This window comes from Kosakonia sp. H7A, assembly GCF_003028445.1.
GTDB lineage: Bacteria > Pseudomonadota > Gammaproteobacteria > Enterobacterales > Enterobacteriaceae > Kosakonia > Kosakonia radicincitans.
Map to the genome: position 1 here is coordinate 1 of NZ_PYTZ01000010.1, position 57,671 is coordinate 57,671.

Annotated in this window: 52 protein-coding genes and 1 pseudogene; 22 read left to right on the top strand and 31 right to left on the bottom strand. The window is 54.8% G+C overall.

Going from position 1 to position 57,671, the window contains the following annotated elements; translation table 11 throughout:
• From CWM66_RS23615 to CWM66_RS23655, 8 genes and pseudogenes are all read right to left on the bottom strand, one after another.
• Positions 1 to 1,402 (bottom strand): ParB family protein (locus CWM66_RS23615; protein ID WP_107147379.1); only part of this gene is annotated, 1,402 nt, incomplete at its 3' end.
• Positions 1,399 to 2,757 (bottom strand): SPI-7-type island replicative DNA helicase, encoded by a 1,359-nt coding sequence (dnaB-PI, locus tag CWM66_RS23620; RefSeq protein WP_107147380.1) that lies wholly within the window; start codon positions 2,755 to 2,757, stop codon positions 1,399 to 1,401. The genes dnaB-PI and CWM66_RS23615, both read right to left, overlap by 4 nt.
• A gap of 66 nt (positions 2,758 to 2,823) precedes the next feature.
• The gene (locus tag CWM66_RS23625; protein WP_107147382.1) at positions 2,824 to 3,708 is read right to left on the bottom strand and encodes a ParA family protein; all 885 of its coding nucleotides are present in this window, start codon (positions 3,706 to 3,708) and stop codon (positions 2,824 to 2,826) included.
• A gap of 1,136 nt (positions 3,709 to 4,844) precedes the next feature.
• The gene (locus CWM66_RS23635) at positions 4,845 to 6,545 is read right to left on the bottom strand and encodes a LysM peptidoglycan-binding domain-containing protein (protein ID WP_107147383.1); all 1,701 of its coding nucleotides are present in this window, start codon (positions 6,543 to 6,545) and stop codon (positions 4,845 to 4,847) included.
• Positions 6,545 to 8,889 (bottom strand): annotated as a pseudogene (locus tag CWM66_RS23640) (type VI secretion system Vgr family protein). Before CWM66_RS23640 ends, CWM66_RS23635 begins: the two are co-directional and overlap by 1 nt.
• A 307-nt stretch (positions 8,890 to 9,196) precedes the next feature.
• On the bottom strand, positions 9,197 to 10,009 hold the full coding sequence (locus CWM66_RS23645; RefSeq protein ID WP_107147385.1) for a PfkB family carbohydrate kinase: 813 nt from the start codon (positions 10,007 to 10,009) through the stop codon (positions 9,197 to 9,199).
• 12 nt (positions 10,010 to 10,021) lie between these two features.
• Entirely contained in the window at positions 10,022 to 10,996 is a 975-nt protein-coding gene (locus CWM66_RS23650; RefSeq protein WP_007372563.1) for an SIS domain-containing protein, read from the bottom strand.
• 4 nt (positions 10,997 to 11,000) lie between these two features.
• Positions 11,001 to 11,786: an ABC transporter substrate-binding protein gene (locus tag CWM66_RS23655; RefSeq protein WP_035886946.1), complete on the bottom strand. Its 786-nt coding sequence runs from the start codon at positions 11,784 to 11,786 to the stop codon at positions 11,001 to 11,003.
• Positions 11,787 to 12,083: 297 nt separating this feature from the next.
• Here CWM66_RS23655 and CWM66_RS23660 point away from each other — a divergent pair, with 297 nt between their 5' ends.
• Complete coding sequence (locus tag CWM66_RS23660; RefSeq protein WP_079518345.1) at positions 12,084 to 12,776, top strand: GntR family transcriptional regulator; 693 nt, start codon at positions 12,084 to 12,086, stop codon at positions 12,774 to 12,776.
• A 124-nt stretch (positions 12,777 to 12,900) separates the two neighbouring features.
• On the opposite strand, the gene CWM66_RS23665 is transcribed toward CWM66_RS23660, so the two are convergent.
• The 9 genes from CWM66_RS23665 to CWM66_RS23705 all read right to left on the bottom strand — a co-directional run bounded on the left by CWM66_RS23665 (position 12,901) and on the right by CWM66_RS23705 (position 21,138).
• Complete coding sequence (locus CWM66_RS23665; protein ID WP_007372559.1) at positions 12,901 to 13,710, bottom strand: pyrroline-5-carboxylate reductase; 810 nt, start codon at positions 13,708 to 13,710, stop codon at positions 12,901 to 12,903.
• A gap of 13 nt (positions 13,711 to 13,723) precedes the next feature.
• Positions 13,724 to 14,476: a VOC family protein gene (locus CWM66_RS23670; RefSeq protein ID WP_007372558.1), complete on the bottom strand. Its 753-nt coding sequence runs from the start codon at positions 14,474 to 14,476 to the stop codon at positions 13,724 to 13,726.
• The gene (locus CWM66_RS23675) at positions 14,476 to 14,997 is read right to left on the bottom strand and encodes an L-2-amino-thiazoline-4-carboxylic acid hydrolase (protein WP_071920066.1); all 522 of its coding nucleotides are present in this window, start codon (positions 14,995 to 14,997) and stop codon (positions 14,476 to 14,478) included. The genes CWM66_RS23670 and CWM66_RS23675 overlap by 1 nt, the downstream gene beginning before the upstream one ends.
• A 23-nt stretch (positions 14,998 to 15,020) precedes the next feature.
• Positions 15,021 to 15,866: a transporter substrate-binding domain-containing protein gene (locus tag CWM66_RS23680; RefSeq protein ID WP_007372556.1), complete on the bottom strand. Its 846-nt coding sequence runs from the start codon at positions 15,864 to 15,866 to the stop codon at positions 15,021 to 15,023.
• A complete protein-coding gene (locus CWM66_RS23685) occupies positions 15,853 to 16,608 on the bottom strand; it encodes an amino acid ABC transporter permease (protein WP_035886943.1) in 756 nt (251 codons plus the stop codon). Before CWM66_RS23685 ends, CWM66_RS23680 begins: the two co-directional genes overlap by 14 nt.
• A 9-nt stretch (positions 16,609 to 16,617) precedes the next feature.
• Positions 16,618 to 17,316 carry an ABC transporter permease subunit gene (locus CWM66_RS23690; protein WP_107147386.1) on the bottom strand — a complete coding sequence of 233 codons (699 nt, stop codon included), beginning with the start codon at positions 17,314 to 17,316 and terminating at the stop codon, positions 16,618 to 16,620.
• A gap of 10 nt (positions 17,317 to 17,326) precedes the next feature.
• Positions 17,327 to 18,067 (bottom strand): amino acid ABC transporter ATP-binding protein, encoded by a 741-nt coding sequence (locus tag CWM66_RS23695; RefSeq protein WP_035887100.1) that lies wholly within the window; start codon positions 18,065 to 18,067, stop codon positions 17,327 to 17,329.
• A gap of 305 nt (positions 18,068 to 18,372) precedes the next feature.
• Complete coding sequence (locus CWM66_RS23700) at positions 18,373 to 19,416, bottom strand: uroporphyrinogen decarboxylase family protein (protein ID WP_107147388.1); 1,044 nt, start codon at positions 19,414 to 19,416, stop codon at positions 18,373 to 18,375.
• 237 nt (positions 19,417 to 19,653) lie between these two features.
• Positions 19,654 to 21,138, bottom strand: a complete 1,485-nt coding sequence (locus tag CWM66_RS23705) for an FAD-dependent oxidoreductase (RefSeq protein ID WP_007372550.1) — start codon at positions 21,136 to 21,138, stop codon at positions 19,654 to 19,656.
• Positions 21,139 to 21,570: 432 nt separating this feature from the next.
• Here CWM66_RS23705 and CWM66_RS23710 point away from each other — a divergent pair, with 432 nt between their 5' ends.
• Complete coding sequence (locus tag CWM66_RS23710; RefSeq protein ID WP_007372549.1) at positions 21,571 to 22,512, top strand: sulfonate ABC transporter substrate-binding protein; 942 nt, start codon at positions 21,571 to 21,573, stop codon at positions 22,510 to 22,512.
• 35 nt (positions 22,513 to 22,547) lie between these two features.
• On the opposite strand, the gene CWM66_RS23715 is transcribed toward CWM66_RS23710, so the two are convergent.
• From CWM66_RS23715 to ssuD, 8 genes are all read right to left on the bottom strand, one after another.
• Entirely contained in the window at positions 22,548 to 23,771 is a 1,224-nt protein-coding gene (locus CWM66_RS23715; RefSeq protein WP_079517066.1) for an acyl-CoA dehydrogenase family protein, read from the bottom strand.
• A gap of 10 nt (positions 23,772 to 23,781) precedes the next feature.
• Positions 23,782 to 25,203, bottom strand: coding sequence for an MFS transporter (locus CWM66_RS23720; protein WP_007372547.1), 1,422 nt, complete (start codon positions 25,201 to 25,203; stop codon positions 23,782 to 23,784).
• A 174-nt stretch (positions 25,204 to 25,377) separates the two neighbouring features.
• A complete protein-coding gene (locus CWM66_RS23725) occupies positions 25,378 to 26,256 on the bottom strand; it encodes a MetQ/NlpA family ABC transporter substrate-binding protein (protein WP_007372546.1) in 879 nt (292 codons plus the stop codon).
• The gene (locus tag CWM66_RS23730; RefSeq protein ID WP_007372545.1) at positions 26,253 to 26,951 is read right to left on the bottom strand and encodes a methionine ABC transporter permease; all 699 of its coding nucleotides are present in this window, start codon (positions 26,949 to 26,951) and stop codon (positions 26,253 to 26,255) included. The genes CWM66_RS23725 and CWM66_RS23730 overlap by 4 nt, the downstream gene beginning before the upstream one ends.
• Positions 26,948 to 27,967 (bottom strand): methionine ABC transporter ATP-binding protein, encoded by a 1,020-nt coding sequence (locus tag CWM66_RS23735; protein ID WP_007372544.1) that lies wholly within the window; start codon positions 27,965 to 27,967, stop codon positions 26,948 to 26,950. Before CWM66_RS23735 ends, CWM66_RS23730 begins: the two co-directional genes overlap by 4 nt.
• The gene (locus CWM66_RS23740) at positions 27,964 to 29,370 is read right to left on the bottom strand and encodes an LLM class flavin-dependent oxidoreductase (RefSeq protein ID WP_007372543.1); all 1,407 of its coding nucleotides are present in this window, start codon (positions 29,368 to 29,370) and stop codon (positions 27,964 to 27,966) included. Before CWM66_RS23740 ends, CWM66_RS23735 begins: the two co-directional genes overlap by 4 nt.
• Before the next feature lie 69 nt (positions 29,371 to 29,439).
• Entirely contained in the window at positions 29,440 to 30,837 is a 1,398-nt protein-coding gene (locus tag CWM66_RS23745; RefSeq protein ID WP_071920061.1) for an FAD/NAD(P)-binding protein, read from the bottom strand.
• A 41-nt stretch (positions 30,838 to 30,878) separates the two neighbouring features.
• Positions 30,879 to 32,051 carry an FMNH2-dependent alkanesulfonate monooxygenase gene (gene ssuD, locus CWM66_RS23750; protein WP_107147390.1) on the bottom strand — a complete coding sequence of 391 codons (1,173 nt, stop codon included), beginning with the start codon at positions 32,049 to 32,051 and terminating at the stop codon, positions 30,879 to 30,881.
• 271 nt (positions 32,052 to 32,322) lie between these two features.
• Between ssuD and CWM66_RS23755 the strand changes: the two genes are divergently transcribed.
• Complete coding sequence (locus CWM66_RS23755; RefSeq protein ID WP_007372540.1) at positions 32,323 to 34,266, top strand: sigma-54-dependent Fis family transcriptional regulator; 1,944 nt, start codon at positions 32,323 to 32,325, stop codon at positions 34,264 to 34,266.
• Between the two features lie 99 nt (positions 34,267 to 34,365).
• On the opposite strand, the gene CWM66_RS23760 is transcribed toward CWM66_RS23755, so the two are convergent.
• The gene (locus CWM66_RS23760; protein WP_233218423.1) at positions 34,366 to 35,166 is read right to left on the bottom strand and encodes an alpha/beta hydrolase; all 801 of its coding nucleotides are present in this window, start codon (positions 35,164 to 35,166) and stop codon (positions 34,366 to 34,368) included.
• Between the two features lie 96 nt (positions 35,167 to 35,262).
• Between CWM66_RS23760 and CWM66_RS28815 the strand changes: the two genes are divergently transcribed.
• The 4 genes from CWM66_RS28815 to CWM66_RS23775 all read left to right on the top strand — a co-directional run bounded on the left by CWM66_RS28815 (position 35,263) and on the right by CWM66_RS23775 (position 39,173).
• A complete protein-coding gene (locus CWM66_RS28815) occupies positions 35,263 to 35,505 on the top strand; it encodes a hypothetical protein (protein WP_139201290.1) in 243 nt (80 codons plus the stop codon).
• A gap of 10 nt (positions 35,506 to 35,515) precedes the next feature.
• Complete coding sequence (locus CWM66_RS23765; RefSeq protein ID WP_199200062.1) at positions 35,516 to 37,471, top strand: tetratricopeptide repeat protein; 1,956 nt, start codon at positions 35,516 to 35,518, stop codon at positions 37,469 to 37,471.
• A 65-nt stretch (positions 37,472 to 37,536) separates the two neighbouring features.
• Entirely contained in the window at positions 37,537 to 38,145 is a 609-nt protein-coding gene (locus tag CWM66_RS23770) for a DUF2238 domain-containing protein (protein WP_199200063.1), read from the top strand.
• Positions 38,146 to 38,219: 74 nt separating this feature from the next.
• Positions 38,220 to 39,173, top strand: coding sequence for a nickel/cobalt transporter (locus tag CWM66_RS23775; RefSeq protein WP_071920058.1), 954 nt, complete (start codon positions 38,220 to 38,222; stop codon positions 39,171 to 39,173).
• Between the two features lie 63 nt (positions 39,174 to 39,236).
• Here CWM66_RS23775 and proP read toward each other — a convergent pair whose 3' ends face one another.
• Positions 39,237 to 40,739: a glycine betaine/L-proline transporter ProP gene (proP, locus tag CWM66_RS23780; protein ID WP_007372535.1), complete on the bottom strand. Its 1,503-nt coding sequence runs from the start codon at positions 40,737 to 40,739 to the stop codon at positions 39,237 to 39,239.
• Between the two features lie 659 nt (positions 40,740 to 41,398).
• Between proP and kdgT the strand changes: the two genes are divergently transcribed.
• Positions 41,399 to 42,397, top strand: coding sequence for a 2-keto-3-deoxygluconate transporter (gene kdgT / locus CWM66_RS23785; RefSeq protein WP_007372533.1), 999 nt, complete (start codon positions 41,399 to 41,401; stop codon positions 42,395 to 42,397).
• Positions 42,398 to 42,493: 96 nt separating this feature from the next.
• On the opposite strand, the gene CWM66_RS23790 is transcribed toward kdgT, so the two are convergent.
• On the bottom strand, positions 42,494 to 43,366 hold the full coding sequence (locus CWM66_RS23790) for a diguanylate cyclase regulator RdcB family protein (RefSeq protein ID WP_007372532.1): 873 nt from the start codon (positions 43,364 to 43,366) through the stop codon (positions 42,494 to 42,496).
• Entirely contained in the window at positions 43,363 to 45,717 is a 2,355-nt protein-coding gene (gene crfC, locus CWM66_RS23795) for a clamp-binding protein CrfC (protein ID WP_007372531.1), read from the bottom strand. Before crfC ends, CWM66_RS23790 begins: the two co-directional genes overlap by 4 nt.
• 605 nt (positions 45,718 to 46,322) lie before the next feature.
• On the opposite strand from crfC, the gene CWM66_RS23800 reads away from it, so the two are divergent.
• The 13 genes from CWM66_RS23800 (at position 46,323) to CWM66_RS23860 (ending at position 55,529) form a co-directional block, all read left to right on the top strand.
• The gene (locus tag CWM66_RS23800; RefSeq protein WP_007372530.1) at positions 46,323 to 46,658 is read left to right on the top strand and encodes a zinc ribbon domain-containing protein YjdM; all 336 of its coding nucleotides are present in this window, start codon (positions 46,323 to 46,325) and stop codon (positions 46,656 to 46,658) included.
• A gap of 93 nt (positions 46,659 to 46,751) precedes the next feature.
• Positions 46,752 to 47,189: a VOC family metalloprotein YjdN gene (gene yjdN, locus CWM66_RS23805; RefSeq protein ID WP_007372529.1), complete on the top strand. Its 438-nt coding sequence runs from the start codon at positions 46,752 to 46,754 to the stop codon at positions 47,187 to 47,189.
• Positions 47,190 to 47,370: 181 nt separating this feature from the next.
• Positions 47,371 to 48,096 (top strand): phosphonate metabolism transcriptional regulator PhnF, encoded by a 726-nt coding sequence (gene phnF / locus CWM66_RS23810; RefSeq protein ID WP_007372528.1) that lies wholly within the window; start codon positions 47,371 to 47,373, stop codon positions 48,094 to 48,096.
• Position 48,097: 1 nt separating this feature from the next.
• Positions 48,098 to 48,550, top strand: a complete 453-nt coding sequence (gene phnG, locus CWM66_RS23815) for a phosphonate C-P lyase system protein PhnG (protein ID WP_043955565.1) — start codon at positions 48,098 to 48,100, stop codon at positions 48,548 to 48,550.
• Positions 48,547 to 49,131, top strand: a complete 585-nt coding sequence (gene phnH, locus CWM66_RS23820) for a phosphonate C-P lyase system protein PhnH (protein WP_074780317.1) — start codon at positions 48,547 to 48,549, stop codon at positions 49,129 to 49,131. The genes phnG and phnH overlap by 4 nt, the downstream gene beginning before the upstream one ends.
• Entirely contained in the window at positions 49,131 to 50,195 is a 1,065-nt protein-coding gene (locus CWM66_RS23825; RefSeq protein WP_072441057.1) for a carbon-phosphorus lyase complex subunit PhnI, read from the top strand. Before phnH ends, CWM66_RS23825 begins: the two co-directional genes overlap by 1 nt.
• Positions 50,188 to 51,036, top strand: coding sequence for an alpha-D-ribose 1-methylphosphonate 5-phosphate C-P-lyase PhnJ (locus tag CWM66_RS23830; protein ID WP_007372524.1), 849 nt, complete (start codon positions 50,188 to 50,190; stop codon positions 51,034 to 51,036). The genes CWM66_RS23825 and CWM66_RS23830 overlap by 8 nt, the downstream gene beginning before the upstream one ends.
• Positions 51,033 to 51,791 carry a phosphonate C-P lyase system protein PhnK gene (gene phnK, locus CWM66_RS23835; RefSeq protein WP_007372523.1) on the top strand — a complete coding sequence of 253 codons (759 nt, stop codon included), beginning with the start codon at positions 51,033 to 51,035 and terminating at the stop codon, positions 51,789 to 51,791. The genes CWM66_RS23830 and phnK overlap by 4 nt, the downstream gene beginning before the upstream one ends.
• A gap of 10 nt (positions 51,792 to 51,801) precedes the next feature.
• Positions 51,802 to 52,488, top strand: coding sequence for a phosphonate C-P lyase system protein PhnL (phnL, locus tag CWM66_RS23840; RefSeq protein WP_107147393.1), 687 nt, complete (start codon positions 51,802 to 51,804; stop codon positions 52,486 to 52,488).
• Positions 52,485 to 53,621 (top strand): alpha-D-ribose 1-methylphosphonate 5-triphosphate diphosphatase, encoded by a 1,137-nt coding sequence (phnM, locus tag CWM66_RS23845; RefSeq protein WP_007372521.1) that lies wholly within the window; start codon positions 52,485 to 52,487, stop codon positions 53,619 to 53,621. Before phnL ends, phnM begins: the two co-directional genes overlap by 4 nt.
• On the top strand, positions 53,618 to 54,169 hold the full coding sequence (gene phnN, locus CWM66_RS23850; protein ID WP_233218424.1) for a ribose 1,5-bisphosphokinase: 552 nt from the start codon (positions 53,618 to 53,620) through the stop codon (positions 54,167 to 54,169). Before phnM ends, phnN begins: the two co-directional genes overlap by 4 nt.
• A 60-nt stretch (positions 54,170 to 54,229) precedes the next feature.
• Positions 54,230 to 54,988 carry a phosphonate metabolism protein PhnP gene (phnP, locus tag CWM66_RS23855; protein WP_035886925.1) on the top strand — a complete coding sequence of 253 codons (759 nt, stop codon included), beginning with the start codon at positions 54,230 to 54,232 and terminating at the stop codon, positions 54,986 to 54,988.
• Positions 54,989 to 55,184: 196 nt separating this feature from the next.
• Complete coding sequence (locus CWM66_RS23860; RefSeq protein WP_007372518.1) at positions 55,185 to 55,529, top strand: low molecular weight protein tyrosine phosphatase family protein; 345 nt, start codon at positions 55,185 to 55,187, stop codon at positions 55,527 to 55,529.
• Here CWM66_RS23860 and yjdP read toward each other — a convergent pair.
• Together yjdP and rpiB are read right to left on the bottom strand one after the other, a co-directional pair.
• Positions 55,526 to 55,834, bottom strand: coding sequence for a DDRRRQL repeat protein YjdP (yjdP, locus tag CWM66_RS23865; RefSeq protein ID WP_007372517.1), 309 nt, complete (start codon positions 55,832 to 55,834; stop codon positions 55,526 to 55,528). The genes CWM66_RS23860 and yjdP overlap by 4 nt on opposite strands.
• Before the next feature lie 71 nt (positions 55,835 to 55,905).
• Complete coding sequence (rpiB, locus tag CWM66_RS23870) at positions 55,906 to 56,367, bottom strand: bifunctional allose-6-phosphate isomerase/ribose-5-phosphate isomerase RpiB (RefSeq protein ID WP_007372516.1); 462 nt, start codon at positions 56,365 to 56,367, stop codon at positions 55,906 to 55,908.
• A gap of 364 nt (positions 56,368 to 56,731) precedes the next feature.
• On the opposite strand from rpiB, the gene alsR reads away from it, so the two are divergent.
• Positions 56,732 to 57,622: a D-allose utilization transcriptional regulator AlsR gene (alsR, locus tag CWM66_RS23875; RefSeq protein WP_007372515.1), complete on the top strand. Its 891-nt coding sequence runs from the start codon at positions 56,732 to 56,734 to the stop codon at positions 57,620 to 57,622.
• The last annotated feature ends 49 nt before the right edge of the window (positions 57,623 to 57,671 follow it).

Here is a 57,671-nt window from a genome sequence, read left to right on the forward strand (position 1 = left end):
TCTCGAAGACAAGCCGGTAAGCCATATCCTGCAGGTGCTCAATATCATCCTGGAGTGCCGGGATGTGCCAGATATCACTGACGGGCTCAAGTCCGGTTGCGGCAAAGGCGACCGAACTGACGGACGCAGCCGGGTACGCATTCTCCTCGCCAAATGCTGACATCAGTGTGCCCGGGTTCAAATCAGGGAGAGAAATGCGGTCAGTGTCAGCCGTTTCGCCGGAAATGACCGGCCGTCCGCCAAAAAAGTCATTCTGCACTTCGCGACGCGGTTCACTGCCGGCGGTCACCCGTTCGTTCACAGGCAGCCCAGCGCCTGCAGGCAGTTCCTGCGCCGGTTCCGGACGCCCACGCGTGGTCAGAGTACCGCTGCGCAGCCCCGTGACCGGCGTTTCGGATTCGGTATCCGGGGAAAGAACAGTGACCGGTGCCTCCGGAGACTCGCGGCCAGCCACTCTTTCCGGCGGTGGCGTCATCGCCGGCAGCGGCGGCGGATCACCAAACTGTTCACGACGTTTCTGCTCGCGGGGGTCCAGTTCAATCAGCCAGCGATCATAGTTCAGGCTCGGATGGGGCAGCGCCTTAACCAGCTGGCCGATGAACTCATCCCTGAAAACATCAAGAGCATAGCTGTCGGGCATATCAAAGCACCGGCATGTTGCCCCAAAGACATCGTCGAGCGTGCAGTCAGGTTTGACTTCACCGCTGAATGATTTCCAGACTTTCATGGCAGAGGAGCGGAGGCTCAGGAGCGGCGTTACCTGACCACGGCTCATCCCACCTTCGAGCAGGTTTGGCATATGGGGATACAGATAATTGAGAGTATCCTCCATCCGGCTCACACTCGAATAATCAATGGGGTAACCTTCCTGTCCGAGCAGGTCTGAAAGTTCGCGCAGCGTAACAGCACGACCGAGTTGCTCTTCGTAAATCACGCGGGCCTTATGAACCCCAAAGGCCTTCTCGATATAGGCCAGATCTCCACGTACCTCATTTTCTGTCAGGTGCCCGACAAGGCATTTCAGCCGCCCGGGCCACGGTTTAAAGATGGTGTGAACCCGGTAAAAACGCTCATCGCCGGTTTCCTGCCACAGTTCGCAGAGGATTTGATACCGGGTATTGCCCCCGGAACTGAAGATGTAAACGTCTTCGCCGTCCGGATCGCGTGTCACTTTCGGTACCTGGACCAACCCACAGGCCCTGATGGAAGCCTTAATTTCATCGAAATGCGGGTTACGGCTCTTGCGGGGGTTGTCCGGATTAGGGCGCAGCTGGTCAAGGGTGAGGACCATTGCCATCTCGCTGACCGGTAATGGCGCTGCCGGGGTCTCCGAAGTCTGAGACGGTGATTTACCGCGCTGCAGCATTGAGGCACCCAGATTAAGGTTACGGACGTTACTCATGCGTTCCCCCTTGACCGACCGGTGATGTCAGAAAAACGGGTATAACGTCCTTCATACTGCAGGCGCACTGTGCCAATGGGACCCTGCCGCTGTTTGCTGATGATGATTTCAGCAACACCCTTATCTTCAGTATCTTCGTTATAGACCTCATCGCGATAAATAAAGACGATGACGTCAGCGTCCTGCTCCAGAGCACCGGAATCACGTAAATCACCGTTGTTCGGGCGTTTATCCTGGCGGCTCTCCAGCGAGCGATTAAGCTGAGAAAGCGCAACAACAGGGCAAGCCATCTCCTTGGCCAGTGCTTTCAGTGACCTGGAGATTTCCGCGATTTCCTGTGTACGGTTTTCCTGATCCGGAGAGCGCATTAACTGCAGGTAATCGAGGCCAATAATTGAGGGCGCACCATAACGGCGCGCATTACGACGGGTACGGATACGCAGCATCTGGGGAGTCAGGCCACTGGTGTCATCTATAACCAGGCGTGCGTTAAAATCCTCAGCCAAAATCTTGTATGCATCAGATACCCGCGCCCAGTCTTCATTATCCATCAGGCCGCTCTTCAGGCGCTGGAGTTCCACACTGCTCATTATTGATACCATGCGCATAAGAATCTGCTCTTCCGGCTGCTCAAGACTGTAGAACTGCCCTCTGGAATCGGTCTTTTGCATCATGTGGTTAAGCAGGAGACTGATAAGCAATGCTGTTTTTCCCATTGATGGACGGGCGGCAATCAGCACCAGGTCACCTGCCTGTAGTCCGCTGGTCAGATCATCAAACTCACTGAATCCGGTTACTGCACCGGTGATACCATCCGGTATGTTGCAACGTCGTTCTAGCTCAGTCAGTAACCTCTCCATGCCATCAATAAGCGTGTGTGCCTGCTCTGGTTCAGCGCGCTCAGCCAGCCGGGTAATATCCTGCTCAGCTTTCTCCATAATATGAGCAATATCGCTGCCAGGTTGACGGACATCATGAGTGATATCAGCGCCGATTCTGGCCAGCTGTCGGGCACGGCTGTAGCGGGCTACAATTTCGCAATACGCGATGATATTGGCTGCACTGGGAATGTTTTTGGAGATTTCAGCGAGATAGGCAAAACCACCAAGCTGAGCCAGCTTGCCCTGACTCTCAATGCTCTCGCTGATAGTGAGCAAATCCAGTGGACGTCCGGCATTCACCAGACGCGTCATCTCCTGATAGATGACACTATGGGGACGGGAATAAAAGTCCTCCGCACTGATAAGCAAGGCGACCTCATCCCAGCGATCGTTATCCAGCATAAGGCCGCCGAGTACACACTGCTCGGCGTCGAGGGAAGCCAGCCCATCAAGGGCTTTTTTAATCTCAGACATAAGCCGCCCCCGTTTGCGATAAGGAGTGGCTTAAAGCTGTGTAAAAAGGAGCCGGACGAACAGCAGTCATTTCGTGTCCCCTTCCTCTGCAAGCTCATCGAACCTGTGCTTCCACTCAGGGAACAGTTCGCAGGCGAGTTTTTGCATCGAATCAAATGCGGAATCACTTTTACGGCTGGTTTTCTTCTCAAGGCGGTGAACAGGTAATCCGGATGCGTGCCCCTGCTTGTAAACGTCAAGGTCATAAATGCGGGTCTGGAGCATATCGATGACAATTTTATCCGCATGCTGACTGTATTCACCATTCATGATGATGTTTTCGGCCTGCTCCACAGTAGTCTTCGCAAGCAGCGTATAATCCATGCAGTTCACAAGCATACGTATGCGCGGGAGAGTGATTCCAAAAGCCATGTAAGGCAGCAGTTCTTCCATTAAAGCAACTGTCCCGCGCATGAACTCACGCACATCAGGTAGCACTGGTTTGACCATGCCAATCATTTCACCGGTCGCGGCCAGAATAATCAGCTCCGACATCACTGAGCGTGATCCCTGTGAATCTATCAGGATGACGTCATACTGGCTGAACACTGAATTAGACAGTGCATTGCGAAGACGCACGCGTCCGTCAGCAACATTAAGCATGTAGGTAGGTAAAAGGTTACGGGGATCATTGGAAACGATGACGTCGAGATTATCGATCGCGGTGCGGGAAATAATGTTTTCGGCCCGGTAGAGGTCAACGGACTGCATCAGCAGCTCGTAAAGGCCACATGGCGCTTCGTACTCTAAGGGATAGATACTACTGGCTGTGGGCTGGGCATGGTCGCCGTCAATGATGAGGGTTTTTATTCCTGCATCGGCGAGAAAACCACCCAGATTAGCGGCCTGGGTTGATTTCCCCTCACCACCTTTGGTAGAAACTACAGGTACAACCTTTGTTTTTGAATGCATTTCGTCACCTGAATAACATAATTCAGATAAGACCGAATGCTCACTTCACTGCTTTCCAGAAACACGGGGATTGAAAATCCCCGTGTCCTTGGTTCGATTCCGAGTCCGGGCACCACTATTTAAAGAACCCAGCCTATGGCTGGGTTTTTGCTTTTCTGCTTCCGGACTCTCCATCGAACTCCATTCGATTATTCGCCGCAAGCGGCTCACCCCTTCGGGGCCAGCGCGACAAGCTCGCTGTTCAACGCCTGACGGCGTTAGTCCAGGCCCGGGTGTAAGCGCACCCGTTTTAATTCCACGCACTTTTGCGACCCCGGCCATATTTGACCCAGGTCCAAAATCAGCATAATGCTAAATCAGAGATCTTCACCTTTATGACTCTGCCCGAAATCCTGCGCCATTCAGATACAGAATCACTTTGCAGTTTTTCCACCATCAATTCATATTCCTGACATAAAGCCTGATTCCCTTTATTACATTGCGATAATCATTCATTTTCAATTTATCGCCTCACCATATATATCCCCTAACCTTAGGGGATAACGAGCTATTCTCAGCGCCATCGGACACCTAACACCAAATAAAAACTCCGACAATAAATCATTCACTTCCCTCAGTCCCGGAACCATCATCAATCATCGTCACGCGACCATTTTCATATTTGAAACGGGAACCATCATCAAAGGCAATCACAGAGTTTTTTTGCCCCCACGACACCCATCTTAAAGGGGTATCATAATTCGCAGGTGGGTAAAACTCGTTTGAGATCACAACCTCTTTACCTGAAAAATCAAAAAGCCTATAGGCTCTGTATCGATACAAATCTCCGTATTTAGGGTCAGTTTTATATATTGCGGAGTATTGAGGAAATAAATATAATTCTGCTTACATTGTTATTTTTATCTAAAATGAAACTATCTCCATTAGACTCCCGACCAATCTGGCTACCATCCACAGTGAGTATATTATTTCCATTGAGTGTAACATGCGATTTTTATCGTTCGATTCTTGACCCCAAATATACTCTAATTTCCCTAACGTTGTATTATCACAATTTGTCCTTTGAGTGCATTTTTCAAAAGCATATGATGAGGAGGATATCCATACCAGTCCTGCAATTATAGAACGTAAAACCATTACTTGGTGTCTCCTTTTATTTTTTCTATTACAACTTCTAAACCACCTGACGCCTGTTTTTTTGTGAACTCTATTTTCGGACAATAAAAATTTTGGAGATTGATATTGTTATTAATGTAATCTGATAACCACACCCTCTGACCCTGAACATAACTCCCATAACCTTTAACTGATTTGGCAGCCTTTTTCCCCCCAACCTGTGCCACCAGTAATTTATGTGCATTTTCCTCTGTAATGGTTTTTCTGATAAACCGTTTTGCATCGCCAAGCCCCAGATGATGGGTCAGATAAAAGATCTTCGCCTTTTCTGCATCGTTCAGGCTTTCCACGTTGTAGCCTGCCGCCTGTAACTTAGCGAGGTTATATAGCCCGTAATCCACCGCCGCCATAATGATAAATTCCGGCTCAAAACGTAGATTAAGCCATGCCTGAAGCGCTTTTGTTGCATGAGGAGGATAAGGCGTTACCCCCCTGAGTAATCGGTTATCGATAATCTGCTCTTTTGTCCACCATATATCAGGTGATATCTCAAACATCGGCAGGATGATTTGCTGGTGGGTTTTCGGGTGATATTCAATATTGTTCAGCGCATCCCGCTTTGGCTTATCTGCCAGTACGCCACGAACTCTTGCCTGCTCATTCAGATAAGTCCCTTCGCGAAAGGTTTCATCAAGCCATGTGGCATTTAAAAACTGCGTCATCCCTGCGGCTGAACTGGCATAAACCACAACGCCTTCGGCTGATTCGCCCTGTTGTTCTTTTAATGCCTTCGCGGCTTTTGTTTTCTCCCGGCTTATTGCCACTGAATCTTTATTCCAGACACCTTTAATCTGAGCAGATTCAGCATTAATAACCGTGGCAATACTCTGCGGAATAATCCCGCTGCGTTCTGATGCGGCTATTATCTGATCCCAATAACACAGATTTGCCCCTAACTGGAGATCATACCGGTTTGGACAAGTATGATTGATCTGAATAACGGGATTGCCCTTGCTGTCCCGTCCACTGACCACCGTGTTGACAGGATGTTTATCAAGATCAATACGGCCTGCGCGGTCTTTAATGGGTTGAGTCACGCCCTTTACCCGTACTTTCGGGCTGGTCAGTCTGATATCACTTTTTCCTTCTGACGGTATAAATCTTGCCACCTCCTTAATACCGTGTGCACCATTCACAAATACGCGGATCTCCTCCGCTTTCGCCATGACGTAATCCTGAATCCGGCCCAGTTCATCCGTCACCGATTCAAGCACATCGCCCGCCGCCGACTCGATTCTGACCTTAAACCTTTGCAGCGGTTTTTCTATCAGGTCCTCAAAGGCAAAGGAGAGCGTGCAGGAGGTATCAGCTTGTGCTGCCAGAGAGTCGATCTCCGTCTGACTCATGCGGTACTGACGAACGGGGAGTTTCAGCACCTGCCCCGGAAAAATCAGCGACGGATTGCGAAGATGGTTCAGCTTCGCCAGCTCTTTTACGGTGCAGTCATGCTCCTGCGCTATTTCACTGAGCGAATCCCCAGGCTGTACCGTCACCTCGGTTGCAGACGGGTTGAGCGATACGGTGCTGTCCAGCGTCAGGGGTTTTTCCTGCGGGTCAACCACGCAGCGCCAGGCTGCTGACCAGCCCAGCAGGCCATCAAATTTACGGGGCGTCACATCCGCTTCCGGAAATATCGTTACGTAATGGTCTTCCCTGGCCATTATTCTTGCTCCTCCGGCATAAATTTAAAGACAGGCGCACTCTCTGCCTCGCAGTCCTTGCCGCTGGTAACAGCAATAAACTGTTTGGGGGCGTTCCCCATCGCGGGCAAGTCAAGCGGCATGGCTACAGGGGCGCTAAGCCCGGAGTGTTTAACTTTGCGGATATACGTCCCCGTTGTACCGTATTCAATTTTTCCTTCCTCTAACTTCAGGTAACTGCCGCCGCCATTCAGCGTGATGCGCTTCTTACCCTGAAAGAGGATTTCACTCAGACTGGTTATTCTCACTGTTTGCTCTGCGCTCAGGTGCATGTTGCCGCCCTGTGCCTGGAACTGGACCAGACCTTCACTGGCAATAATGCTGAGTGTTCCTGTACGGGCAAACAGACCGATTTTATCGCCTGCCAGCGCAGCCACATTACCCATCGCGCCGATACTGATATCGCCGCCCGCATTCATGACAATGTTGTCTGCCGCTGCCAGCTGCATATGCTCACCGCTGGTAAACGCCACGCCCTCCGGGCCATGAAAGTGAATCATCCCGTTAAGCGGCTTCAGTCGTTCATTAAACATCGCAATCTGGCTGGCAATATCCGCTTCCAGCGCCTGCGCCTGTTCCGCGGCTGCAGCCAGGGCCTGTAACTGATGCCGGCAGATTTCAATTTCCCGCAGGGCGGTTTCCATATCCAGCACATCGCCAGCAGCTTTAGCCTGACCCTCGGCGGTGACGAACAGCCCTTTTGCCACCCGAATTACACCGTATTCATCGGTGCGCAATTCAAAGCCGGAGCCTCGCGGTTTGCCCTGTTCGTCAGTGATATGTCCCTGATTAAGCTGTGAAGCGCCATACGGGGTGGTCAGCGCAATATGCTCCTCACCGCGCAGGTCTTCCATCCGCAGTTCATTTCCGCCGCGGTGCGCAGAATGTTCTGGCTGCGGTTATCACGGGTAACGATGTCAGCGTGTTCCGAATCATGGAAGGCCGACGCAATATATGGGCGGTCCGGGTTGCCATCGTGGAACGCCACTCCCACTTCCGTCCCGTCTGTCAGGGGCATATGCCAGCCATACTTATCTCCGGCAAACGGCTTCATCATACGTAACCATGGATAAGCAAATCCCGGTTCACACTCTTCCAGATTGAAGTCCATCCGTACCCGGTAACGCCCGGTTTCATCCAGATACGCGTAAGGATTGTTTTTGTCACGACTTTCCACCCGCCCCGGAATCGTACCGTGAATCCCGGGACGAGGAATTTCAGCAGGACGGAAACAGTATTCTTCCCGATACGGCATTCCCCATACCGACACATACAGGCGGGTGTCTCGCGAACCGCGATACGATGTAAAGGCGACAAGCACCCCATCTTTAAGGTCGTGCAGCTTTGCACCAACGGGGTCAAACACTCTCCCCGGGCTCAACCAGTAAGCGTTGCTGAACAGGTGAAGGTAAGCGGATTGATTCAGCTCGCGCTCGTGGCGAATGCGGGCATAAAAGGCTCCACTTTCAGTTGCAGGCTCCGGGTCGGAATCATCTCCGGCGTTGAGATAAGGTTCTGTATAACGGTAATGCTCGCCTGTCATTACGGCTGGAGAATGCACTGAGACAGCAGCATCCATTGGATCCAGTGCTGTACGAGGATTGTAATCACGGGCCGAAACTTTCTCCGTCACCACGTGATGCCATGTGCGCACACCCCAGCAGCAGAGCTCCGCACCATCATGCAAGCCGGAAGGTTCATGGTATGGCAGGGCAGCGTTAAAGATATAGTGGAGCTGGCTGTCGCCGAAGACCGTAACATCCAGATCTGTGGCGTTGTTTATCTCCTGACGGAACCAGATACCCACGTCAGACAGAATGCGCTGAATAAACTGCAGGTCGGTTTCACGCCACTGGGTTATCAGTTCACGAACCGGATAATGCCGGGAAAGCGTAAACGCAAAATCTGCTCCCTCCAGCCCGTGAGAACGCAACACCTGCGCCACCACTTCAGGTACAGAAAGGTGCTGATAAATAGCGCAGCGACGGGAGCGGGAGAGCAGAGCAAGGCGTGATTCCAGAGTAACGGCGTAATGTGACTGGTCAGCACTGGTGGAGATCCATTCAAGACCGGTAATGATGCCATGCACCACTTTGCAGCCCCGCATATGGAAACTGGCGTATTTCAGCAATACGTCCTCTCCCTGAACAACCTGTGGCGTGGTGAATTCAATACGCCATGAAAAGGGTTGACTCAGTGCTTCTGTTCCCCTGAACCGTAAGACATCCGGTCTGACGGCGCTGTGATTGATATCCAGCGTGTAACGGGATAAGGAACCTTTCCCGGTGAATGCAGACTGATCCATCAGCATGCTTTATCCTTAATGAAGTAAATTTCCGGCGATAAACCCACCTTTCCATTAAGGTTATTGTTCTTTAATTAACCAGCCCACACAAGTAATCAGTTACTTACACACTTCAATAATAAGTAGCAGCGCCTTCTGTCATCAGACCGGCAATCAGAAATAATATTAACGAAACGCCAGACTTACCGAAGTCGGCATCAAGACTGCTCGTTGAGCAAGACCATCATTTTTGCTGCAAAAACAGCAGAATGAGCGGTTTCCATTAACGAAGGGGAATCCACTCAAAAGCTGAGACATTCCTGCGGGGTTAATAAGCTTCGCCTTCGCCGAAGGCGCCGTCCACCAGGCAAATTCTCGCTGCAAAATGCGCAGCAGCCTGCAGTGCAGCGGCGATATTACCGTGCTGACGTAAATGGAGCAGAAACGCAGTGATAAACGCATCACCCGCGCCTAATGTATCCACCGGTGTTACCGTTTCCGGCTCCTGCTGATACCAGTTTTTACCGTCGAACAGGAGTGCGCCTTGCTCGCCACGCGTCGCGACCGCCAAACCGCTGCCTGCCTGCACCGCCTGAACCAGGAGTTCACGTGTTTCTACCAGCGACCATTCCGCACAGGAGAAAAATGCAGCATCGAGCCAGCGGCATAATGGCAGCGCCTGTGCAACGACGAAGTCATCTGAAAAATCATATGAAAGCCATCCGGATAACGTTGCCAGCGCAGGTAGCTGCGCATCAATATAGCTATAGCTGCTGGTGTGGATCAGCGAGAAATCATTAAGCCAGTCCATCTGTTGCAAAATGAAGTCCATCGATTCTGTCTGACGCACACCGCCGAGGTTCGAACCGAGAAACACCCGTTCCCCCTGCTCAATCGTCAGCCGCGCATAGCCATTTTCACCCGCAACCTGACGGCAATGACCTATATCGATGCCGAACTTTGCCAACGTACGCATCACATGGTCAGCCGCCGCATCGTTACCAAAAATACCCAGATAAGCAGCCGATGCATCCAGCATCGCCGCATACACGCTGAAATTGAGCGCGTTGCCTCCCGGATACCGAACACGCCGGTGTTCATATTTATCGACAACGTTGTCGCCTATGCCAATGACTTTCATTGATCGCCGCCCTTAGTAATCCACCACGCCCATATAGCGGCGGGTTGAGAGCGGATGCTGGCGGATATCAGCCAGTGCCGCACGGTAGTCGCACATGATGCTGTAAAACAGCACCGGGTTAAAATAGTCCACCACTGATGCAGGCAGCGCATTCAGGCCCAACTCGCGGGCATCCACAACCTCGGTTTTGTCGTTGTAGCGATTCAGGAACGCCTGCGCACGCTGATCCAGAGCACGCGTGCGGCCTTCATTCATCAGGAGGATAAAGGGTACGTGATTATCGGTGACTTCAAATGGGCCATGAAAGAACTCTCCGCTGTGAATAGAGGCGGCATCGAGACGCTGCATTTCCATCAGTGAGCAGATGGCGAATCCATAGGCATGACCGTAGGAGGCGCCACTCGAAAGCACATAGAACAGGGACTCATGCTGATAGCGTTCTGCGAACGCAGCGCAGCGGGTTGCCACCTTAGCGCGGGCCTGACGGATCACCGTATCGATTTGCGCAAAACCATGCTGGAAAGCCTGCCATTCGGCAAAGCCTTCCACCTGATGCAGCATATCAACGCACAGGCTGAGGATCAGCGCCATCGGGTTTTCGGTGACAAGCGTATCATCACCCCATTTATATAACAGGTTATGGTCGGCCCATTGCAGCAGTTCCGCTTCCGCATTGTGCGTAAGCGTGATAGTGGCAGCACCACGTTTTTTTGCCAGTTGAGCCGCAGCCACAGACTCCGGTGTGTTGCCGCCATGCGAACAGACAATAACAAGTGACGAGGCACCTAACGCGCGCGGTGCGGCATGCACAAATTCATTGGCAGTCATCATCCATGAGCGCAGATTTTCACTCTGCTCATTGAGAAAATAATGAGCAGGATACATATCTACCAGCGAGCCACCGCAAGCGACCAGGAAAACCTGACGCAGCGGCTTATCCTGAAAATGGCTGCTCATCAGGGAGGTAATGATGGATTGGGTCTGCATGGCGTTAATCACCGTAAATATTGAAATTGAAGTATTTTTTCGCTAAACGATCATAGGTTCCGTTGGCGCGAATCGCGGCGATCGCCTTGTTAAAACGGGCCTGCAAATCTTTATCATCCTGCCGTAACCCGATCCCGGTACCAGGCCCAAAGATCTCATCATCTTTGACCTGCGGCTGGATTAGCGTGAAGTTTTGGCCCTGTGGTTTGCTCAACAGCGCTTCAGTGATCACCACCGCATCATCGAGCGTGCCATCAAGGCGGCCATTAATCAGATCGGCATAGACCGATTCCGCATCCGGATAAGCAACCACCTCAACGCCCGCGTTGCGCCAGTATTTGTTGGCATAACTTTCAAATACCGAACCCTGCTGGACGCCAATACGTTTACCTTTCAGCGATGCCGCCGTGGGGGTGAGTGAACTGCCTTTAGAGGTAACCAGGAATGCGGGAGTATTGAAGAGTTTGTCACTGAAAGAGATGGCTTTTTTGCGCTCATCAGTGATCGACAGAGAAGAAAGAATGGCATCAAATTTCTTTGCCTGGAGTGCCGGAATAAGCCCGTCGAAGCTGTTCTGTACCCAGGAGCATTGCACCTTCATTTCCGCGCAAATCGCATTACCAAGGTCGATATCGAAACCGATGAGCTGACCATTGGCATTTTTCGATTCAAACGGTGGGAAGGTCGGGTCGATACCAAAACGCAGTTGATCCGCAGCCACCGCCGTGTGTATGCAGCCTAACATTGCTATCGCTGAAGCAAGCCCGGCGATGGCTTTTTTAATTTTCATAGCTGTTCCCCTAATATTTAAAAATACCAAAAAACATACCACGAAGATTGATATACGCTCGATCTGGCGGATATAGCAACAATAATTCGCGAATAATGACCAAAAAAATTGCCGTGGTATGTTATGCTGAGTGTCACGCCATACCGATATCAATGATTTTTGTTTTGTATAATCAAATGATTGATTTCCTATTTTTTGCTTTCCATAACCGAAACAAAACAGACCATGAATAGCCCAGTAAAACAGACCAGAAGGCCGCGCAGGAGCTATCTCGACGCGCGCAAAAAATTACTCGGAATACTCAATTCACCCGATTTCAACAGCGGCGATCAGATCCCCGCAGAGCGCGAGTTAAGCGAGCTGTTGGGGATCAGCCGTGTGACAGTGCGAAAAATCATCACCGAATTGATTGACGAAGGCGTGCTGGAAAGACGGGGTAATCAGGGAACCTGGTTGGTCGATACGGCGATTGAACGCCCTCTGCAACCTGCGCTGGGTATCAGTAAAATTCTTGAATTGAATGGCGCAGTACCCAGCAGCCAGTTGATCTACTTTCATATTTCCGCAGCCAGCGCCCGCATTGCACGGCTGCTGCACATTGAAGAGGGCGATCCTTTAGTGATGATCAAACGACTGCGCCTGGCTGATGGATACCCTTTCTGCCTTGAAACCAGTTATTTACCTCAAGCCCGTGTCGCAGATTTGAGCGCTGATATGTTAGAAAAAGAAGGCTCTCTTTATCGCCTGCTGGCTGAGCGTTACGCTATTCATGATGTTTACGATGAAGGGACCATCCGGGCAGCGGCGATGAGCGAAGAGGAGCATCAACTGTTGCAGGCAAAGCCAGAGAGCCCGGCGCTGGTCTATCGTGGTGTGATATACGATAGCCAGCATCAGCCAATTGAATATCTGGTCTCGGTTAATCATCCGCAACGCGTCGCTTTCCGCATCAATGGTGGCCTGAAGGAAGTGGACGTGCTTTCACCGTGACCGGGCTATTGCATGTTTTCGCCCCAACACTGCGAACGTAAGGCAGGGAAGTACAGCCGTCGTCATTAAGCGGAGCAGGTGATAAATGCCATCCCGGCTGTGCCGCCAATCCATATTCTGCCACCTATTCAGAATGTGCCTCACCCAACTCACGGGTACGTTTCACTGCAGCCAGCACACTGCGTTGCAGACCTGCAGCGAAATCGCTGTTATTAAGTTCATATAACCCATGAATCCCTACCCCTGCCGGGGAGTTGTTGATATCCAGAAGCTGCCGTGGATGTTTCTGGCTCAGGCGCAACATCTCTACCGCCCCCTGCAGATTTTCCAGCACTACCTCGCTTGCCTGCGCACGCGACAAGCCTGCCAGCACTCCTGCATCGGTCAGCGACTCGATAAAGTAATAAATGTAGTTCGGCCCGGCGACGCCAAAACCGGTGAAAATATCGATTAGCCGTTCTGGCAGGTAGAGCACTTTGCCAAAGCCGGTCAGAAAAGGCTCCACCTGTTCAGGGGTCGCCTGCGCATTCAGTACCACGCCGCTGTAGCCAAAACCGGTGTCGGTAAGCGTATTAGGGATAACGCGGGCAATGGGTTTTCCCGCTCCCAACGCCGCTTCCAGTTTGAGCAGCGTCACCCCCGCAATCAGGGAAACCACCGTCGTTCCGGCAGAAAGATGAGGCTGAATACGCGCTGCCACACCCACTAAATCATCCTGCGGGCGGATCCCCAGAACTACCAGCGAGGCCTCACGCAGCACATGTTCACTCTGCCGTTCCTGAACCAGACCATAACGTTCAGTGAGCAGTGCAATACGGCCAGCATCAATATCCTCAAGCGAAATCTCTTCTGCGCGCAGCTTTCCCGTTTCCAGCGAAGCGCGGATAATGGCTTCCGCCATTTGGCCGGCGCCAATAAAATGTACATTTGCCATGAGCGGCCACTCCTTATTGAAAACGATATTCACCGCGACCTACGCGAAAACGTTGGCCTTTCAGCGACGGGTCAGAGGCGCTAAAGACCAGTTCGACTAATCGATTGGCCTCCCCCTGCCGAAAGATAAAGCGCTGTAGTCCTGCAGCCAGACCTTCAGGCAGTTCATTAAAACCGAACAACGCGTGCCAGTGCTCGCGCACGGCCTGCGGGTCTTGCACGTCAAAAATAGCGCTCTGTAATGTCACCTCGCCTGCCGGATGCGGCCTGTCGAGCCCCTGAGCGCGTAGCCGCGTTAGCCGTGTGTTATCGTCTTCCCCCCATTGCAGAACAAAGGGATACGGCAAACCGTTAAAATCCCCACCGATGGTAAAAATGCGCCAGCTAATAACGTTTCCTTGCGGGTCGTTGCGTTGACCGTTGACAATTGGCGAGACCTGTAACCCCTTACTGCGAAACTCTGCATGCGTCTGGTCAATATCATCTGTGCGTAACGCTATCCGGTGCAGCACCTGGTTTTCGGGCAAGAGCTTCGCCGCATCATGGGAGAGCAAAAAATCGGCCTGCGCCGAAGCCAGTTCAGCATGATCATAAATGGCGAGAAATTCGATGTAGGTCAGTCCGAAATAGCTGAGCGCATTCCAGGTTCCCCAGCCAGGGTGACGTCCACCGGCAACTGCGTTGAGCCTCTGCCCGGCAAACGTTGCAATCGCCTCGTCCGGCTGGTTCACAAACTGAACGGCGTGGTCCCATTTTAAGGTTGTCATTAAGCCTCCTGAGACTGATAGAAACGCAGGCGGCAGGCAGCATCACCCCGCGCCAGCGCCGTCTCAACCACTAGCTGCACGCCATCAAGCGCATCGGTTAACGCATGATCCCCCTCCATGCAGATATCACACAGCGTCTCAATCTGTCTGGCATCGCGTCCCTGCTGACGCCAGCAATTGACATAAGGGCAATAATGGAACAGTACAATAAACTCTGACGGACTGGCCGAAACGGTCTCCATTTCGTAAACCTGCGATTCCAGCCCACGGGTAAATACGGCGGCAAATTCCTGCAGGTCGTGACCATGACGCATCTTCGCGCGCACGGAACGCCCGATATCACGGCCATAATGGCGGATAGCGTCACGCGCATAATCGTCAGACTGATTGCGTTGTCGGGACTCATCAAGCAAATAGCCAAGCGTGGCCGCGCGTTTTTCAGTGATAGCGCGCAGCGCCAGGGTAACCTCGTCGTCCAGGGTCGGCGCATTGTGCGCCGAAGCGGGCTGTTTTGTACTCATCAGACAGCACTCCCCTTGAACGATTATTCCCAGTCGGTGTTCACTTTGACGTTTTCCGCACCCGGCAGACCGTAAACATCTTCGTCATACCACTTGCGGGATAACGCAGCGAGCGTGCCGTCCTTTTTGAGGGCTGCAAGCTCGTTGTCGATGGCTTTGATCAGTTTCGGGTCAGCATTCTTTTTGTATAAATAAACGTTAGGGAATAAACCGACAGACTCGGAGGCTTTCAGATTCAGATGGAGGGCTTTGTTTAACGCCAGTAATGCGCCAATCGGATAGATAGCCGCATCGTACTCTCCGGAAGCAACGGCTTTGAAAATGTCCGCCGCAGACTGCTCGCCGTTCGGTTGTAGATTAATTTGCTGGCCAGGATGTTTCTTGTTGTAGTTATCAATAACGGTGTAGCGCGCATCGGACGTATGAATCGGCACCAGCTTCTTCTTGCCGCTCGCCAGATCGCCCAGAGTATGAATATCGTTTTCATTGTTACGTACAATTAAACGCAGGTCGCTGATCCCCGAGGGCTGACCGGAATACGCATATTGTGCCGCACGCTCTTTTGTCAGATAAAAATGATCGGCCGCCAGGGTATAAGCACCGGTGGACAGGCCGACGATCATCGCATCACGAGAGACCGCATTAAAATGGAATTTATAATTGGTGAGCTTCTGATCAATGATTTTTAATAACTCACCGTCGTAACCGGTAATATTATTATTATCGTCTACAAAGCTAAACGGAAACCCGTTCGCATTCACCACCACTTCAACGGTTTCTGCATCAGGGCTTTTTTCAGCCGCTTGCACTACCGTCATATTCATTACCAACAGCAGCGAACCAACCAACAACAGCTTATTTTTGAACATATTTCTTTCCCCAAAATGAGTGAGGTGGAACCACTTTTTGCGCATGGCTTTTCCACCGGTTACTGAGATACACCTCGATATGTCGCAATATCCGGGTAAGCACCAGACAGAGCGCAATATAAATAATCAGGACAATGCAATAGGCCTCTACATAATGAAAACCACGCGCCGCCGCGATATTCGCTTTTGCCATCACATCGACCACGGTAATGGTATAAACCAGCGATGTATCCTTGATCAGGTCAATCAGGACGCTGGTGTAGTTGGGTAAAGCGGAAACCGCCGCTTGCGGAAAAATGATACGGCGAAACTGGGTAAAACCGGTCAGCCCTATCGACCATGCCGCTTCTCTTTGTCCTTTTTCTACGGCATTCCACGCGGAACGAAACGTCTCCGCGAAATAGGCGCTAAACACCACAGAAAAGGAGGCCACTGCCGCAACCAGAGGGGAGAGCTTGTAACTGAACGGCGTGTCCTGCGGCCCGCCCCAAAGCCCACTGGCAATCCACGGCCAGACATAAAAGACAAAATAGAGCATCACCAGCATGGGTACAGAGCGCCCGAAAGAGATAAACACCCTGACCAGATATTTCACGTAAGGTACATTGCGAATGTTCACCCAGGCCAGAACGCCGCCTAATAACGTCGAAAAAATTAACGATAAAAAGGTGATCAGCAACGTTATCGGTAGCGCGCTTAATATAAAGGTGAAATTATCCCGGATAAAATCGATGCTAAACATATTCTTCTTTTACTCCAATAAATATTGATACTTTTTCTCAATACGGCTAGTGAGATAAAAGATAATAATGTTAAGCAACCAGTAAATAAGGATAACGCTAATAAATGCCGCAACCTGCTTTGCCCCGTAACTGTTTTGCGAGATTTTCTGTGCCCGACCAAAGATATCGACAATGCCAATAATGTTAACCAATGATGTCATTTTAACGAGATTGATTAAAAGATTACCGAAATTAGGTATGGCAATAATCAGTCCTTGCGGAAAAATGACGTGCAGGATCCCAATGTGCCAGGGAATATTCAGACTGCGTAGCGCTTCTTTCTGTCCAATATCCACAGCATTCCATGCTGATCGCATCATTTCTGCAAAATAGGGGCTAATGCCGACGGAAATAGACAATATGGCAAAGGTGGTATCACTAATCAGCGTGGCGGATAATTCCAGTACCGAGAGAATCAGCTTTCCACCGAAGAAAAAAAGCAGTATTAACAGGGCCAGCGGCGCACCGCGCAGTACATCGGTGTACGCTTTTGCCAGCAATCTGAATAGCAACGAGCGGCTAAACTGCAAAACGGCAGCCAGCAGGCCAAGCGCCAGACCGAGCACCAGAGAGGCAAACGTGATACCCAGCGTAACCGACAGGTTTTCCAGTAATTTCGGTACAATAAACAGCAGATCATCAAGGCTCAATAACGATTGTGGATTCATGGTGTTAGCCTCAGGCGTGGAAACGTAACCGGGCAAGAAACGCCTGTGTCCGTTTGTGCAACGCCGCGCCAAAAATCTGCTCCGGCGGCCCCTGTTCAACGATCTCGCCGTTTTCCATAAAGACCACCCTGGAGGCCACCTGGCGGGCAAAATCCATTTCATGAGTGACGATGATCATCGTTTGCCCATTGGCGGCAATCTCCTGGATCAGCGACAGAACTTCGCCGACTTTCTCCGGATCCAGGGCCGATGTGGGCTCATCAAGTAACAGCACGGCCGGGTTAATCGCCAGCGCACGGGCAATACCAATGCGCTGTTTCTGCCCGCCAGAAAGGCTGTTCGGATAATGGTCTTTTTTATGCAGCAGCCCGACCTGCTTTAGCAGCCCTTCGGCTATTGCCACAGCCTCCTGACGTGAGCGCTTTTGCGCATAAATCAGTCCTTCAGTGATATTTTGCAGAGCGGTGAGATTGTGAAAGAGATTCCAGGACTGGAAAACCATCGCCGTTTTCGAACGTATTTTTTCAATCTCTTTTTTCCCGGCTTTGGCGCAATCGACAACGGCATCGTCGATTTTTATTTGTCCGCTGTCGGCAGGCTCCAGAAAATTCAACGTGCGCAATAGTGTCGTTTTTCCCGAACCACTCGGGCCAATAATGCAAATAATCTCTCCTGCAGCAATAGAAAGGGAGACCTCTTTTAATACTTTCTCGCCAGTGAAACTCTTACTGACTTTCTCAATCGTAATCATCATTATATTTTCGCTGCAAACGTGCTTCTGTTTGATGAACAATGACGGCATTTATCTCTTAACAGGAACTATATTTCCGCCTGCTCTACAAAGACAAACAACAAAAAAACATATCCAAAGTTAAAAAAATATTTCCTTCGTTGTTTAATCACAGTCTGACGGCAATGGGCATCATTCCTGACCTGGAATTTATTTTTTCGGCCTACATGCTTCGATATTTCCACCTCTATTTATAAATTATAAAGTACACGAAAGTTAATGAATATACGCAAAACTGTCAGCAGAATGTAACAGCCAGAGGGAAATTAGCTTACTGGCGGCACAAGAGTGATCTCCGCCAACAAACGAAATAAACGACGATCGCTATCGAGCGGTAAGGCACATCCGGGAGCAAAAATGATCCGCCGGTCGCCACTCTCCTCGCGCAATTGCGTTAAGCGTTGTTCCAGACGCGCTTTCACCGCCTCCCTGTTGCCGCCGCCAACATAAAAGTCCTGGTGCTGATCGATGCCGGCGATCAGCACTTTGTCGGTGCGGGCACGGAGATCCGCGACGCGTGTACGCTGTTCGTCGGGCACACCGTGGGGCACGTTTTCCCAGTTGAACGCCTGCACCGGGTAATTCAGGTACGGCTCAAAAAGCAGATGGTGCTCGCCATGGATGTGCAGAATGTTGAACCAGGTTTTATCTTTCACGTGATGTAACAGCGCTTCGTCATACGGACGGCAGAAGGCGTGAAACTCCTCTGCGCTCAGCAGATCGCTACGGGCAAACTGGGTGGCGAGAAAGATGCCATCAATACCCACATCCAGCAGCGCATCAAGGAAATTGAGGTTGGTTTGCAACACGGCGTCCAGCGCGTGACGCACGGCCTCCGGATACTGTCGCAAAAAGGCCAGAACCGGCTCTGGCCGCGTTGACTGCGTCAACTCCTGCAGCCAGGTTAGCGGTGTAAAGAGCGTCGCGATGACCGGGACATTACCCCGATAGTGATCCACCAGCCCCCGAACGATGCAGATCTCTCTGGCCAAAACGGAATTGTCTCTCTCCAGAACAGGAAGCGTGGCCAGCTCCTGGACACCAGTAATGGGGTAGCGGCGGAAAACGCCGGACCACTGAGTGGGATCGTCCGGGAACTGAATATCCGCGCCGTAGGCCTCGGCCAGATAGTGGCCGTTGGACATCACTTTGACGAAATCCCACTGGTTTTCATCCGTCAGACGGATGGTTTCCTGAATAAAAGCCTCGGGATCGCGATCGACGAGCGGCAGATGGAACCAACCAGCAATCGCGGGTCGGGCAAGCTGTTCCCCGGCAAGCAGGGCTTTGATACGTGAGGTTGCGCTCATAGTATTGCTCCAGTTTTGAGAAGGAGCTCTATTTTTTGCGCGCGTTTTGCCCACAGACAAATAATTAAAACGGCTTAGATTATGCGCAAAAAGCGCGCAAGATAATCAAATGTTACTAGTGATATCAATATGTTATTTCAGCCCCCCACGAATGGCTGACTCGCCTGGACTTGCGCAATAGCCGTACCATTGGTGCCGCCAGTGACCAGCGCCACTGGCGGTGGCTGTACAGAAAATTTAGCGTTCGCGCCAGGCATACGGCACGGCAGGCTGCCACTCATCGCCCAGCAGTTCAGGATCATCGTAATGGATAATGGCCTGATAATGGTGTTCGCGATCCTCATGATAAAGCTGCCCGGCAATGCTTTGTGCCAGAGTACGCGCGCCCTGGCTGATGCCTGGAATAAGGCCAACGACAAAACCATTGCTGAGCAGCGCCGGGTAGCTGAAGCAGTGTAAACGCGCCAGCGAAGACGGGGCACCACTATGCTTCGCCTGAAACGCAAAATCGGCTCCGAGATAGGGATAACTCGCCAACTGCGCGTTCTGCTTATCCGCCGTTGGCTGCCAGGCATCGCCCCAGGTTTTGACCTGGTCCACCAGTGCATGAAATTCCGGGCGGGCGTGCCAGTCCAGGGCATAACCGGTGGCAAGGATCAGGTAATCCACCGGCACTTCACCCTGTGGAGTATGAATGACAATGCCCTCTCCCCGGGTTTCGATACGTTCAACCGGGGCGTTAAAATTGAACCAGGCATTGGGATGACGCGACACACGCAGCGTACTGCCTTGCGGCGGCGGCGTCTGGACGGTGGCCATATGCTGGGCCAGCCGCCATTTCCACTCATCCGGCAGTTTAAAATAGCCCGCTTCAAGACCAGGGTTGCCAGCCCCTTTTGACAGATTCACCCGGGGGAAATCAGGACGACGGATCAGCAGTTCAACCCCCGCGGCTCCGGCTTCCAGCGCCGTGGCCGAAACGTCCATCGCCGTGGCGCTACCGCCAACGACTGCCACCCTGCGTCCGGCCAGGGTGGCAAAATCAACCGCTTCTTCCGAGTGCGCCCAAAATTGCTTCGGCACATCGGCCACAAAATCCGGAATAGCAGGCCCGCCGAACGCATCCATACCGATGGCGAGGATCACTTTGCGCGCGTTCACCCGATGGGTCTCGCCGTGGTGCGAAAAGGTCAGTTCTACACGCTGCGGGTCCTGCAGATTCAGATCGGTCAGGATGTGATCGTTACGCACATCCAACGCCAGCACCTGGCGGTACCAGCGCAGATACTGTGCCCATTGTAGACGGGGAATCTTGTCCAGCGCATCCCAGCCCTCAAGGCCAAATTGTGCTTCATACCAGGCACGAAAAGTCAGTGAAGGAATGTCCAGTGCAGGTCCGGTCAGGTGCTTAGGGGAGCGGAGTGTTTCCATACGCGCGGTAGTTGCCCAGGGGCCTTCATAATCTTTAGGCGCTTTGTCATACAGCACGGCGTCAATACCCTGCAGGCGCAGTGCGAATGCCGCCGCCAGACCTGCCATGCCTGCGCCAATGATCGCTACGTCCTGCCCCTGCTCGTCAGGTTGTTTCGGCAGCCATCGTTTAGCGGGCAGCGCCAGCCATTCCAGATCTTGTTTTACCCGGTCTTCCAGCGCGGAAAGCCCCCGATCTGCGGTTACTGATAATTTTTCGGATGTTATGTGGGATATCGAAGAATGTGGCATCGTATTTCTCTTTGTGTGTCAAAGTATTCAGCCTTTTACTGAGTGGTAACACTTCGATTTCCGGCGGGCTACGATTTTATTTTGCTAGCCTATTGCATATTTTTTATATACGGCGCTGTACGCCAAATAATGAATGACGCAAAAACTTCGTTTGAATCGATAGTCGCGTCTCTTCTTTATGAATATCTTTCATTGAGTGAACGGAATACGTATTGCTGGGAATTTCTTACGGCTATAAAAACCTGCGCAATAAATCATTGGGTTTTAGCATGGAATATGGGCCTCTGATTGCCCCCCTCTGCTCTGCGATATTCTTTCCTTAACTTCATGCGCGACCATTGGCTATTTAGCTATATAAATTAAATTTTTGTTATTTATTGGTTATAAAAAGAATTTGTTAGCCTGTGGTAAATCGCTACAGGAGAATCGATTATGTTCAAAGGCTCACGCCCTGCTTTACTTATGCTATTTCTCGGTCTGTCCGCCTCCACTCTGGCAAAAGCGCCGGAAACAGTGAATATCGGTTATCAGAAAGCCAATATCTTCGCCCTGCTGAAATATCGCGGTAGCCTCGACGAATCATTTAAGAAACAGGGGATTGCCGTGCGGTGGGTGGAGTTTCCCGCCGGGCCGCAAATGCTGGAAGGATTAAATGTCGGCAGTATCGATCTGGCCGCCACCGGCGATGCACCGCCCGCATTCGCCCAGGCCGCAAAAGCCGATCTGGTATATCTGGCCCATTCTCCGGCTAACCCTAAAACGGAAGCGATTGTCGTGCCGGAGAATTCCGCAATTCGCAGCGTGGCTGACTTAAAAGGTAAGCGCGTAGGGCTTAACAAAGGCTCCGACGTTAACTATCTGCTGGTGGTGGCGCTGGAAAAAGCAGGGCTAAGCTATAAGGATATCACCCCGGTTTATCTTACTCCCGCCGACGCCCGCGCGGCTTTTCAGCAAGGAGCCATTGACGCGTGGGTGATATGGGATCCCTACCTGGCGGAAGTCGAAACCAACGCCAAAGCACGTCAGGTAAGCAATGCCGAAGGGCTGGTTCCGCACTATACCTTCTATCTGGCAAGCCGCAAATTTGCTGAAAATTATCCGGATACGGCAAAACAGGTTGTCGATGAACTGGGTACCTTAAGCAACTGGGCCAATGGCCATCAGAATGAAGCGGCGGGAATCCTGTCCACCTCAACCGGCCTGGATAAAGCCATCTGGCAGAAAACCCTCGCCCGTCTGCCCTATGGCGCTGAACGGATGACCCCGACGGTGTATAACGAACAACAGACGCTGGCAGATACCTTCACCCGTGTCGGTTTATTGCCGGTGAAAGTGGATGTTCGTAGCGCCACCTGGTCGCTGGATAAACCGTAACCTTACGGCGACGGGTCTCCCCGTCGCCGTATTTATCAGCCCTGCGATTTCTCGCCGTCGCCAATCTGCCAGATAAAAGTTGGCGCTTCGCCATTAACCAACCAGTTACCGACATTTCGCGCCTTATAAATCACCGGATTATGCGATGCCACGGTGCGCGCGTTACGCCAGTGGCGATCAAGCGCCTTGCTCACCCGCGTATCCGACGCGCCGAGGGCATTGAACAGCTCAGTAGCCGCACGCGGGATCCAGTCGCTGGCAATCACCTGCGCCTGCGCCGCTTCGACTTCAGCCAGACGATTGCGCTGTTCAATGAGCGCCTCGTCGCCGCTGGCATGCACAAGGTAGGCCTGATGCAACGATTCTGCCGCCTGCAATACTGCCGCCCGCGTTGCCCAACTCCAGCTACTGATTTGTCCCACCACCTGGAGTACCTGAGCATCGTCGCGCGGTACGGCGGCATTGCCGTGGCTGTACATCCGGGTTCGCTTTTTCACGCCTGTGGCGACGTCACGCTCAACCGCCAGGCCGATTCCCGCCAGCGTCGCCAGCAGGATATGCTGATAAAACGCGGTCTGATAACGAAAGCGCTGTGCAAAGTCATAGACGTGATCCTGCTCCACCTGCGCCTGTTTGAAGCGGGTCGTGCCGCTGCCGGTCAGACGCTGACCGAAGCCGTCCCAGTCATCCTCGCGTTCAACGCCAGGCTGGCTGGTACTGACCAGCGCAATCACATCCCCCTGGTTATCGCTGCGCCGGGCGAAGACATCTATCCAGTCGGCAAACAGCGTACCGGTGCTATAGAATTTCTCACCGTCCAGTTGCCAGCCGCCTCCGACGGGCGTTACGCGGGTGAATACCTCCCCCAGCTTGACCGCGCCGATTTCGGTCCAGCCGCTGCCCACCAGCTCGCCGTCGAGGAAGCGACGGAACCAGCGATCGCGCGCCGGCGAGTCGGGTTGATTGAGTCGGTCTTCAACGAAGGCAAAATGCGCCCGCAGCGCCTGTGGCAGGTTGGAGTCAGCCTGGGCCAGCTCAATAAGCAGCGCAATTAATTGCGGCAACGACGCGCCCCAGCCGCCCTTTTCCCGCGGAATACGCACCGTGCCGAATCCGGCCTCTTTCAGCCAGCGGATCTGCTCATCGGGCAGGATACGGTTTTGTTCGCGCGCCGCCGCTCCCTGCGCGATACGGGCAAAAATCGGTCGGAAGGGCGCCGCAAGCTGTTCATAGTCGGTGCCGGTAGAGAGTAAAGTCATTAGCTGTTCCTCAATGATGGCTGTCGTCAATGTCATGTTGGGTAGGCTCATGGCGTACCGCGAGCAGGAAGAAAATCGGGATAATGGCGGCCAGCGATACGACCCAAAACATTTGCGTACCAAGCGATGCCTGCAGCAACGGCAGGACAAACAGCGCCAGCGCGCTGCCAATACCGGAAAGCGCGCGGCTGAAGCCGACCCCGGTGGCGCGAATAGCGGTTGGGTATGAAAGCGCCGGATAGATCATCAACTGCGCGCCGGGACCAAAGCCCTCGGCAAACAGCCACAGCCCCAGCATCGCAATCGCCAGTACTACGCCCAGCGCGGCCTGCGGCTGCCCCACCAGCGCAAGGATGATCAGGGCGATAAACTGCAGCGCGAACCCGGCAATCGCGACGTGCCGCGACGGGTATTTCCATGCCAGGTGCATGCCCAGCAGCCCACCGGTAAAAGCGAACAGCGCATTGAGCCCCAGCGAGGCGGAGATGGTTTCGAACACGCCAGCGCCAAGGAATTGGGCGAGAATGGACGGCAGGAAAAAGGCGATCGCCGTATACTCAAATGAGATACAAACGTTCATCACCCCGGCGACAATGGTGCGCTCGCGATACGGTTTTTCAAACAGCACGCGAAAGCTCACTTTGGGTGGCGGAGCAGGACGTTCGACCGGTGCTTCGTGAGCGTTGATCCCGTAAGAATCGCGCAGAATACGCACAGCCGAGGCCAGATCGCCCTGGTTGGCCGCCCACAACGGCGATTCATTCATGAATTTGCTGCGCACGGCAATAATCAGCAGCGCCGGAACTGCGCCGAACAGCAGCGATGCGCGCCACAGCCAGTCCAGATGCTCTTTTGGCAACAGGAAATAGAGCCCAAAGATGATTAAAAAACAGACCGTCGAAGCGGCGTACCACATTGGGCACCAGGCTGCGAGCCGCGCGGCCTTATTGCCTTTCCCGGCAAAGCGGGAAAACTCGGCCAGATACGACATGGCGACCGGCAGATCGATCCCGACGCCAATCCCCATCAGAAACCGCGCGCCAATTAATACCCAGACGTTCGGCGCCAGCCCCGCCGCAATCGCCGAGACCACAAAAAATAGCATATCGGCCATAAACACCGAATAACGGCCATATTTATCCGTTAGCCAGCCGCCGATTAAATTACCGATAATCGTGCCGACCATTATTGACGAGGTGACAATGCCGGTTAAAAGCGGCGAGAGTTGAAATTCCCGCACCACATCATCAATACCGTAAGAGAGCGTGGTTAAATCATAAGCGTCGAGAAATACACCACCGAGCGCGAGGAATACAATCATCCGCGCATATTTACTTTGCTCCCTGCCAGAATTAATTAATCGCGCCACATCCCCGACGCTACTCACCGGTGCCGAAACGGCACCAGCATTATCAACAGACAGCGTGCTCATATTATTTACCTTATATAGTTGTGCAGGTGACTCTGGTTATAAGCCGGGTTTTCGCATATTAAAAACAATAAATACGCATATAATTATCAATATATTCAATAAGTTAATTAACAATAACGCCAATAGCCGGGCGAGCGAACCTCGTCCGGTTATTACCGTTTCATCAATGATGTCTTAGTCTGCTGAGACCGGAACCAGTACGTCTTTGACCAGCGGATCGTCAGTGGTTTTTAACCACGTCTGAATACGCGGATCGGAAAAAGCCTGTTTTAATTTGACAATATTCTCCTGCGATAAATACGGAGTCCCAATAACTAATTGCGAGGCAAATGTTTTAGGCGCGGGAGGAAATAATATGCCTTTTTCCCGCGGGACTTTTCCGGCATCAAATTGCGAGACATAACCAATAGCGGCATCCACCGAATTCAGCGCTCGCGGCATGGTCAATAAATCCAGCTCTTTAAAATTGAACTGATGCGGGTTGCCGACAATATTTTTCAGTTTCGCCGTGCGCGGCTCAACCGCCGGATCGAGTGAGATTAACCCTATCCTTTGCAGCAACCACAATGCCTGCCCCTGATTGGCGCCATCATCCGGCACGACGAGGGTCGCCCCGGCAGGCAAATCCTGCACCGATTTATAACGGTCGGAATAGATCCCAAAAGCCCACTGGAAAACCGGCACAGTCGTCGAAAGCGCAAAGCCGTTGGCGTCCACCACCTGCTTCAGCCACCACTGATGTTGATAGATAGTACCGGCATACTGTCCCTCCGCCACGGCTCTGTCCGCCTGTACCGGGTCCTGTACGCCCACCGCCTCCAGCTTCAGGCCATAATCAGGCGCAATATGCTGATTGATGTACTCAATAATTCGTTGCTCGCCCGCCATCGCCGGTTCGTAGTGAATTTTTAACGTCGTACCGAAAACGACCTGCGGTGCCTGCGTGTATCCGCGCCACCACCAGAATGCGACAGCCAGCGCCGCAATGACTGCCAGCGCCGCCAGCCATGGCCAACGGCGGGCCTTACGGAGTTCAAACTGTTCTGTTGTCATGAAGAAATCCCCTGCGTGTGGCGAAGCGTATTGACCAGACGGTCGCCAAAGAATTGAATGATCTGAATTGTGGCGATTAGCACGACAATGGTGGCGATCATGATGTGATTGTCGAAACGCTGATAGCCGTACACTACCGCCAGATAGCCGATCCCACCCGCACCGATAGTGCCGGCAATCGCTGAATACTCGATCATCGACACCAGGTTAAGCGTGACCGCCGCCACCAGAGCAGGCAGCGCCTCGCTGAGTTGCGCGTGGCGGATTATTTGCCAGCGCGAACCGCCGCACACCAGCCCCACCGCGGTAACCTCCGCTGGGAGTTCGCCCAGAGCGTTTTCCACCAGACGGCCAAAAAATGGCACGCCGGCGGCTATCATCGGCACCACGGCGGCAGGAATGCCAATAGTGGTGCCCGTAAGCCAGAACGTGAACGGGATAATCGCCGCCATTAACACCAGAAAGGGCAGAGAGCGCCCCATGTTGACGCCCCAGTTAAGCACCTGGTAAAGCGCAGAATGTGGAAATAATCCCCGCGGCGAGGCGTTGAATAACACCACGCCCACCACACCGCCAAGGGTCACCACAAACAGCATCACAATGGCAACCATCAGCCAAGTTTCACCATAAGCAGGCAACAGCAAGGTATGAATTTCATGCCACGGCGTATCCTGGCTTATCACTGTCGGTTTCATACCGCCTCCTGTAGCTCGGGGGCATGTGCAAGAATTTCCGCCGCAATGCCCAATTGTGCTAAAAGTGCGGTCATTCGATCCACCGACAGCCGTTCTCCCTGAAATCGGACGCCGACCTGTAAACGCCCCGCCAGTTGACCGTTGATCACTTCTACATGGCCGCCGAGTAAATCTATCTGTAGCGCATACTGTTGGCTCAGACGGCTGATCCAGTCAGTCGCCACCGGCACATCCCAGCGATAGCTCAGACGCAGCAGCAGATCGCTGTGAACGGCGACGGGCGACAGCGGCAATAGCTGCTGGCCAAGCAGAGAATCCGGACGGGCCAGCAGCTCTTTCACCTGCCCGTACTGGACTATCGCGCCATCGCGGATTTCCGCCACCGCATCCGCCGCAGCGCGTACCGCATCCATTTCATGAGTAATCAGGACTATCGCCAGCCGGTACTCATCACGTAGCTGTCGGAGCAAACCCAGTACCGTGGCGGTCGCCTGAGGATCCAGTCCAGACGTGGCCTCGTCCGCCAGCAGTACCGACGGACGTAATGCCAGCGCGCGAGCGATACCAATACGCTGACGCTGTCCGCCGGAAAGCTGAGACGGATAAGCCTCCGCTTTGTGACTGAGTCCTACGCTCTCCAGTAATTCACCGACCCGCGCCTTAATGTCGCGTTCCACCACGCCCAGATACTCCAGCGGCACTGCGATGTTTTGCCACGCCGTTTTACGATTCAGCAGCGCCGAGGATTGAAAAACGGTGCCGATCGCGCGCCGTTCACGCCGCAGCGCCTCCCCCGACAGTAATGACAAGTCTTTGCCGTTAACCTTGATGCTGCCGCTATCGGGGCGCTCCAGCAGGCTGATGCAGCGCGCCAGCGTCGATTTCCCCGCACCGCTCGGTCCGACCACCGCGGTGATGGAGCTGGTGGGTACCCTGAGCGATAAACCCTTCAGCACCTCGCTGACGCGGCCATCCGCCGTGCGGTAGCGTTTATGCAGATTATCGATATCAATCATGCCGCCGTCTCCTTCGCCCCGGCATCGTTTCGCACGCCGCGACGGTATTCTGCCCCCGGATGCGGCGCGGTCAGACGTGGCCCGGCACCAAACAGTTTTTCGCGCAGCGTGCCTTCCCGGTAATCCTGCTTAAAGACGCCGCGTTTTTGCAGCTCTGGTATTAATAGCTCCACCACGTCGCGGAAGGTTTCATGCGTAACGGCATAGGCCAGATTGAAGCCATCAACATCGGTCTCCTCGACCCAGGATTGCAGTTCATCGGCCACCGTTTCCGCGCTGCCGACGAGCAGCGGGCCAAAGCCGCCGATGCCCACCCAGTCAGCCAGCGCTTCTACCGTCCATTGACGCTCCGGATCGGCGGTGGAAAACGCCTCTACCGCCGACTGGATGGCGTTGGTATGCAGGTATTTCAGCACCTGGTCCGGCCGATACTGACCAAAGTCAATGCCGGTCCAGCCGGAGATCAGCGCCAGCGCGCCCTCATAGCTAACGTATGATTTGTATTCCTGCCATTTGGCCTGCGCCTCGCGATCGGTTTCGCCCACGATCACCGTTTGCAGATTGAAAATCAGGATGCTGCGCGGATCGCGCCCGGCTTCCGCGGCGCGGCGACGAATATCCGCGACCGTCTTCTTCAACAGGACTTTCGACGGCGCGGCAACAAAAACGCACTCGGCATGCGTGGCGGCAAACTGTTTTCCGCGGCTGGAAGCCCCCGCCTGATAGAGCACCGGCGTGCGTTGCGGCGACGGCTCGCACAGATGGATTCCCGGAACGGAGAAAAAATTGCCCTGATGGTTAATCGGATGGATTTTCTGCGGATCGCTAAAAATTCCCCGTTCGCGATCGCGCAAAACTGCGCCGTCTTCCCAGCTACCTTCCAGCAACTTATACACAACGTCGAGGTATTCATCGGCGTAGTCGTAGCGCGCATCATGGTCAGTCTGCGCCTGATGCCCAATATTGCGTGCGCCACTTTCCAGATACGAAGTAACAATATTCCAGCCCACCCGGCCTTTGGTCAGATGATCGAGCGTAGACAACCGACGGGCGAATGGATAGGGATGCTCAAATGACAGCGATGCGGTCAGACCAAAGCCAAGGTGTTCCGTCACCAGCGCCATCGGGGTTATCAGCGCCAGCGGATCGTTTACCGGCACCTGCGTCGCCTGACGGATCGCCGCATCGCCATTCCCGTTTAATACATCGTAAACGCCAAGCACATCGGCAATAAACAAGCCGTCAAATTTGCCGCGCTCCAGAAGGCGCGCCAGATCGACCCAATATTCCAGATCTTTATACTGCCAGGAACGGTCGCGCGGATGGGCCCACAAGCCCGGCGACTGGTGACCGACACAGTTCATATCAAACGCGTTAAGGCGAATCTCTCGTTGCGATGGCATAGCGCTCTCCACGGTGCGTCCAGATACTGGCGCACGCTTATTAATTAAAAGGATAAAAAGGGAATAAAATCAGGACACGGGACATCGGGCGGGCAGGCTGAAACCCAGCGTCGCCAGCGTTTCTCCGGCAATGGCGGCAGCATGATCGGCCACCTGCGGCAACCCCATCAGTTCACCGAAACGCCCCCTCGCCGCTGGACCGCAAACCAGGATTTTCGGCATCGACTGCCCTTCTCGTCCTATCGCGTGGGAACGGGCATCGACATCCAGCCCTAACCCCAGCGCATCCGCGCGAATCAGCCCACGCCGCGTCAATTCCTGTAACAATGGTTGGCTTTCAGTTAAGGCATTGTGCGCGGGTCCAGTGGTCAGGATCAGATGATCGACGGTCAGCGTACAGGGCTGCCCGCGCCGCGGACTCAGCGTCAGCGTGAGCGTTCGCGTGTCGCTATCCAGCGCCGTCAGTCTCGCGGCCAGCACCTTCAGACTACCGTCATTGCTACGTTGCGAAAGAACATCAGCCGCCTGCGGCGCGATCCGATAACGATGCACATCCCAGTAGCTGCGCAGATGACGCAGGAAGCGCTGGCGATCGGCGAAGGTTAAACCTTGCCAGATGGTCTGCCCCTGATTGCGCACCGCATCCAGCACGACCTGCCAGGGCAACCCCTGTTCAGCCGCCCGGGAGATATCTTCCCGGATCCGCCGTAAACGCTGGCGCAGTGTTCCCTGCCGATAGTCGCCCGGCCACTCCTCGCTTTCTCCGCTAAGGTTGCTCCGCGAGAGCAACCCACGGCGGGAGAACGCCGTTACCGGTCCCCGATGTCCGAGCCGGGTCATTGCTGCGAGGGTATCCGCCATTGTCAGCCCGGTTCCCATCACTGCCACCCGCGCATTCGACGCAATCGCCGTCAGCACCTCAGGCCGCCAGGGATTGGCAATCAACGCGGGATGATCGCTAAAAGGAGCGACCAGCCGCGGCAGTGACGGCGGTGGATGGCTTATCGCCAGCACCAGCAGATCGGCCTCCAGAAGGCGGCCGGTATCGGTTGTCACGCCCCGTTCGTCAAAGGTCAGAGCCTGCTCGCGTAAATGCGTCAGCCGTCCACCGCTGTTTCGCGCCGCGTTGGCGAAACGCTGTGCAACATAGACCCCAAACTGCGCACGCTGCGGGTAAACCGTCCCCTCCTCGCGCAATGCCTGCGGATCGTCGGCGAAGGCTGCCTGCCTGCGGTACCAGCGGTCAAACGCGCCCTCTTCTTCATCAGCCAGCCGCATCCGCGCGGCGGGCACGTTTATACGGTGAGACGGTTCCGTTGTGGAATAAGCCACCCCGGCACCGGGGACAGCGCGGGGCTCCAGCAAAATGACCCGCACGCCTTCAGGTGCCAGGCGCAGTAATTCGATGGCCACGGCTGCGCCGCTAAAACCGCCGCCGACAATGACCACCTGCGGCTCAGCGTTCATCGCCTGATGCCTTAACGAAGACATAAAGCATAAATCCCCCTTCAGCTGGCGCTGACCTGTTTAACCGGACGTTTATCGCCACCGATCGTTTCGCCAAACGGGCCGGTATTGACGCCGCGTACCTTAGACTGAGCAGAGTTACCCAGCGGCAGTAGCGGCATGACCAAATCAGCGAAGCGGTGCGCCTCTTCCAGATGCGGATAACCGGAAAAAATAAAATTCGTAATGCCCAGCGCCTGATATTCACGGATGCGCTCCGCAACCTGTTGCGGGTTGCCCACCAGGGCGGTTCCCGCACCACCGCGGACCAGGCCAACGCCCGCCCACAGGTTCGGCGCAATGCGCAGGTTGTCGCGGGAGCCTTTGTGTAGAGCGCTCATTCGCGCCTGGCCTGCGGAATCCATCCGGGCGAAAATCTTTTGCGCCTCGGCGATGACATCATCATCAAGATGAGAGATCAGGCGGTCAGCGGCAGCCCAGGCCTCCTCTTCCGTTTCGCGAACGATGACATGTAAACGGATACCGTATTGCAGGGTACGGCCGCGAGCCGCGGCGCGTTCGCGGACGATAGACAGCTTCTCAGCCGCCAGCTCCGGCGGCTCGCCCCAGGTCAGATAAGTGTCGATTTGCCCGGCAGCAACGTCGATTGCCTCCGGGGAGGATCCGCCAAAATAGAGCGGCGGGCCGTCCTCCTGCACCGGGGGGAACAGTACTTCCGCACCTTCTACGTGAATATGCTCTCCCTGGTAGTCCACTTTTTCGCCCCGCAGCAGTTGCGTATAGACGTCGAGAAACTCTCTGGTCACCTGATAACGCTCGCTATGGCTCAGAAAGATACCGTCGCCTTTGTTTTCCACCGGATCGCCGCCAGTCACAACGTTGATTAGCAGTCTCCCTTCCGACAGGCGGTCCAGCGTTGCCGCCATACGCGCTGCCAGCGTCGGCGGCTGCAAACCGGGACGAACCGCGACCAGATAGCGCAAACGGCGGGTCAACGGAACCAACGCCGAGGCAACCAGCCAGGAATCTTCACAGCTTTTTCCGGTTGGGATCAGCACGCCGTAATAGCCGAGGCTGTCCGCCGCCAGCGCTACCTGCTGCAGATAGGGTAGATCAACGGGACGTCCGCCCTCGGTGGTACCCAGATAACGCCCGTCGCCATGGGTCGGTAAGAACCAGAACACGTTGATATTATCGTCAGCTTTCTGCGTCATTATCCATTTCCTATATAACCATATTCGGTATTTATCGAAGAGTTGTTTTAATTTTGTTATATGGGTGTTAGCGATAATCATGCCAAAAGCTATCCATTATTTAATTCATAGTAATCAATTAGTTAAATAAATCATCTTCCGCGAGAGCTGTTGCGAATGCGCCAGCTGATGCGCACAGCCTGTTGCATTGGCAACAGCGGGGCGAGGCCCCCCTCTGGTTTCTGCCGCCGGCTAACGATAAGTTCAACGTGTCATTAACCGGAGGTCCATCATGCTGAATCCTGAATCCCCATCCGCCACGCCCGTACTGATCGACCCGGCGTCTAAAGCGTTTCAGAGCCTGCTGGATAAACTGGCCCCGACCGAAGCCACCGTGTTAATTGTCGGCGAAACCGGTACGGGTAAAGAGGTGGTCGCCCGTTATTTGCATCACCATAGCGCGCGTCGTCACCAGCCTTTTCTCGCCGTTAACTGCGGCGCACTGAGCGAAAGCCTGGCGGAAGCAGAGTTGTTCGGACATGAAAAAGGTGCCTTTACCGGAGCGCTGCAAGGTCATCCCGGCTGGTTTGAAGCGGCAGAAGGCGGCACCCTGCTACTCGATGAGATCGGTGAACTTAGCCTGCCCCTACAGGTTAAGCTGTTGCGCGTATTGCAGGAGCGTGAAATCACCCGCGTCGGCTCGCGAAAAGCGACGAAAGTCAACGTGCGCGTGCTCGCGGCGACTCACGTCGATTTAGCGCAGGCTATCCGCGAGCGCCGTTTTCGTGAAGATCTCTACTACCGGCTCAATATCGCTATCGTGCCGCTTCCGCCCTTGCGCCAGCGACGGCAAGATATTCCGCTGCTGGCGAATCATTTCTTAACACTCTACGCACGCAGGTTAGGACGTCCGACCCGCCGTCTGGCGCCGGAAACTCTGGCGAAGCTGATGGACTATTCCTGGCCCGGCAACATCCGCGAACTGGAAAATACGCTGCACAATGCCGTTCTGCTGAGTAAAGAGGAGGAAATTACTCCCGCACAGCTCCGCCTGACCACGCTGAACGATGCCCCACAGCCCGCGACGGACAATGCTCTGGATGAGTTAATCCGACAACAGTTCGATCAGCCCGGCGAACCGCTATGGGAACGTTTCACCGGAGCGCTGATTCGCGGCGCGATGGCGCGCTGCGACGATAATCAAAGTCAGGCGGCAGCGTTACTGGGGATTAGCCGCCATACATTACGCACCCAGTTGGCGAATCTCGGGGTGATTAAAAGCCGTCGTCGGGGAACAACCTCATCCCGACCGTCCTCCAGAGTCGTCTCTGCGGATCGTGAGTTACGGATTGGCTATCAGCGTTTCGGTAATCTGGGGATATTAAAGGCGCGTCAGTGTCTGGAAACTGCCTTTGCCAGCCTCGGTGTAAGCGTGCTGTGGAGCGAATTCCCGGCCGGGCCGCAATTGCTACACGCCCTCGCCTGCAATGAAATCGATTTCGGCACCACAGGCGAAGCACCACCGGTCTTCGCGCAGGCCAGTAACAATGAACTGGTGTATGTAGCATGGGAGCCACCGGCACCTCAAAGCGTCGCGATGGTGGTGCCGCAGCAAAGCGAGATCGCCTCTATTAGCGATTTACGCGGTAAGCGTATTGCGCTCAATAAGGGATCAAACGTCCACTGGTTATTATTGCAGATACTGGAAGAAGCCGGACTGGGGCTGCAAGACGTCAAAGTGGTTTACACGCCGCCAAAATACCCGCTCACTGCCAGCGATTATCTGGCAGTAGATGCCTGGATGATGTGGGATCCGCTACTGAGCGAGGCCGAAGGAGCTGCGGAGTTGCGGGTTGTCGCCAGCGGTGAAGGTCGGGTGCATAACCACCAGTTTTATCTGTCACGTCGCGACTATGCCACGCGCAACGGCGACATCATGCATCGGTTGATGGAAGAGCTGGCGCAAACCGGACAGTTTATCGATCGCCACCGTGACGAGGCCGCCAGCATGCTCTCTGCGGAACTGGGCATTAACGTAGCGTCGCTCAAACGGGCGCTGGCCCGCCGCAGCCATCGCCCACGGCCGATGGATCTTAAGGTGATACGCGCCCAGCAGGCCATAGCCGACCGCTTTTACGCCCTCGGGCTCATCAGTAAAGCCGTTTTGGTGCGGGAAGCCGTCTGGTACGCACAGCCGATAAATGGCGGGACCAGCATACTGCTGAGTGTTGATTAACTCCTGTGACAAAGTCTGTGGCTCATCGGTAACGATGGGTGGAGCGCCAGCAACGGAAAGCTTTGAGGCTCTCTGGCGTATCCACTGTTCACACACTTCTCAATCGCGGCACGTTGGCAGCCTGGTCAGCAAATCCGGCCACTGTGCAGCCCAGTCACTGCCGTGGCGCATGCCTGGAATCTGTATCACCTGCGCACAGCGCGTCCCTGTTGCCCGCTGGAAACGCTGCGCCACCGACAGTGGCACCGTGCTGTCTTCGGTGCCGCTGAAATGGATCTGCGGCAACGCGGAAAGCTGCGGCGCGACATCTATCGCGCTGGCGGCATCCGGCATGGCCGAAACATGATGGATCTGATTCACCATCGCCACATCGAGGTTCCCGGCCACTGTTCGTAACGATCGTACGTCGTGCCGACGTGCCGCCAGCTGCGCCGCAATCGTTGCGCCGCCGGAGTAGCCAATCAGTTCCAGTTGCACACCCGGCATGCGTCTGACAAAGCGGCTCAGCGCTTCATCCATGGCGGCAATCACTTGCGGCGCGAAGCGTTTGTCCGTCCACCACTCCACGGTGCATTCTGCGGGTAACGGTGGGCCAATATACTGGCAGGGGCGCGCCAGATAGAGCACATCAGGCGAAGGATCCGCCGCAGCCAGCTGTAATCCGACCGGGTTGCGCGGCGTGGGATCGCTTGACGGCTGCGTCCGGCTTACCCAGGCAAAACCATCTCCTTCGATATAGACACGCAACACCTTTGCTGACGGTGTCGTTTTACTGAAAGTCCGCAGCAAAAAGCGGCTTGTTTGCACATTTTCGCTGCTCATGCCTGCACGTTGCGCTAATGCGCTGGCAGAAATTCGCGCATCCCGATCGGCGCATCCGCAGGCCAGAAAAACCAGCATTATCAGCATTCCGGGACGCAAATTTTTACAGATATTGATCATGCGTTTTTCACTTAATCAGCGTACGTCGGTTATACGGTGTGCAATCAGGCGGCAATGAAAATCGTTGAAACAAGTGTGACCAGCAGGCCTGGCGCCGTTGATTCTCGTAATACTATCGGCACAATCAAAACAGAGCTTCACTTCTGTGCCTGTTATGTCAGCATCGTCAGCCCTGATAAAGTATGTGTAAGATACGATTGGTCGGGCGAGCGCTATCAGCGCAGACTTACAGCCCGTGCTGATAAATATATTCTGCACAATCCTAACCTGCCGCAGCGGCTCCCGTTTTTGCTTTGATGGTTTCTCTATGACAACACAGATGACATTGCAGGAAGCGCTACGCCTTGCGTGGCAACACTGGAATGCAGGACAAGCGCCGCAGGCCGAACACTACTGCCGCCAGATCCTCGCACAACACGCTGGCCAGCCGGATGCGCTGCATCTGCTCGGGCTTATCGCCCACGCCTGCGGTCATCTTGATCGCGCCATCGCCCATCTGCGCGAAGCCTGTTCAGCCCCGCAATTCTCCGCGCTCTACGCCAGCAATCTGGCGGAAATGTACCGGCAAAAGGGCGAGCGCGCCGAAGGTGAACAGTGGGCGCGAAAAGCCATCAGCCTCGATCCCACGCTGGTGAACGGCTGGAACAACCTCGGCATTTTATTGCAGGAGCAAGAAAAACTGGTTGAGAGCGTGCTGTGCCTGGAAAAAGTCGTGGCGCTGACGCCGGGCGCTGCGCAGGCACACGGGAACCTGGCCAACACCTTGCGTCGTCTCGGCCGCGTTGATGATGCGCTGGCCCATTATCAACGCGCGCTGACGCTCGCGCCGGATGAGCCGTCAATCCATAACAACGTTGCCGGGCTGCTGCTTGATAGCGGAAATACGGAACAGGCGTTGGCACACTGCCAGCGCGCGTTACAACAGGAGCCCCGGCTGGTCGGCGGCTGGATGACGCTGGTCAGCATTTACCTTGCGCGTGGCGATCTTACGGCCGCAGAGCAGGCGCTGGTACGTTTGCAGGGGCTGGCACCACAGCACCCGGCAACACAGCAAAAACAGGCGCAGTTACGGCAGTTGCAGGGCCGTAATCGCCAGGCCGCCCCGACCGACTTCAGCGGCATACTGCAACAGGTTCAGCCGCTACTTGATGAAGGCCACTATCTTGCCGCCGAAACGCTGCTGCGCCCGTTTGTCAGCAGCGGTAATGGGCCACTGGCCATCTGGCAACGGCTGGCGCTGGCGTTGCGGGCGCAAGGCAAGCTGGAAGAGACGCTGGCGATCCAGAAAATGCTGGTTGATCATCTGCCCGGCGATGCGGTAGCGCGTTTTGATCTGGCCGAAACCCTGCTGCTGACCGGCGATCTGCCAAACGGCTGGCGTGAATACCGCCACCGCTATCAGATGCCGCATACCCGTGACATGTCGCGGCGGGTGCAGCAAGCGCCGCGCTGGCAAGGCCAGCCGCTGCCCGGCAAAACGCTACTGATTTTCGATGAACAAGGGTTCGGCGATACGCTGCAATTCATCCGCTTTGTGCAACAGGCAAAACGCCAGAGCCTGGCGCGCATTGTACTGGATGTACATCCGCAGTTGCTGGCGCTGATACGCCGCGCCTTTCCCGATGAGCAGATGCTCGGTCGCGGCGAACTGCCCCCGGCATTTGACGCCTATTGCGAACTGATGGATCTGCCTGGCTTGTTAAATATTCAACTGGCGGATTTACCGGCCGCGACGGGTTATCTGCATGCCGATCCACAACGGCTGGCGCACTGGCAGGCGCGTCTTGCCGGGTTACCGCGCCCGTGGGTGGCGCTGGTATGGGCCGGTCGCCCGACGCACGTCAATGACTGCCGCCGCTCGCTGTCACTGGCGCAATTTGCGCCGTTCGCCCGTACGGATGCCACTTTTCTGTTGATCCAGAAAGGCGACGCCAGCCAGCAAACACCGCCGGAAGGGATGCGTACAGAAGCGCTCAGCGCGGAAATTGAGGATTTCGATGACACGGCGGCCATTCTGTCGCTGGCGGATCTTCTGATCTCCGTGGACTCCTCGCCGGTACATCTGGCCGGTGCGTTGCAGCGCCCCTGCTGGACGCTGCTGCCATTTATTCCGGACTGGCGCTGGCTGATGCAACGGGACGACTCACCGTGGTATCCCGGCATGCGGCTGTTCCGCCAGCCCGCCATTGACGACTGGGCAACCACGCTGGAGAACACCGCCAGCGCCTTGCAGGCCTGGATAGAAACGCCTAGCGAAGGATGAGTCTTATTGTTTTCTAACGGTTTTCCGACGATAGTGACCTTTTTACCGAAACGGACATTTCGCTGATGAAGCCTGTGAATCGCACTGCGCTGAACACGGCAGCGTTTCTGCTGCTGTTGATCCTTCTCTATACCGGTCTCTCTGCCAAAGATCGTACCACCTGGCTGATGGAAGTGATTCCCGTGCTGATCGTGGTGCCGCTGCTGCTCGCCACCTGGCGGCGCTATCCGCTCACTTCGCTGCTCTATGTGCTGATTTTCTTCCACGCCATCATCCTGATGGTGGGTGGTATGTACACCTACGCCAAAGTGCCCATTGGTTTTGATGTGCAGCACTTTTTCGGCCTGAGCCGCAACCCGTACGATAAGCTCGGCCACTTCTTTCAGGGGCTGGTGCCTGCGCTTGCGGCGCGGGAGATCCTGCTGCGCGGGCAGTACGTGCGCGGCGGCAAAATGCTCGACTTTATTGTCTGCTGCATCGCACTGGCCATCAGCGCCACCTATGAACTGATCGAGTGGTGGGCGGCGCTGGCGATGGGCCAGGGCGCCGATGAGTTTCTCGGTACGCAGGGCGATCCCTGGGATACGCAGTCGGATATGTTCTGCGCCCTGCTCGGTTCGCTGACCACCGTATTGCTGCTGGGGCGCTGGCATACACGCTTGCTCAAAAAGTAAAACGTGCGATGAGGGTGGAGGCGAATATCTTCGCCGCCTATACTGCGGAAATCATCCCCAATCCCCTGAATTCTATGACCACGCAAATTCTGACCCGCGACTGGCGATGGCCGGTCGCATTCGCCGTGCTGGCGGTAGCGGTAGCGGCTTTGTTCACGCTACACACCCACTGGGCGGCATTTCTGCAATGGTGTCTGGCGACGCAAATCACCCTGCACCGTTACCTGGTCATGTATCTGCTTCAGCTCAATAACCACCAATATAGCGGCGGAGTATGGCTGCTGGTCGGCGCATTTTTTTACGGTGTACTGCATGCTGTTGGGCCAGGCCACGGCAAATTTATCGTGACAACCTACCTCAGCACGAATAACGAAAGCCAGACCGCCGCGCGCGTCATCCCGGTGCTGGGCAGCCTGATGCAGGGCGTCAGCGCCATTCTGTTTGTCTTCGTGCTGGCGGTCGGGTTTAACCTCGCCTCCGGCGATCTCAGTGAAAGCCGCTGGTACGTGGAGAAAGTCAGCGCCGTAATGATTGGCGGCTTCGGCGCGTATGTGGCGTGGAATGCCGCGAAAAGCCTGCGGCCACGCACACTGAAATTCAATGCGTTTTCACCGCTACATCAACATGATGCCGATTGCGACTGCGGCCATCATGGCGTCGGCGCCAGCACGCAGGGCGACTGGAAAACCCGCCTCGGCGTGATCCTCGCCATTGGCGCGAGGCCGTGCAGCGGGGCAATCATGATTTTACTGTTCTCGAACGCGCTCGGCATTGTGAGCTGGGGGATTGCGGCAGTGATGACCATGGCGATTGGCACCGCGCTGTCAATCCTCGGTCTGTCGCTGGCCGTGCGCTATGCGCGCAACCGGACAGCCACCTTTTTTGGTGATGACGCAAGTCAGATGCGCTGGCTGGTACCCGTGCTAAAAATTGCCGGTGGCGTGGCGCTGATGCTGTTTGCCGTGGTGCTGTTCCTGACGGTGATCCCGGTCAGCGCGAACGGCGATTTTATTGCGGCAGGTTGTTAAGCAGCGCCTTTATGCTGCGCCAAAAAAAGACCCTGACGGGTCTTTTTTGTCTGGCAGTAATGCTTACTCGTTGATGCGCGGATGTTGATCCACCAGACGCGTGCGCTTCGCCTGCAACTCGGCGATCTCCGCGTCGATATCTTCGATTTTCTGTTCGATATTGTCGTGGTGCTCACGCAGGATCTCTTTCGCTTCCTGAATATCCGATGCGGCGGGCGTCGCGCCTTTCAGCGGGCGGTTCGCGGTCTCTTTCATCGTCAGGCCGGTAATCAGGCCAATCACCGCCACAATCATCAGGTAGTAAGCGGGCATTAACAGATTCTCTGAGCTTTCTACCAGCCAGGCCGTCAGGGTCGGCGTCAGACCGGCTATCAGAATCGAGATGTTAAAGGCGCTCGCCAGCGCACTGTAGCGAATATGCGTCGGGAACATGGCGGGCAGCGTAGAGGCCATCACGCCGGTAAAGCAATTGAGGATCACCGCCAGCATCAGCAGGCCCGCGAAAATCAAGCCAATCACATTGCTGTTAATCAGAATAAAACACGGAACGGCGAGAGCAAACAGCGCCACGCTGCCCAGCAGCACGAACGGGCGGCGGCCAAAGCGGTCACTCAGCAGCCCCATCACCGGCTGGACAAACAGCATACCAATCATGATCGCGATGATGATCAACACGCCGTGATCTTCCGAGTAGTGCAGGTTATGCGACAGGTAGCTCGGCATATAGGTCAGCAGCATGTAGTAGGTGACGTTGGTGGAAATCACCAGGCCAATACAGGTCAACAGCGCGCGCCAGTGTTTAGTGGCGATCTCTTTAAACGAGACTTTCGGCCCCTCTTGCAACCCCTGACGATCGCCCTGCTCCAGCTTATCGACATGCTGCTGGAACGCCGGGGTCTCTTCCAGCGCGTGGCGCAAATAGAGGCCAATAAGGCCGAGCGGCAGCGCCAGGAAGAACGGAACACGCCAGCCCCAGTCCAGGAAGTTCTCCTCGCCCACTACGGTGGAGAGCAGCACGACCACGCCCGCACCAAGCACAAAACCGGCAATCGAACCAAAGTCCAGCCAGCTTCCCATAAAACCGCGCTTACGGTCCGGGGAGTACTCCGCAACAAAGATCGACGCGCCGGTATACTCGCCGCCGACGGAGAAACCCTGCGCCATCTTACACAGCAGCAGCAGAATCGGCGCCCAGATGCCTATCGTGGCGTAGGAGGGGATCAGCCCGATACAGAACGTACTGATCGACATGATGACAATGGTGATAGCGAGGATTTTCTGTCGCCCGTACTTATCGCCCAACATACCGAAGAACAGACCGCCCAGCGGGCGAATCAAGAAAGGAACGGAGAATGTCCCGAGCGCAGCAATCATCTGTACGCTGGGGTTTGCATCGGGGAAGAACACCTTACCAAGGGCGTAGGCGACAAAGCCGTAGACGCCGAAATCAAACCACTCCATCGCATTACCGAGTGAAGCGGCGGTAATCGCTTTGCGCAATTTCGCATCGTCAATGATGGTCACATCGCGCAATGTAATGGGTTTAACTTTTTTCCTTTTTAACATGCATGTTTTCCTCTTTAGCTTGCGCCCTGAACCGCCCGACGCTTATCCCTGCCGGGCGTTTTTACAGCTTTTCAGCCTTCCTGTTCAAGCGTAGCAGGTTTACTTACACTGGCGGTTTTCCGCCGTACAACCGAACCTGTTGACGCCTGTTGGGCAGTGAATGACTTATTTACCCTAACAGGGTTTAAAAATGTGATCAAATTCACACAGTTTTACCCAGCGATATTCAGCCCCTCCTTTTCATCCCCTGCACACCCTTTTTCCACAGCACAACGCGGCTTATATCCACGCTAAATACCCATGTTTTATCACGGTCGTGATTATTACTTTTCTAGTGTCCTCGTCGCTATATTTCGTCACAACCTAATTACATCTCTAATAACAGAAATAACACCAACAAATCTTTACACAGAATATGTGATCGGCATAACTAAAACATTGTTTTATTCTTATTGAATCAATATTCCATAGAAAGCATGATACGCCCATAAAAAGCGGCGCTAAGAAATGTCTTGCAAGGATTGTCAGTCAATTCCAGGGCGTTCCGTGAAAGTCGATAGTGAATATTTAACGAGCGACAGTATTTAACCACCTGAATCGAAAGGTATTAATTTTTAGCTTTCCTCGTTCATGATAATGACGAGCAGTGAGGATTATCTATGAAAATCAAGGCCACGATTGAACGTATCCCTGGCGGGATGATGCTGGTTCCGCTGCTGTTGGGGGCAATCCTGAATACACTGGCGCCGGATACCGGGGCTTATTTCGGCTCTTTCACCAAAGGCATGATTAGCGGTACGGTACCGATTCTTGCAGTCTGGTTTTTCTGTATTGGCGCCTCCATTGATTTGCGTGCAACCGGCACCGTATTACGTAAATCTGGCACGCTGGTGCTGACCAAAATCGCTGTCGCCTGGCTCGTGGCGATGATCGCCGCGTCATTTATTCCGGACAGCGGAATTCAGACCGGTTTCTTTGCCGGACTTTCGGTGCTGGCGCTGGTTTCCGCCATGGATATGACCAACGGCGGTCTGTATGCCAGCCTGATGAACCAGTACGGCAGCAAAGAAGAATCGGGCGCTTTCGTTCTGATGTCGCTGGAGTCCGGCCCGCTGATGACCATGGTGATCCTCGGTTCCGCCGGCCTCGCTTCCTTTGAACCCCACCACTTCGTTGGCGCGGTTCTGCCGTTCCTGATTGGTTTTGCGCTGGGTAACCTCGATCACGATCTGCGCGCTTTCTTCAGCAAAGCAACGCCGGTGCTGATTCCGTTCTTCGGCTTCGCGCTGGGTAACACCATCAACCTGAGCGTGATTATGCAGACCGGTCTGCTGGGCATTTTCCTCGGCGTTGCGGTCATCATCATCACCGGTATTCCGCTGATTATTGCCGACCGCGTGATCGGTGGCGGTAACGGTACGGCAGGCGTCGCAGCCTCTTCAGCCGCCGGTGCGGCAGTGGCGAACCCGGTGATTATTGCGCAGATCAACCCGGCGTTTGAACCGGTTGCCGCCTCCGCAACGGCGTTAGTCGCCGCGAGTGTGATTGTGACGGCGATTCTGGTGCCGATTATCACCGCCCTGTATGCCAAACGCTTTGGCAATCCAGCGCAAGCCGCAGACCGTGCAGAGAAACCGGTCGAATCCACCGGGCATTAATAGCGCATAAAAAAAGCCCCTGACGGGGCTTTTTGCTGTTCGCTATGTCCTGCGATTACCAGCCCGACCAGCCAGACAATTGCGGGGCACACCGTTTTACTCACCGAAGATCTCTTCCACCATCGCCGTAGCGATACGTGATGCTGAACAGAGACGCGGCATGCCGAGGGCTACGGTCTGCCAGCTCTGCGTGACCGACCAGCAAATAGGATGGCGTTCGGCATCGCACCAGTCGCCAAGCCAGCCGAGTAAATCCTTATAATCCATCAGCCCCGGCGTGGAAGGCGTTGCCAGCCACTGATGATAAAAATGGCGGGTCGCCGGTGAGGCATTGATCCCCTGCGCCAGAAAATCGGCGGCCATGGCGCATAAATTATCTTTCAGCATTTGCGCCACATCTTCGTTGCCCAGACGACAGGCATCGCCAAAAGCGCCCCAGCGCAGCTCCTCCAGCGCCACATAACAGCGCCCGGCCATCGACCAGCCGTTGTAGTTTCCGGCGCGCCAGTGGGCAAAAACCTGTTCGCTGTGATGTCCGGCCTGTACCGCCAGCCCACGTTGCGTCAGCGCTTTCTCTTTCCAGGCGGCGCGCTGGCTGAAGTGGCTCAACAACTCTTCATACTGTTGTACGCTGCCAGGATTTACCGAACGCCGTTCCGTCTGCTGCAATGCGCTAAGCCGCTGGGTAATGCGCGTGAGTGCCAGATGTCCGGGGTCGAGCATGCTCGCCAGCTTCTCCGCCAGCCCTAAACGTAGGGTGTCGTTTTCATTTAATACGCCGGACATCGCCCACGGCCGCAGTTGAGTTTGCGCCATGATCTCTTGCGTCAGGCGTTCACGAAATAACTGCTGCTGAGGCACAACCGGCGACTGGCGCGCAGCGTCTGCGCCCTGCACCAGATCAACGATAAATTTTGGATGAATACACTCAAGTACCCGTCCGGGGCCATCCAGAAGTTGATTTTTCATGGCTGCTCTGCTGCGAATAAGGTTTGTATATCATCGCGTAACAGCCGGGCATCTTCATGGATCCAGTTAGCCGTCCTGATGCTCTGTTGCAGATGCTGACGCAACATCTGCACTGATGATTCGTTTTGCTGACGTATCGCCAGGCTGTCACGCAAACTTTCCTGTAGTCCCGCAAGACTTAACGAGAATTCGGCGAAAAATGTTGCCATCCCAGCCGTAACAGAAACATCGACCTGCGCTGCCAAAGCTTTACGAATTTGTTCACAAAAATGAGCCACATGGCCGATCAGCTTTTTATGCAGCGCGGCAATATCAATCACGTAACGGGTGCGGGTAGCGACATAATCATCCCAACCCCAACCGGGGTTATTTAACCAGCGAGACACCGTTTCCCGCACACTGCCGGAACGCGGTGCCTGCCCGGCAGGCGTATCTTCCGGGGCGATCACGTTGGTGAACAGGGAACGGGTATTAAAATTGAGCGCACTGGGCTGGAACGCAGGGAAACTGATACGCGCGCGGAAACCGGCATGGTTAAGCTCTTCTTTAATACGCGTTTCAATCGGGCGCATGGCATCGTTCAGCGAACGCGTCAGCGTATTTTCCAGCTCATCAAAACGCAGCGCCAGTTCACGGCTGATGCGCTCCTGCGCCGCCAGCAGAATAGTTTCACAGGCCGAACGGATCTTGCTCAGCGCAATTTGCGCCTGGCCTTCGTTTTCCAGCACCAGTTGACCGGGGTTATAACCTTCATCAAGGCGCAAATCAGCCTTACCGTCGCCCAACGCCTCCATCATCTGCCCATCGTGGAACCAGGCATCAATGGCCTCAACAATTTCGAACTGCTGGCCGTGGATAAAGATCTCCGCTGCCGCCAGCGCCTCTTCGACTTCATGTTCGATCTCGTCGCTGACGGACGCCTGACTGGTGCGCAGCAGCGCCATATCCTCTTCCAGCCGGGTAATATTTTGCTCCAGTTGCTCGTAAGCCACCGTCAGCCCCTGATAGCGAAAATCGAGATATTCGCGCGCGCTCTGGGTGTAATTGAGCAGCTTATGCGATGCAGAACGCAGCGCGTACAGCGAGGCATTGGCATGCGCAGCGTGCAGTAACTTACGGATCGGTTTCTCAAACAGCGAATCTTCCCACAGCAGCTCTGCCGCGTGATGAATATGCTCAATATCGTCCAGATCGGCGGTGCGCCAGCGGCGGCCCAGCGCCGCTTCGGCAAAATCCTGCACCCAGCGCTGCTCCTGCGGATCCGGCAACTGACCGCGATGTTTTAACTCATGGCGCGCGCGGTTAGCCAGATATCCCCACATGGAAGAGACCGGAAAGATCTGCGTCGGGTTGATATTGCCTTTCATTAGTGTTCCGGAAATCAGCGCCCGCACCTGCTCTTCGTCATCGCTGTTACGATCTTTCTGATCGAATTTATTCACTAACGCGTACAGCGGCACCGAACGCCCCACTGCAGAAATCGCGCGGCGTACCTCTTCATCGGAGATAGATTTAAGCTGGGTGTAATCCATCACCGCCAGCACGGCGGAGGCCCGCGCCAGCTGTTCGTTGAGCATTTTTTGCAGATGCGGCTGCCCGGCTTCATTCGGCCCGGGGGTATCCAGCAGCGTGAGCTGGCCGAGTTGGTTCTCCAGCCCGGCCAGATGCACAAACTCCACTTCAATCACCGGGATATGTTCAATCGCCGCATAGGCTGAGAAGGGAAAATCCACATCCAGCGCTTTCGACAGGCGCACCAGGTCGTTGAGGCTTTTTAAACAGTGGAAAATAGGTTGCGCACCGAGATAGTGCTTATCAAATGCATCGCCTTGCGCAATACGATCCAGCAGCGCAGCCATGTCTTTATCGATCTCAAGCTGCTGCGCCAGCTTTTCCCGGTCATAGTTGAATAGCCGGGTTTGCAGTTGTTGCGCAAGCGCGTCAATCGGGCCGACATGGGAGAAATGCAGGATCGGCTCTTTCTGACCCGGCGTATGGCGAATAAGCGTCGGCAACGCGGTCATCGGCCGGTTGCGGTTGGGCAATACTTCCGTACCCACGATCGCATTAATCGTAGTGGATTTGCCGGCTTTCATGGTACCGACGATCGCCAGCACCATCTCCAGCCGGGTGATTTTCCGTAATTCGTTATGCAGCGTAGCCTGTTGCGCCTCTACGCCGCGAGCGCTGAAATGCAAAGGCAGCACATTGGCATTTTCTGCCTTACCGACCGCGTTCGTCTCATCAAACGTCGCTGCCGGCATTTTTTTCAGTGCCTGGAGATTATGCAGTGAAAGTTGTAACAACCTTTCTGCTTCCTGGCTTAATTCAAAAATTGTTTGTGTGTGCATGACAAAAGTCTTTCCTTAACGCAAATTTTCTTACTTTTATTTAGCCGGAATGTTTTATTAGTGAAGTTTCGGCTTTTATAATTACGTGTGGAAAATATCTTCGAAAAGATAAACACCTGATGATAATCAGGAAAATATAATTTTTTCTCTCAAAAAATGGCAGCGTCACACCTCCGGCTTTTAAAGACCAGAGAGTTAGAGCGTAGCTCATTTTCAGGAACAAACAGGATATATCGTCATTATTTACCCACCCGCTTTGAGAGGAAATTATCTGCCGCAGAGACAGACACAGTAGGCATGACAGTTTAGTTATCTAATGGCACCGTATACTACACGCCACCATATCTGAATTACTAAATGGTGGCAATTTCCGCCATAAAATATTCTAAATATTATCTCAGGAAGTTTGCTTCCGGCCTTTCTGCGATAAGCATCGCTTAAGCGAATGACAGGTTATGTCACCGCCTGGACTTTTTTTATCCTCACGCCTGGAAAATAATAACAACGGCAATTGTGCGGTTTTGCTGTATAATTGCCGCCTTTCAGGCATTGTGCCTTTTGTGCTGGCCACCGCCAGCGTTGTATGTTCTTTTGAGGAAATCCCTATGCAACTCCCCCACTGCCCAAAATGTAATTCCGAATACACCTATGAAGATAATGGCATGTTCATTTGCCCGGAATGCGCTCACGAGTGGAACAATGCTGAACCGGCACACGACGCCGATGAATTAATCGTCAAGGATGCCAATGGCAATCTGCTGGCCGACGGCGATAGCGTAACGGTAATTAAAGATTTGAAAGTAAAAGGCAGTTCTTCAATGTTGAAGATCGGCACCAAAGTTAAAAATATTCGTCTGGTCGAAGGCGATCATAATATCGATTGTAAAATCGACGGTTTCGGCCCGATGAAACTGAAATCAGAATTCGTTAAAAAGAACTGATGATTCGGCGGGAAGCTTATACTTCCCGCCTGGCTTTCTTTCACTTTCCCCCGCTACACTCAATGGCAGATTTCGTTACCAGAGGTAATGATTATGCCGCTCAGTCCCTACATCTCTTTTTCAGGCCAGTGCAACGACGCCATTCAGTTCTACCAGCAGGCTTTACAGGCTGAATTACTCTATAAAATCACCTTCGGCGAAATGCCCAATCCCCCGGAAGCGAATGATGACGGCTGTGCCGCCGGGTACGCGTTTGCCGAAAGCGATATTGCTCACGCCAGCCTGCACATCGCCGGTAGTGAGATCATGATGAGCGACGGCAAACAAGGCGCTGCGGCGTACGCCGGTTTTACCTTAAGCCTCGCCACCCAGGATGTTGCGCAGGGTAAAGCCTGGTTTGACACTCTTGCCGCCGAAGGCCATATCACGATGCCCTGGCAGGAAACCTTCTGGGCGCAGGGTTTTGGCATGGTGACAGATAAATTCGGCATCCCGTGGATGGTCAACGTCGCCAAACCACCGCAAACCTGATTCACAGCACATTCCCCAACGGGAGCCGTCAGCGGCTCCCTTTTTTTGCCCGTTGCAGATCACTCTTCATCTCTCAGCAACGATTGCATAACCCAAATGAAACATTAATCCGCCAGCATGGACTCACGCTGTGATGACTGCCATAAGGCAGCCGTTTTTTACCCGTGAGGTTCAGATGACCATGCACTTGTCCAGACATCCGACCAGCTATCCCACACGCTATCAGGAGATTGCCGCCAGGCTGGAGCAGGAGTTGCGAAATAACTATCGCTGCGGCGACTGGCTGCCAGCGGAACAGCAACTGGCCGCACGCTTTGAGGTGAATCGCCACACTTTACGCCGCGCCATCGATCAACTGGTGGAGAAAGGCTGGGTGCAGCGCCGCCAGGGCATCGGCGTGCTGGTGCTGATGCGCCCGTTTGATTACCCGCTCAATGCCCAGGCGCGCTTTAGCCAGAACCTGCTCGATCAGGGCAGCCATCCCACCAGCGAACGCCTGCTGGCGGTACTGCGTCCGGCCTCCGAGCATATCGCCGATGCGTTAGGCATCAGCGAAGGCGACAACGTGGTGCATTTACGCACCCGCCGCCGGGTGAATGGCGTCGCCCTCTGTCTTATTGATCACTACTTCGCCGATCTCACGCTGTGGCCGCTGCTGCAACAGTTCGACCACGGTTCGCTGCATGACTTTTTGCGTGAACGCGCGGGGATCAGCCTGAAACGTACCCAGACGCGCATTAGCGCGCGTCGTGCGCAGGTGAAAGAGAGCCGCTGGCTGGAGATTCCCAATATGGCGCCTCTGCTCTGCGTGCGCACCCTTAACCATCGCGAAGGCGACGTCAACGCGACGGAGTACTCCGTCAGCCTGACCCGCGCCGACATGATCGAATTCACCATGGAGCACTGAGATGCACTTTGATACGCCTACTCGTCAACGCTGGATGGCAGCGCTTGCCCAGTCCACCCCGGAGATGCTGCGGGCGCGGATGCGTACGCTGGGCCTGGCGCCCGACTATGAGCATGTCCGCGAGCCGCAAACCGGGCTGGTGCAGGTGCAGGCGCGCATGGGCGGCACCGGCGATCGCTTCTTCCCCGGCGACACCACGCTGACCCGCGCCGTCGTGCGCCTGAGCAGCGGCCAGCTCGGCTTTAGCTGGGTGCTCGGGCGCGACAAAGGCCATGCCGAACGCTGCGCCGTGTGTGACGCGTTATTGCAAGAGCCAACCCATTTCCAGACGTTGATGGAAACCCTGATAACCCCGCTGGAAGCGGACCGCGCAGCGCGCATTGCAGCGCGTCTGGCTGAAGTCAACGCCAGCCGGGTCGACTTTTTCACCCTGGTTCGCGGAGATAACGCATGACCTTACAACCCGCTTTCGCATCGGCGGTTCACGATGCTCAACACTGTTTTCGCCGTCTGTTAAAAGCCATGAGCGAGCCGGGCGTCATCGTCTCGTTGCCACATCTGAAACATGGCTGGCCGCCGCTTAACCCGGCATCCACCAGCGTATTACTGACGCTGGCCGATAACGACACGCCGATCTGGCTCTCAGCTGCCGTCGACAACGATCTGGTACGCCAGAACCTGCGTTTTCACACCAATGCGCCGCTGGTTGACCAGCCGCAGCAGTCGCTGTTTGCCGTCGCCGATCACACCCTGAGCGCCGAACAGCTCAGCGCCCTGCCCTGCGGCACGGATATCAGCCCGGAAACCAGCGCCACCTTGATTTTACAACTGCCGTCACTGAGCGGCGGCCGCATGCTGCGCCTGACCGGCCCCGGCATTCTGGAGGAGCGCATGATTGCGCCGCTGCTGCCGGAGTGCATCACCGACGAATTTACTGACCGTCCGCACTCGTTCCCCACAGGCATCGATGTGATTCTGACCTGTGGAGAACGCGCGCTGGCGATACCACGAACCACACTGGTGGAGGTGTTCTGATGTACGTTGCTGTCAAGGGGGGCGAAAAGGCGATAGCCGCAGCCCACGCGCTACAAGAACATAAGCGTCGCGGCGACAGCGAGCTTGCGGAGCTGAGCGTTGCGCAAATTGCTGAACAGATGCATCTGGCCGTCGATCGGGTGATGACCGAAGGCGGTATTGCCGATCGGGAACTGGCGGCGCTGGCGCTGAAACAGGCAAGCGGCGATAACGTCGAAGCCATCTTTCTGCTGCGCGCCTACCGCACAACGCTGCCGCGCCTGGCCGTCAGCGAACCCATTGACAGCGCGAAGATGCGTTTAGAGCGCCGGATTTCGGCGGTGTACAAAGACATTCCCGGCGGCCAGTTGCTTGGCCCGACTTACGATTACACCCATCGTTTACTCGATTTTGCGCTGCTGGCCGAGGGCGAAACGACCTCATTGCCGAAACGCGAAGTACAGCCGGAAACCACGCCGCACGTCTTTGCGCTTCTGGAACAAGAGGGGCTGGCGAAAGCTGAACAGGAGAGCGGCGCCGTGCCGGACGATATCACCCGCCAGCCGCCGGTTTACCCTTGCTCCCGCTCTGCACGTCTGCAACAACTGGCGCGCGGCGACGAAGGCTATCTGCTGGCGCTGGCCTACTCCACCCAGCGCGGTTACGGGCGCAATCACCCCTTCGCCGGGGAGATCCGCAGCGGTTATATCGACGTGGAAATAGTGCCCGAAGAGCTGGGTTTTGCAGTGAACGTCGGCGAATTGCTGATCACCGAATGTGAAATGGTCAACGGCTTTGTCGCCCCGCAAGAGGAGGCGCCGCACTTTACCCGTGGCTACGGGCTGGTGTTCGGCATGGGCGAACGCAAAGCGATGGCGATGGCGCTGATGGATCGCGCCCTGCAAGCCGCTGACTACGGCGAAATGATAAAAAGCCCGGCGCAGGATGAAGAGTTTGTGCTGGCGCATGCTGATAACGTCGAGGCGGCGGGTTTTGTCTCGCACCTCAAACTTCCCCACTACGTCGATTTCCAGGCCGAACTGGACTTGCTCAGACAGCTGCAACAGGAGAGCTCCCGTGGCTAACGCGCTGACCGGTTACAACTTTGCTTTTCTTGATGAGCAAACCAAACGCATGATCCGCCGGGCGCTGCTAAAAGCGGTTGCCATTCCCGGTTACCAGGTGCCGTTTGGCGGGCGCGAAATGCCGATGCCCTACGGCTGGGGGACCGGCGGTATTCAGTTAACCGCCAGCGTCATTGGCGAAGACGATGTGCTGAAAGTGATCGATCAGGGCGCGGATGACACCACCAACGCCGTCTCAATCCGCCAGTTCTTCACCCGTGTTACCGGCGTGGAAACCACCGAACGCACCGCCGACGCGACGCTGATTCAGACTCGCCACCGCATTCCTGAAACGCCGCTGGTTGAAGATCAGATCCTGATTTACCAGGTGCCGATCCCGGAGCCGCTGCGCTTTATTGAACCGCGCGAAACCGAAACCCGCACCATGCACGCGCTGGAAGAGTATGGCGTGATGCAGGTGAAGCTATATGAAGACATTGCCCGCTTCGGCAACTTCACCACCCGCTACGCCTGGCCGGTGAAAGTGAATGGCCGCTACGTGATGGACCCGTCGCCAATCCCGGCATTTGATAACCCGAAAATGCACTTCATGCCCGCGCTACAACTGTTCGGTGCCGGGCGTGAAAAACGCATTTACGCCGTTCCGCCGTATACCCAAGTCGAGAGCCTCGACTTTGAGGATTACCCCTTTGCGCCGCAAAAGTGGGATCAACCGTGCGCCATCTGCGGTTCCACCCACAGTTATCTGGATGAAGTGGTGCTGGATGATACCGGCACGCGCATGTTCGTCTGCTCCGATACCGACTACTGCCGCCAACAGAGCGAGGCTTTACGCAAATGACCCAACCGCTGCTTTCGGTGAATCAACTCTCCCATCTCTACGCGCCAGGCAAAGGGTTTCAGGACGTCTCGTTCGATCTGTGGCCGGGTGAAGTGCTGGGCATTGTCGGCGAATCCGGTTCCGGTAAAACCACCCTGCTGAATGCCATTTCAGCACGGCTGGCGCCACAGCAGGGGCAGGTTATCTATAACGACCGCGATCTGTACGCCATCAGCGAAGCCGAGCGCCGCCGTTTGCTGCGAACCGAATGGGGCGTGGTACACCAGCATCCGCTGGATGGCCTGCGCCGCCAGGTCTCCGCCGGGGGCAATATCGGCGAACGGCTGATGGCGACCGGCGCGCGGCATTACGGTGATATCCGCGCCTGCGCGCAACAGTGGCTGACGGATGTCGAGATCCCACCGTCACGCATTGACGATTTGCCCACCACCTTTTCCGGCGGGATGCAGCAGCGACTGCAAATTGCCCGCAATCTCGTGACGCAGCCAAAACTGGTGTTTATGGATGAACCCACCGGCGGGCTGGATGTGTCGGTTCAGGCACGTTTGCTGGATCTGCTGCGCAGCCTGGTGGTGGAGATGAACCTTGCCGTGGTGATGGTGACCCATGATTTGGGCGTCGCACGCCTGCTGGCAAACCGTCTGCTGGTTATGAAACAGGGCCAGGTGGTGGAAAGTGGGTTAACCGATCGCGTGCTCGACGATCCACATCACCCCTATACCCAGTTGCTGGTTTCCTCGGTCTTGCAAAATTAAGGAGTCTGCGATGTCTTTTTTGCGTGTGGAAAATGTCAGCAAAACCTTTGTGCTGCACCATCAGAACGGCGTGCGTCTGCCGGTGCTGCGCGACACCTCGCTGGAGGTGAACGCCGGGGAATGCGTGGTGCTGCACGGTCACTCCGGCAGTGGAAAATCGACGCTGCTGCGCTCGCTGTATGCCAACTATTTGCCGGACGCTGGGCATATTCATGTCAAACATGGCGATGAATGGGTCGATTTGGTGCAGGCTCCGGCGCGAAAAGTACTGGACGTGCGTCGTCATACCATCGGCTGGGTCAGCCAGTTTTTACGCGTCATTCCACGCGTCAGCGCGCTGGACGTGGTGATGCAGCCGCTGCTGGAACTGGGGCTTTCCCGCGATGTCTGCATCGGCAAAGCCAGCCAGTTGCTGACGCGGCTGAATGTGCCGGAACGCTTGTGGCACCTTGCACCGGCAACGTTCTCCGGCGGCGAGCAGCAGCGCGTCAACATCGCCCGCGGCTTTATTGTTGACTACCCGATCCTACTGCTTGATGAACCGACCGCCTCGCTGGATGCGAAAAACAGCGCCGCCGTCGTTGAACTGATCGCGCAGGCCAAAGCGCGCGGCGCAGCGATTGTCGGCATATTCCATGACGAGGCCGTGCGCGAAAGCGTCGCCGACCGTCTGTTTCCGATGGGAATCTCCGCATGATTATCAACAATGTAAAACTGATCCTTGAAGACGAAGTGGTCGACGGTTCGCTGGAAGTGCGCGACGGCGTGATCCGCGCCTTCGCCGAAACCCAAAGCCGCCAGCCAGGCGCTCATGATGGTGACGGCGGCTGGTTGCTGCCGGGGCTTATCGAACTGCATACGGACAACCTCGACAAATTCTTCACCCCGCGCCCGAAAGTGGACTGGCCCGCCCACTCCGCAATGAGCAGCCACGACGCGCTGATGGTCGCCAACGGCATCACTACAGTGCTGGATGCGGTCGCCATTGGCGATGTGCGCGACGGCGGCGATCGGCTGGAGAATCTGGAGAAGATGATCAACGCGGTGGAAGATTCGCAAAAACGCGGGCTAAATCGCGCGGAACATCGCCTGCATTTACGCTGCGAACTGCCGCACCACACCACTCTGCCGCTGTTTGAAAAGCTGGTCGGCCGCGAGCCGGTGACGCTGGTATCGCTGATGGATCACTCCCCAGGCCAGCGCCAGTACGCCAGCTACGAAAAGTATCGCGATTACTATCAGGGTAAATATCACCTGACCAACGAACAAATGGATGCGTTTGAACAGGAGCAACTGGCGCTGGCCGCCGAATGGTCGCAGCCTAACCGGATGGCAATTGCCGCGCTCTGCCGGGCGCGTAACCTGCCGCTGGCCAGCCATGATGACGCCACGCGCGAACATGTGGTGGAATCCCACCAGTTAGGCAGCGTGATCGCAGAATTCCCCACCACCTTTGCCGCCGCCGAAGCCTCGCGCGAGCACGGCCTGAGCGTGCTGATGGGTGCGCCGAATATCGTGCGCGGCGGCTCGCACTCCGGCAATGTGGCGGCGCATAAACTGGCGCAGCTCGGCATGCTGGACATTCTCTCATCGGATTATTATCCCGCCAGCCTGCTGGATGCCGCCTTCCGCGTTGCGGCGGATGAGCAGAATGATTTCACCCTGCCGCGCGCTATTCAGTTGGTAACGAAAAATCCGGCACAGGCGCTCAAGCTTGACGATCGCGGAACGCTCGGCGAAGGAAAACGAGCCGATCTGGTGCTGGTGCACAATAAAGGCGACCACGTCCGCGTCGATCACGTCTGGCGCGAGGGGAAACGGGTGTTCTGATGGGCAGACTGATCTGGTTGATGGGGCCATCCGGTGCCGGAAAAGATACGCTGCTGGCCGCGCTACGCAGCCGCGAGCATCCCCAGTTGCTGGTGGCGCACCGCTATATCACGCGCCCGGCAAGTTCCGGCAGCGAGAACCATATCGAGCTAAGCGAAAAGGAGTTTTTTACCCGCGACGAGCAGCATCTGTTTACCCTGAGCTGGCACGCCAACGATCTCTACTACGGTATCGGCGTGGAGGTCGATCTCTGGTTGCAGGCGGGGTTTGATGTGGTGGTCAACGGTTCGCGCGGTCATCTGCAGCAGGCGCAGACGCAATACGGCGAGGTGCTGATGCCAGTGTATGTGCAGGTATCACCGGAGATTTTGCGCCAGCGGCTGGAAAAACGCGGACGTGAAAGCAGCGTGGAAATTACCGCGCGGCTGGAACGCGCGGCCCGTTACTCGGCGGGTGACTGTCTGACGCTGAACAACGACGGGAGTCTGCTACAGTCAGTGGAAGGATTGATCTCGTTGATACGCGCGCAACAAGGGAAAAGTGCGTAATGCTGCCGGCGCATGCAGCACGCGCCGTTTACGTTAACTCAACCGTTAAAGCGAGGCGCTATGAGCCTGACTCTCACTCTGACCGGCACCGGCGGTGCACAACTGGTTCCGGTATTCGGTTGCGATTGCGCAGCCTGCTTACGTGCGCGCCAGCAGTCGCAATATCGTCGCCAGCCTTGCAGCGGCGTGGTGCAGTTTAACGACGCGGTGACACTGCTGGATGCCGGGCTTACCGATTTAATGGAACGTTTCCCGGCGGGTCAGTTTCAGCAGATTCTGTTGACGCATTACCATATGGATCATGTGCAGGGGCTGTTTCCGCTGCGCTGGGGCTTAGGCGCGAAAATCCCGGTTTACGGCCCGCCGGATGAACAGGGCTGCGACGATCTGTTTAAACATCCCGGTCTGCTTGATTTCAGCCATACCGTTGAACCGTTTGTGGTGTTCGATCTGCAAGGATTGCAGGTCACGCCGTTGCCGCTGAAGCACTCGAAACTCACCTTTGGTTATTTGCTGGAATCGGCGCACAGCCGGGTCGCCTGGCTTTCGGATACTGCCGGTCTGCCGGATAAGACGCTTAAGTTTTTACTCAATAATCGCCCGCAGGTGGTAATCATTGATTGCAGTGAACCGCCCTGCGCAGAGACGCCGAAAAATCATAACGATCTGCGCACCGTTATCGCCCTGAATGAGGTGATTGGCTGCCCGCGCGTCGTGCTAACCCATATCGGGCATCGCTTTGACGTCTGGTTGATGAATAACGCACTGCCGACGGGGTTTGAGGCGGGTTTTGATGGCATGCGGATTGTACTGGATTAGACCGCACAATATGGATATATTCGTCCCGTTGCTTACCGGCATGGGTTAAGCAGACGCAGCCTGTAAAGAGGTCGTTTGAAGGATAAAGCGTACAGACTCGCACTGATAGGGTTGTGGATAACGCAACCGGGTCTTAAATACCCGCGTGTGACCAATAAATAATTAGCACATCGCGGCTTACAGAGTATGACTTGCCATGAATGTGCTTTTTATTTGTAGCCGCAACCAATGGCGCAGCCCGACCGCTGAGCAGGTGTTCCGTCGCTACCCCGGGGTAAATGCTCGCTCTGCTGGCACACAACGCCATGCGAGAAAAACTGTCTCGCCCGCCATTCTCTCCTGGGCAGACGTCATCTGTGTGATGGAAGAAAAACACAAAAACAGCATCCTTGCCGACTTTAGCCGCCTGGTGCAGCATAAACCTGTTTATGTGCTTGATATTCCTGATCAATACCATTTTATGGACCCGCAACTAATCACGCTGCTTGAGGATATCGTTCCGGAACGCCTGGGTTTGCGCGTGCCGGTGCTGGCGCGTTAGCGGTCGTCGTCCTCTTCCAGCCTGCGTTCTTCGTCATCCAGCTGGCGTCGCTCCCGATCGAGCTGACGCTGGCGCTCATCAAGCTGGCGTCGCCTGTCTTCAAGCTGCCGGTAGCGGTTGTCATAATTCCGGTACTGCTCGTCGCTGCGGCGGCTGCTTTCATCGTCGCGACTGCCGTCAGAGCTGTACGCGTCGCCGATTGCCCGCTGAATATTGCCAATAGCGTCGTCGATAATATCGGCGTGCGCCATCTGACTACTGAGTGAAAGAGCGCCGAATAACAGCGCGGTCGCGTAACGTTTCATAAAGCCAGTCTCAAAGGGGGGACTGGCTGTACGTTAGTGCAGAGGCTGCCTTAGCGGGTAGCGGAGGAATCTCAATTACGGGCGGAAGGTGGCTGCTTCTCAATTTGCGCAATCGCATCCACGCGTAGCTGATGGCGACCGCCTTCAAACTCGGCGCCCAGCCAGTTATCGACAATCATTTTCGCCAGTTCCAGCCCGATAACGCGCGAACCGAACGCCAGTACATTGGTGTCGTTATGCTGGCGCGAAAGCTGTGCGGAGTAAGGTTCGCTACACACCACCGCACGAATACCGGGGAATTTATTGGCGGTGATAGAGATGCCAACGCCGGTACCGCAAATCAAAATACCGCCGTCTGCCTCGCCATTCAGTACCGATTGTGCTACCTCGCTGGCGAAGCGGGGATAATCGGTGCGTGTCGTCGACCATGTGCCTTTATCAATGATTTCAATACCTTTTGCTGACAGATGCGCCAGGATATCCGCCTTCAGGATAAACCCGACATGATCGCAGCCGAACGCAATCTTCTTCATATATCCGCCTGGTTAGTGTGCAAACTTTACGAACCCGGTGAGTTTTGTGATTTTTGACCGGTTAACTGCTGAATAAAACCGCAAAACCACCGGGAACAGCGCCTGTTCTACACGGCATGAATTCACAAATCAATAGCCTTATGTGCATGAAAACCCCTACACCTCAGACGTACCACATTTCATAAATCAATATAATTTATTGTTTTTAAAACAAAACTGATGAGCGCACCAACCAAAACATTACAGAAAACTTCACAACACACAAAACTTTATGAATTAATTAATTCTGTGAAGTTGCCGACATATTTATGGTTCCGGATGTGGTGATATAGTGTCGTCTTCATTTCAAGGACAAGAGAAAGCGATGAGTCAGACAGAATTCGACCACGGTCTTCCCAACGGCATCGGCCTCGCCCCTTACCTGCGCATGAAGCAGGAAGGGATGACGGAAAACGAAAGCCGCATCGTGGATTGGCTATTAACACCGGGCAATATCAGCGATGCCTCCGCGATTAAAGATGTAGCGGAGATGCTGACGGTGTCGGAAGCCATGATCGTGAAAGTGTCGAAACTGCTGGGTTTTAGCGGTTTCCGCAATCTGCGCAGCGCACTGGTGGAGTACTTCTCTCACTCGCAGCAGGTGCTGCCCGCTGAGCTGTCGTTTGACGAAGCGCCGCAGGATGTGGTGAACAAAGTGTTCAATATTACGCTGCGCACCATTATGGAAGGCCAGTCGATCGTTAACGTGGATGAAATCCACCGCGCGGCGCGCTTCTTCTATCAGGCCAAACAGCGCGATCTCTACGGCGTTGGCGGCTCTAACGCCATCTGCGCCGATATTGAACATAAGATGTTGCGCATCGGGGTTCGCTGCCACGCTTACCAGGACGCGCACATTATGATGATGTCCGCATCGCTGCTTAAAGAGGGCGATGTCGTACTGGTGGTGTCGCATTCCGGACGCACCAGTGATTTAAAAGCGGCCGTTGAGCTGGCGAAAAAAAATGGGGCAAAAATTATTTGTATTACTCACAGCTACCATTCGCCGATTGCCAAAATGGCCGACTTTATTATTTGCTCGCCAGCACCAGAGACTCCTTTATTAGGGCGAAATGCTTCAGCACGAATATTACAATTAACATTACTTGATGCTTTTTTTGTTTCGGTTGCACAACAGAACATTGAACTGGCCACACAGAATATGCAAAAAACCGGTGCCATCGTTGATTTTTTCTCACCGGGCGCATTGAAGTAAAAACAAATACTCATCCCGCCGCAACGGGATGAGTAAAATTACCCTACAA

Bases quoted from the DNA above. Each gene is read 5' to 3' on its own strand.
- dnaB-PI (WP_107147380.1), bottom strand. From the start codon at position 2,757: ATGTCTGAGATTAAAAAAGCCCTTGATGGGCTGGCTTCCCTCGACGCC.
- CWM66_RS23625 (WP_107147382.1), bottom strand. From the start codon at position 3,708: ATGCATTCAAAAACAAAGGTTGTACCTGTAGTTTCTACCAAAGGTGGT.
- CWM66_RS23635 (WP_107147383.1), bottom strand. From the start codon at position 6,545: ATGGCCAGGGAAGACCATTACGTAACGATATTTCCGGAAGCGGATGTG.
- CWM66_RS23645 (WP_107147385.1), bottom strand. From the start codon at position 10,009: ATGAAAGTCATTGGCATAGGCGACAACGTTGTCGATAAATATGAACAC.
- CWM66_RS23650 (WP_007372563.1), bottom strand. From the start codon at position 10,996: ATGCAGACCCAATCCATCATTACCTCCCTGATGAGCAGCCATTTTCAG.
- CWM66_RS23655 (WP_035886946.1), bottom strand. From the start codon at position 11,786: ATGAAAATTAAAAAAGCCATCGCCGGGCTTGCTTCAGCGATAGCAATG.
- CWM66_RS23665 (WP_007372559.1), bottom strand. From the start codon at position 13,710: ATGGCAAATGTACATTTTATTGGCGCCGGCCAAATGGCGGAAGCCATT.
- CWM66_RS23670 (WP_007372558.1), bottom strand. From the start codon at position 14,476: ATGACAACCTTAAAATGGGACCACGCCGTTCAGTTTGTGAACCAGCCG.
- CWM66_RS23675 (WP_071920066.1), bottom strand. From the start codon at position 14,997: ATGAGTACAAAACAGCCCGCTTCGGCGCACAATGCGCCGACCCTGGAC.
- CWM66_RS23680 (WP_007372556.1), bottom strand. From the start codon at position 15,866: ATGTTCAAAAATAAGCTGTTGTTGGTTGGTTCGCTGCTGTTGGTAATG.
- CWM66_RS23685 (WP_035886943.1), bottom strand. From the start codon at position 16,608: ATGTTTAGCATCGATTTTATCCGGGATAATTTCACCTTTATATTAAGC.
- CWM66_RS23690 (WP_107147386.1), bottom strand. From the start codon at position 17,316: ATGAATCCACAATCGTTATTGAGCCTTGATGATCTGCTGTTTATTGTA.
- CWM66_RS23695 (WP_035887100.1), bottom strand. From the start codon at position 18,067: ATGATTACGATTGAGAAAGTCAGTAAGAGTTTCACTGGCGAGAAAGTA.
- CWM66_RS23700 (WP_107147388.1), bottom strand. From the start codon at position 19,416: ATGAGCGCAACCTCACGTATCAAAGCCCTGCTTGCCGGGGAACAGCTT.
- CWM66_RS23705 (WP_007372550.1), bottom strand. From the start codon at position 21,138: ATGCCACATTCTTCGATATCCCACATAACATCCGAAAAATTATCAGTA.
- CWM66_RS23710 (WP_007372549.1), top strand. From the start codon at position 21,571: ATGTTCAAAGGCTCACGCCCTGCTTTACTTATGCTATTTCTCGGTCTG.
- CWM66_RS23715 (WP_079517066.1), bottom strand. From the start codon at position 23,771: ATGACTTTACTCTCTACCGGCACCGACTATGAACAGCTTGCGGCGCCC.
- CWM66_RS23720 (WP_007372547.1), bottom strand. From the start codon at position 25,203: ATGAGCACGCTGTCTGTTGATAATGCTGGTGCCGTTTCGGCACCGGTG.
- CWM66_RS23725 (WP_007372546.1), bottom strand. From the start codon at position 26,256: ATGACAACAGAACAGTTTGAACTCCGTAAGGCCCGCCGTTGGCCATGG.
- CWM66_RS23730 (WP_007372545.1), bottom strand. From the start codon at position 26,951: ATGAAACCGACAGTGATAAGCCAGGATACGCCGTGGCATGAAATTCAT.
- CWM66_RS23735 (WP_007372544.1), bottom strand. From the start codon at position 27,967: ATGATTGATATCGATAATCTGCATAAACGCTACCGCACGGCGGATGGC.
- CWM66_RS23740 (WP_007372543.1), bottom strand. From the start codon at position 29,370: ATGCCATCGCAACGAGAGATTCGCCTTAACGCGTTTGATATGAACTGT.
- CWM66_RS23745 (WP_071920061.1), bottom strand. From the start codon at position 30,837: ATGAACGCTGAGCCGCAGGTGGTCATTGTCGGCGGCGGTTTTAGCGGC.
- ssuD (WP_107147390.1), bottom strand. From the start codon at position 32,051: ATGACGCAGAAAGCTGACGATAATATCAACGTGTTCTGGTTCTTACCG.
- CWM66_RS23755 (WP_007372540.1), top strand. From the start codon at position 32,323: ATGCTGAATCCTGAATCCCCATCCGCCACGCCCGTACTGATCGACCCG.
- CWM66_RS23760 (WP_233218423.1), bottom strand. From the start codon at position 35,166: ATGCTGGTTTTTCTGGCCTGCGGATGCGCCGATCGGGATGCGCGAATT.
- CWM66_RS28815 (WP_139201290.1), top strand. From the start codon at position 35,263: ATGAAAATCGTTGAAACAAGTGTGACCAGCAGGCCTGGCGCCGTTGAT.
- CWM66_RS23765 (WP_199200062.1), top strand. From the start codon at position 35,516: ATGACAACACAGATGACATTGCAGGAAGCGCTACGCCTTGCGTGGCAA.
- CWM66_RS23770 (WP_199200063.1), top strand. From the start codon at position 37,537: ATGAAGCCTGTGAATCGCACTGCGCTGAACACGGCAGCGTTTCTGCTG.
- CWM66_RS23775 (WP_071920058.1), top strand. From the start codon at position 38,220: ATGACCACGCAAATTCTGACCCGCGACTGGCGATGGCCGGTCGCATTC.
- proP (WP_007372535.1), bottom strand. From the start codon at position 40,739: ATGTTAAAAAGGAAAAAAGTTAAACCCATTACATTGCGCGATGTGACC.
- kdgT (WP_007372533.1), top strand. From the start codon at position 41,399: ATGAAAATCAAGGCCACGATTGAACGTATCCCTGGCGGGATGATGCTG.
- CWM66_RS23790 (WP_007372532.1), bottom strand. From the start codon at position 43,366: ATGAAAAATCAACTTCTGGATGGCCCCGGACGGGTACTTGAGTGTATT.
- crfC (WP_007372531.1), bottom strand. From the start codon at position 45,717: ATGCACACACAAACAATTTTTGAATTAAGCCAGGAAGCAGAAAGGTTG.
- CWM66_RS23800 (WP_007372530.1), top strand. From the start codon at position 46,323: ATGCAACTCCCCCACTGCCCAAAATGTAATTCCGAATACACCTATGAA.
- yjdN (WP_007372529.1), top strand. From the start codon at position 46,752: ATGCCGCTCAGTCCCTACATCTCTTTTTCAGGCCAGTGCAACGACGCC.
- phnF (WP_007372528.1), top strand. From the start codon at position 47,371: ATGCACTTGTCCAGACATCCGACCAGCTATCCCACACGCTATCAGGAG.
- phnG (WP_043955565.1), top strand. From the start codon at position 48,098: ATGCACTTTGATACGCCTACTCGTCAACGCTGGATGGCAGCGCTTGCC.
- phnH (WP_074780317.1), top strand. From the start codon at position 48,547: ATGACCTTACAACCCGCTTTCGCATCGGCGGTTCACGATGCTCAACAC.
- CWM66_RS23825 (WP_072441057.1), top strand. From the start codon at position 49,131: ATGTACGTTGCTGTCAAGGGGGGCGAAAAGGCGATAGCCGCAGCCCAC.
- phnK (WP_007372523.1), top strand. From the start codon at position 51,033: ATGACCCAACCGCTGCTTTCGGTGAATCAACTCTCCCATCTCTACGCG.
- phnL (WP_107147393.1), top strand. From the start codon at position 51,802: ATGTCTTTTTTGCGTGTGGAAAATGTCAGCAAAACCTTTGTGCTGCAC.
- phnM (WP_007372521.1), top strand. From the start codon at position 52,485: ATGATTATCAACAATGTAAAACTGATCCTTGAAGACGAAGTGGTCGAC.
- phnP (WP_035886925.1), top strand. From the start codon at position 54,230: ATGAGCCTGACTCTCACTCTGACCGGCACCGGCGGTGCACAACTGGTT.
- CWM66_RS23860 (WP_007372518.1), top strand. From the start codon at position 55,185: ATGAATGTGCTTTTTATTTGTAGCCGCAACCAATGGCGCAGCCCGACC.
- yjdP (WP_007372517.1), bottom strand. From the start codon at position 55,834: ATGAAACGTTACGCGACCGCGCTGTTATTCGGCGCTCTTTCACTCAGT.
- rpiB (WP_007372516.1), bottom strand. From the start codon at position 56,367: ATGAAGAAGATTGCGTTCGGCTGCGATCATGTCGGGTTTATCCTGAAG.
- alsR (WP_007372515.1), top strand. From the start codon at position 56,732: ATGAGTCAGACAGAATTCGACCACGGTCTTCCCAACGGCATCGGCCTC.